Source organism: Candidatus Hydrogenedentota bacterium (assembly GCA_018005585.1).
GTDB lineage: Bacteria > Hydrogenedentota > Hydrogenedentia > Hydrogenedentales > JAGMZX01 > JAGMZX01.
In genome coordinates, this window is the sequence record JAGMZX010000002.1 from 1 (window position 1) to 47,977 (window position 47,977).

Annotated in this window: 33 protein-coding genes; 23 read left to right on the forward strand and 10 right to left on the reverse strand. The window is 64.2% G+C overall.

Annotated features, from left to right (window positions below):
- Positions 1 to 348 precede the first annotated feature (348 nt).
- Entirely contained in the window at positions 349 to 1,143 is a 795-nt protein-coding gene (truA, locus tag KA184_00380; GenBank protein MBP8128005.1) for a tRNA pseudouridine(38-40) synthase TruA, read from the reverse strand.
- Positions 1,144 to 1,346: 203 nt separating this feature from the next.
- Here truA and KA184_00385 point away from each other — a divergent pair, with 203 nt between their 5' ends.
- Positions 1,347 to 1,832 carry a hypothetical protein gene (locus tag KA184_00385; protein MBP8128006.1) on the forward strand — a complete coding sequence of 162 codons (486 nt, stop codon included), beginning with the start codon at positions 1,347 to 1,349 and terminating at the stop codon, positions 1,830 to 1,832.
- Between the two features lie 85 nt (positions 1,833 to 1,917).
- On the opposite strand, the gene trxA is transcribed toward KA184_00385, so the two are convergent.
- Positions 1,918 to 2,235 carry a thioredoxin gene (gene trxA / locus KA184_00390; protein MBP8128007.1) on the reverse strand — a complete coding sequence of 106 codons (318 nt, stop codon included), beginning with the start codon at positions 2,233 to 2,235 and terminating at the stop codon, positions 1,918 to 1,920.
- A 179-nt stretch (positions 2,236 to 2,414) separates the two neighbouring features.
- On the opposite strand from trxA, the gene KA184_00395 reads away from it, so the two are divergent.
- Both KA184_00395 and thiD read left to right on the forward strand, forming a co-directional pair.
- Entirely contained in the window at positions 2,415 to 3,593 is a 1,179-nt protein-coding gene (locus KA184_00395) for an acetyl-CoA C-acetyltransferase (protein ID MBP8128008.1), read from the forward strand.
- A 140-nt stretch (positions 3,594 to 3,733) separates the two neighbouring features.
- Positions 3,734 to 4,579 carry a bifunctional hydroxymethylpyrimidine kinase/phosphomethylpyrimidine kinase gene (thiD, locus tag KA184_00400; GenBank protein MBP8128009.1) on the forward strand — a complete coding sequence of 282 codons (846 nt, stop codon included), beginning with the start codon at positions 3,734 to 3,736 and terminating at the stop codon, positions 4,577 to 4,579.
- A 14-nt stretch (positions 4,580 to 4,593) separates the two neighbouring features.
- Here the strand turns inward: thiD and folD are convergent, their stop codons facing one another.
- Both folD and KA184_00410 read right to left on the reverse strand, forming a co-directional pair.
- Positions 4,594 to 5,469, reverse strand: a complete 876-nt coding sequence (gene folD, locus KA184_00405; GenBank protein ID MBP8128010.1) for a bifunctional methylenetetrahydrofolate dehydrogenase/methenyltetrahydrofolate cyclohydrolase FolD — start codon at positions 5,467 to 5,469, stop codon at positions 4,594 to 4,596.
- Positions 5,470 to 5,750: 281 nt separating this feature from the next.
- Entirely contained in the window at positions 5,751 to 7,712 is a 1,962-nt protein-coding gene (locus KA184_00410) for a cytochrome b/b6 domain-containing protein (protein ID MBP8128011.1), read from the reverse strand.
- A gap of 364 nt (positions 7,713 to 8,076) precedes the next feature.
- On the opposite strand from KA184_00410, the gene KA184_00415 reads away from it, so the two are divergent.
- The 5 genes from KA184_00415 to KA184_00435 all read left to right on the forward strand — a co-directional run bounded on the left by KA184_00415 (position 8,077) and on the right by KA184_00435 (position 14,214).
- The gene (locus tag KA184_00415) at positions 8,077 to 9,621 is read left to right on the forward strand and encodes a HAMP domain-containing protein (GenBank protein MBP8128012.1); all 1,545 of its coding nucleotides are present in this window, start codon (positions 8,077 to 8,079) and stop codon (positions 9,619 to 9,621) included.
- Positions 9,593 to 10,243, forward strand: coding sequence for a response regulator transcription factor (locus KA184_00420; protein ID MBP8128013.1), 651 nt, complete (start codon positions 9,593 to 9,595; stop codon positions 10,241 to 10,243). Before KA184_00415 ends, KA184_00420 begins: the two co-directional genes overlap by 29 nt.
- 170 nt (positions 10,244 to 10,413) lie before the next feature.
- Positions 10,414 to 11,046: a hypothetical protein gene (locus tag KA184_00425; GenBank protein MBP8128014.1), complete on the forward strand. Its 633-nt coding sequence runs from the start codon at positions 10,414 to 10,416 to the stop codon at positions 11,044 to 11,046.
- 340 nt (positions 11,047 to 11,386) lie between these two features.
- Positions 11,387 to 13,513, forward strand: coding sequence for an OmcA/MtrC family decaheme c-type cytochrome (locus KA184_00430; GenBank protein ID MBP8128015.1), 2,127 nt, complete (start codon positions 11,387 to 11,389; stop codon positions 13,511 to 13,513).
- A gap of 152 nt (positions 13,514 to 13,665) precedes the next feature.
- Positions 13,666 to 14,214 (forward strand): class IV adenylate cyclase, encoded by a 549-nt coding sequence (locus tag KA184_00435; protein MBP8128016.1) that lies wholly within the window; start codon positions 13,666 to 13,668, stop codon positions 14,212 to 14,214.
- Here the strand turns inward: KA184_00435 and KA184_00440 are convergent.
- Positions 14,167 to 14,757: an HD domain-containing protein gene (locus KA184_00440; protein MBP8128017.1), complete on the reverse strand. Its 591-nt coding sequence runs from the start codon at positions 14,755 to 14,757 to the stop codon at positions 14,167 to 14,169. The genes KA184_00435 and KA184_00440 overlap by 48 nt on opposite strands.
- Positions 14,758 to 14,761: 4 nt before the next feature.
- The gene (locus tag KA184_00445; GenBank protein MBP8128018.1) at positions 14,762 to 16,204 is read right to left on the reverse strand and encodes an AAA family ATPase; all 1,443 of its coding nucleotides are present in this window, start codon (positions 16,202 to 16,204) and stop codon (positions 14,762 to 14,764) included.
- 156 nt (positions 16,205 to 16,360) lie between these two features.
- Between KA184_00445 and KA184_00450 the strand changes: the two genes are divergently transcribed.
- From KA184_00450 to KA184_00470, 5 genes are all read left to right on the forward strand, one after another.
- Complete coding sequence (locus KA184_00450) at positions 16,361 to 16,984, forward strand: uracil-DNA glycosylase family protein (protein MBP8128019.1); 624 nt, start codon at positions 16,361 to 16,363, stop codon at positions 16,982 to 16,984.
- Between the two features lie 69 nt (positions 16,985 to 17,053).
- Entirely contained in the window at positions 17,054 to 17,638 is a 585-nt protein-coding gene (locus KA184_00455; protein ID MBP8128020.1) for an NAD(P)H-dependent oxidoreductase, read from the forward strand.
- 112 nt (positions 17,639 to 17,750) lie between these two features.
- Positions 17,751 to 18,989 carry an ATP-binding protein gene (locus tag KA184_00460; protein ID MBP8128021.1) on the forward strand — a complete coding sequence of 413 codons (1,239 nt, stop codon included), beginning with the start codon at positions 17,751 to 17,753 and terminating at the stop codon, positions 18,987 to 18,989.
- 131 nt (positions 18,990 to 19,120) lie between these two features.
- Positions 19,121 to 21,646 carry a leucine--tRNA ligase gene (locus KA184_00465; protein MBP8128022.1) on the forward strand — a complete coding sequence of 842 codons (2,526 nt, stop codon included), beginning with the start codon at positions 19,121 to 19,123 and terminating at the stop codon, positions 21,644 to 21,646.
- Positions 21,647 to 21,708: 62 nt separating this feature from the next.
- Positions 21,709 to 23,619, forward strand: a complete 1,911-nt coding sequence (locus tag KA184_00470; protein ID MBP8128023.1) for a hypothetical protein — start codon at positions 21,709 to 21,711, stop codon at positions 23,617 to 23,619.
- Between the two features lie 299 nt (positions 23,620 to 23,918).
- Here the strand turns inward: KA184_00470 and glpK are convergent, their stop codons facing one another.
- On the reverse strand, positions 23,919 to 25,391 hold the full coding sequence (gene glpK, locus KA184_00475) for a glycerol kinase GlpK (GenBank protein MBP8128024.1): 1,473 nt from the start codon (positions 25,389 to 25,391) through the stop codon (positions 23,919 to 23,921).
- Between the two features lie 219 nt (positions 25,392 to 25,610).
- On the opposite strand from glpK, the gene KA184_00480 reads away from it, so the two are divergent.
- The 5 genes from KA184_00480 to KA184_00500 all read left to right on the forward strand — a co-directional run bounded on the left by KA184_00480 (position 25,611) and on the right by KA184_00500 (position 29,044).
- A complete protein-coding gene (locus KA184_00480; GenBank protein ID MBP8128025.1) occupies positions 25,611 to 25,979 on the forward strand; it encodes a glycine zipper family protein in 369 nt (122 codons plus the stop codon).
- A 14-nt stretch (positions 25,980 to 25,993) separates the two neighbouring features.
- Positions 25,994 to 26,332: a hypothetical protein gene (locus KA184_00485; protein ID MBP8128026.1), complete on the forward strand. Its 339-nt coding sequence runs from the start codon at positions 25,994 to 25,996 to the stop codon at positions 26,330 to 26,332.
- Positions 26,333 to 26,886: 554 nt separating this feature from the next.
- Positions 26,887 to 27,534 carry a hypothetical protein gene (locus KA184_00490; protein MBP8128027.1) on the forward strand — a complete coding sequence of 216 codons (648 nt, stop codon included), beginning with the start codon at positions 26,887 to 26,889 and terminating at the stop codon, positions 27,532 to 27,534.
- Positions 27,531 to 28,343 (forward strand): PIG-L family deacetylase, encoded by an 813-nt coding sequence (locus KA184_00495; GenBank protein ID MBP8128028.1) that lies wholly within the window; start codon positions 27,531 to 27,533, stop codon positions 28,341 to 28,343. Before KA184_00490 ends, KA184_00495 begins: the two co-directional genes overlap by 4 nt.
- Before the next feature lie 23 nt (positions 28,344 to 28,366).
- Positions 28,367 to 29,044 carry an SIMPL domain-containing protein gene (locus KA184_00500; protein MBP8128029.1) on the forward strand — a complete coding sequence of 226 codons (678 nt, stop codon included), beginning with the start codon at positions 28,367 to 28,369 and terminating at the stop codon, positions 29,042 to 29,044.
- Between the two features lie 209 nt (positions 29,045 to 29,253).
- Here KA184_00500 and KA184_00505 read toward each other — a convergent pair whose 3' ends face one another.
- From KA184_00505 to KA184_00515, 3 genes are all read right to left on the reverse strand, one after another.
- Complete coding sequence (locus tag KA184_00505) at positions 29,254 to 30,012, reverse strand: HAMP domain-containing histidine kinase (GenBank protein MBP8128030.1); 759 nt, start codon at positions 30,010 to 30,012, stop codon at positions 29,254 to 29,256.
- A 64-nt stretch (positions 30,013 to 30,076) separates the two neighbouring features.
- A complete protein-coding gene (gene icd, locus KA184_00510) occupies positions 30,077 to 31,309 on the reverse strand; it encodes an NADP-dependent isocitrate dehydrogenase (GenBank protein ID MBP8128031.1) in 1,233 nt (410 codons plus the stop codon).
- A 45-nt stretch (positions 31,310 to 31,354) separates the two neighbouring features.
- Positions 31,355 to 32,944 (reverse strand): phosphoglycerate dehydrogenase, encoded by a 1,590-nt coding sequence (locus tag KA184_00515; protein ID MBP8128032.1) that lies wholly within the window; start codon positions 32,942 to 32,944, stop codon positions 31,355 to 31,357.
- Between the two features lie 476 nt (positions 32,945 to 33,420).
- Between KA184_00515 and KA184_00520 the strand changes: the two genes are divergently transcribed.
- From KA184_00520 to KA184_00540, 5 genes are all read left to right on the forward strand, one after another.
- Positions 33,421 to 34,947 (forward strand): PilT/PilU family type 4a pilus ATPase, encoded by a 1,527-nt coding sequence (locus KA184_00520; protein MBP8128033.1) that lies wholly within the window; start codon positions 33,421 to 33,423, stop codon positions 34,945 to 34,947.
- Between the two features lie 370 nt (positions 34,948 to 35,317).
- Complete coding sequence (locus KA184_00525; GenBank protein ID MBP8128034.1) at positions 35,318 to 37,912, forward strand: BACON domain-containing protein; 2,595 nt, start codon at positions 35,318 to 35,320, stop codon at positions 37,910 to 37,912.
- Between the two features lie 90 nt (positions 37,913 to 38,002).
- On the forward strand, positions 38,003 to 41,266 hold the full coding sequence (locus tag KA184_00530) for a hypothetical protein (GenBank protein MBP8128035.1): 3,264 nt from the start codon (positions 38,003 to 38,005) through the stop codon (positions 41,264 to 41,266).
- 142 nt (positions 41,267 to 41,408) lie between these two features.
- Positions 41,409 to 43,061, forward strand: coding sequence for an endo-1,4-beta-xylanase (locus KA184_00535; protein MBP8128036.1), 1,653 nt, complete (start codon positions 41,409 to 41,411; stop codon positions 43,059 to 43,061).
- Positions 43,062 to 43,218: 157 nt separating this feature from the next.
- On the forward strand, positions 43,219 to 47,977 hold a 4,759-nt coding region (locus KA184_00540), incomplete at its 3' end, for a right-handed parallel beta-helix repeat-containing protein (GenBank protein ID MBP8128037.1).

Genomic DNA, 47,977 nt, shown 5'->3' on the forward strand with positions numbered 1-47,977 from the left:
CCGAGACAAGGAGGTCGAGGCTCACAAGACACGGAGGTCGGCCAGGATGGGCGCGCCGCGGTGTCTTCCCAACACCACGCGACCGGCGTGAACATCTCCATTACCCTCTTTGAATGGCGCCATGACTTTGCGTTGTGGCGCTCATTCCCTTTTTCGGCGCTCATGACCCAACGCCGGCGCCGCGAGTCAAGTCTCCGGCGTATCTGCCGATAGAAGAACCGGCAGCCATGAGGTGGACGATATAGCCTCGCAAGAGGCGCCGCCGTGTGTCCCAGCACGAAAGGCCGGCAACTGGCCTCATGGGCTTGCCTCCTTGAATGCGTCATAGCCTCGGTTATGGCGCTTTTTTCACGCTTGCGCAGTCCTGCCCGATTCCTCGTATGCGACGCAGACCAGCGTCAGCCCGTGCGCGGGCGCGCAATACCCTTGGAACGGACCCCGCCCCTTCAGGCAAGCCTCGAAAAAAGCGGGGGGGAAGCGTCCCCGCGCGACCTCGATCAACGTGCCTGTGATATTGCGGACCATGTGGTAGAGGAACGCGTCTCCATAGAGTTCGATGCGCCAGAGAAATTCCGCGTCGCGCGCCTGGATGAGTCCGCCGGATTCGAGCCGTGCCGAGAATATGGTGCGCACCGTCGATTCCGCCGGGCTGCCCGCGCTTTGAAAGCCCGCGAAATCGTGCGCGCCCTCGACCAGCGGCAACAGCGCGCGCACGCGTTCGAGTTCGACGCGATAGGGCACGTGCCAAGCGTACCGCGCTGACAGCGGGTCGGCCTCCTTGCCCAGGTCCAGGGAATAGGCGTAGCGCTTGGCCCTTGCCGAGAAACGGGCATTGAAATCCGGGGTGGTCTCGGTCAGTTCCGCCACGCGTATTTCCGGCCCGAGCATGCGCGACAAGGCGCGCCGCAACCGCGCGGGAAAAGGGCCGGGCCACCGGCACGAGCAGACCTGCCCGAGCGCATGCACGCCCGCGTCGGTGCGGCTCGCGCCTTGCACGCGCACGGGCTGCCCCGCGATTCGGCTCATGGCGGATTCGAGCACGCCCTGCACCGTGCGTTTGCCGGGCTGTTTCTGCCACCCGGCGAAATGCGTGCCGTCGTAACGCACGACGGCTCTCAGCGCCGTTTCCATGGTCGTATTCACGCTTCTGCCGCGCCGTGTGGCGGCGTTTCGGATGGCTGGAGTATAGGCGAAGCCGGCCGGACAGGCCAAGAGTTCAGCCTGTGGCGCGCGATGGCGCGGCCGGCAGGGAATTGTGGTATCCTGCGTACACAGTCTGCCGCTGGTATTGGTTGTGTGAAGGCCCGGGCATGCCCGCGCGGGCATGCGAGGCGGGGGAGGTTGTCATGAGTGCAGGCCCGGATGCGCCGAAGGGGTTTGTCTGCCCCGTATGTGGCGCGCAATTGCAGATTCCGCCAGACCATCACGTCCAGGAGGTTCGCTGTAACACGTGCGGGACATTCGTCGCCTGCCCGGCCGCAGAGCCGCAGGCCGCCGCCGCACCTCTTGTCCGCCTGGCGAGCAATGCCGAGTCAGCCCGGCTGCGTTTGAAGTGGAGGATACTCATCGGGTTGCTCGTGCTGCCGCTGCTGGTGCTTGCCCCGTTTTCCCTCCGCGTTGGCGCCACGGGCAGCGCCCAAGCGCTGCGCCTGTGCACGATGAACCTGCTGCTGGCCGCCCTGTACGGCTACGGGCTTATGGCGGGCGGCTATGACCCGGTCGTGATCTCAAGAATTGTGCGGCTCGACTTGGACCGCCGTCAGATCGTGGCTTTGTTCCTGCCCGCCTTTATCATCGCGCTATTTCTTGGGTACTATACGTACAGCCCGTGACGCCACGAACCCTCAAGAACCTTCCGCGCCCCCCCGCGCGGCGAATGACGCCGCCCTGCCCGGATGCCTGCGGGAGAGGGAGTGGTCAGAGCGCCGCGTCAATGGCCTTGGACAACTGGTCCTTCGCCGTCACGCCGACGAAGCGTGTTGCTTCCTTGCCGTCCTTGAGGACGACCAGGGTCGGGATGCTGGACACGCCAAACTGCTCGGCAAGGGCCTGCTCGTGGTCCACGTTGACCTTGCCGATCTTGGCCTTGCCCTCGTATTGCCCCGCCAGTTCCTCGATGACCGGCGCGACCATGCGGCAGGGGCCGCACCATTCCGCCCAGAAATCGACAAGCGTCACGCCGCCGCTCACTGTCGCGGCGAAGTTGCTCTTGGTCAGTTCAACGGCTTTCCCCATGTGTATACTCCTTGTTCTCGTATGCGCCCATCGGCGCAGGGAATCGTAACATAGCCGCATGAAGTGTGCAATCGCGTTGCCGCCGCCGCGTTGCGGCCCGCGCTTTCCCCTGCTACGATATGGGTGTTGCATGCCAGATATGCTGGCCGGGGAACAACTCAGGGAAAGAGGAATACATCATGAACGAAGTAGTGGTCGTATCAGGCGTTCGCACCGCAATCGGCACTTTCGGCGGCACACTCAAGGACTATCCCGCTCCGGACCTGATGGCGCTCGTCATCAAGGAGGCGCTTCGCCGCGCCAACGCGGCGCCCGAGGAAGTGGGGGACGTCATCGTGGGCCAATGCATGCAGCGCACGGACGAAGCCACCACGGGCCGCGTCGCCGCGCTCAAGGCCGGCCTGCCCATCTCGGTGCCGGGCGTGACCATCCAGCGCAATTGCGCCTCGGGCATGCAGTGCGTCATCTATGGGGCGCAGCAAATCATGCTCGGCGACATGGACGTGGTCGTGGCGGGCGGCGTCGAGGTTATGAGCCGCGTCCCGTACATGTTGTACAGCGCGCGCTGGGGCGCGCGCCTGCAGCATGGCGTCATGGCTGACGGTGTCTGGGACGGTCTGACCGACCCTTGGTCGGGCCTGATCATGGGCCTTACCGCGGAGAATCTCGCCGCGAAATACGACATCAGCCGGGAAGAACAGGACGAAGTCGCGCTGCGCTCGCACAACAATGCGGAAGCGGCCACGAAAGAAGGGCGCTTCAAGGAAGAAATCCTGCCGGTGGAAATCCCGCAGAAAAAGGGCGCGCCCGTCGTCTTCGACAAGGACGAACATTTCCGGCCCGGCCTGACAAGGGACCAGCTGGCGCGGCTCAAGCCCACGTTCAAGAAAGACGGCACCGTTACGGCCGGCAACGCCTCGGGCATCAACGACGCGGCGGCGGCGCTCGTGCTGATGAGCGCGAAGAAGGCCGCCGCCTGCGGCGCGAAGCCGATTGCCAGGCTGGTCGGGCACGGCCTCGGCGGCGTCGAGCCCGAACTGATGGGCTATGGCCCCGTGCCCGCGACGAAGCAGGCGCTTGCGCGCACCGGTCTCAGCCTGGACCAGATGGAACTGATTGAACTGAACGAGGCCTTCGCCGCGCAATACATCTCCTGCGAAAAACTGCTTGGCCTGAACCGGGAAATCACGAACGTCAATGGGTCCGGCATTGGCCTCGGGCATCCGGTCGGCTGCACCGGCGTGCGGATCATCGTGAGCCTGCTTCACGAGATGCGCCGCCGCGGCAACAAGCTCGGCCTCGCCAGTCTCTGCGTCGGCGGCGGCATGGGCCAGACCACGATCTGGGAGATGGTCTAGCCGCTCCCGGTACTACCCGTGCCTGTATCCGTGCACGCGGCGCGCGAGGCCCGGCCTCGTGCGCGGAAAGCGCGCGCGGACTTGCGCGAGTGATGCGGGCTGTGTCTCGACGGCGCGCAAGAGGCAAAGGAACCGTCCCTATGAGCAACGCCGTATCGGAATCGCTGCCCCTGCCGCGCGTCATGACCATTGCCGGGAGCGACTCGGGCGGCGGCGCGGGCATCGAAGCCGATCTCAAGACCTTCACCGTCCTCGGCTGCTACGGCATGGCCGCCATCACGGCCATTACGTCGCAGAACACACAGGGCGTCTTCGGCATCCACGAAGTCCCCGCGGATGAAGTGGCCCGCCAGCTCCGCGTCGTGCTCGAAGACATCGGCGCCGACGCGATCAAGACGGGCATGCTCGCTTCCGCGCGGATTATCGAGGCCGTCGCCGCGGAATTACGGCGATTCAACCCGAAGAACCTTGTGGTGGACCCCGTCATGGTCGCCAAGAGCGGCGACGCCTTGCTCCAGGAAAGCGCCCGCGGCGCTCTGGTCCGGGAACTGCTGCCGCTGGCGCTGGCCGTTACCCCGAACGTGCCCGAGGCCGAGGCGCTCTCCGGCTTATCCATTTCCGGCGAAGCGGACCTGCGCGCCGCCGCCGAGCGCATCCATGCCCTCGGCCCGCGCTGGGTGCTCATGAAGGGCGGCCATCTCGAGGGTGCCGAAGCCGTGGACTACCTGTACGACGGGCGCGCGCTCGAACGGTTCGCCGGCCCGCGATTCGACACGCCGCACACCCACGGCACCGGCTGCACCTACGCTTCCGCCATGGCCGCATGGCTCGCGCGCGGCGAGAACGTGCCCGAGGCGGTCCGCCGCGCCAAAGAGTACGTTTCCGGCGCCATCCGCAACCATGTTCCCATAGGCCGCGGCCGCGGCCCGCTCAACCACCTGTGGATGACGCCGGCGGAACAGCCCTTCCGGAACCCCCGGCCCTGAACCCTGAACCTTGGTCAACCCAGCGCCTGCGCCGCCTGCACCGTATTCTTCATCAGCATCGTGACCGTCATCGGCCCGACGCCGCCGGGCACCGGCGTGATTGCCCCGGCCTTCGCGCTGACCCCCGCGAAATCCACGTCGCCCACGAGACGCGACCCGGACTTCTTCGTCGCATCGGGGACGCGGTTGACGCCCACGTCGATCACGACCGCGCCGTCCTTCACCATGTCCGCCTTGATGAACTCGGGCACGCCCATCGCCGCGACAAGGATATCCGCCTGACGTGTCAGGGACGCGATATCCGGCGTGCGCGAATGGCACACCGTCACCGTCGCGTTGCCGCCCGGCGCTTTCTGCATCAGCAGCGCCGCCAGCGGCTTGCCCACGATATTCGAGCGGCCCACGATGACCGCATGCTTGCCCGCCGGGTCGTAGCCGCTGCGCAGCAGCAATTGCTGGCAGCCCGCGGGCGTGCACGAAACGAAACCCGGCTCGCCGCTCAACAGCTTGCCCAGGCTTACCGGGTGAAACCCGTCCACGTCCTTGCGCGGGTCGATAGCCAGCAGCACCTTGCCCGAATCGATCTGTTTCGGCAGCGGCATCTGCACGAGAATCCCGTGCACGCGCCCGTCTTCGTTCAATTCCATGATGAGATCGAGCAACCGCCGCTCCGTGCAGTCCGCGGGCAGGTCGTAATCGAACGAATTGATGCCCAGTTCCGCGCACGTCTTGCGCTTGCCCCGCACGTAGACCTCGCTCGCCGGATCATTGCCCACCAGCACCACTGCGAGGCCCGGCACGACGCCGCGCCGCTGCAACACCGCGATTTCTCGCTTCAATTCCGCGCGGATCGTCTCCGCAACCTGCTTGCCGTCGATGATCTGGGCCATGAATGCACGTCGCTCCCTGCGCTGTTATCTATCCGGACGATACGCAGCCGGATTCTAACGCACGCCAAGACGCCTTGCCAACTGAGACAGGCGATAGCCTGCGCCGCGAACAGGGGAGATGTTAGAACGCGCGCCGCCGCGTGGCGGCTGTCTGCAAGGCAAGGGTGATTCTTGACAGTATTGCCCGTAAGCCTCTACCTGGCAGTTAGTTGTACACAAGACCATGCCGGCCGCGTGTGCCACACTTGCCGGGGCGGCAGGGCGCGCGCACGTGCTTGAACTTACTCGTCGGTTTTGTCTTCGGCGTTTTGCGGGGCCTGGGTTTCGCGTTCGCGCATGATGCGCTCGTATTCGAGGGGATGGCGCGCCTTAAAGTCTTCTTCGGTGATGTGGCCGGTGATCCAGGACCAGTTCATCGGGTAGGTGTGCGGGTCGAAGATCATGTAGTAGAGGTGCCAGATGATGATGGTGAGCACGGCGAGCCACGCCTCGTAGAAGTGAATCAGGGCGACGACGTCGAGGGCGAGTTTGGGCAGGAACTTGAGGAATGTGTTGGCGAACCACATGCAGAACCCGGTGACGATCATGAGCAGCGTGCCCCACCACATGCCCCAGTATTCGAATTTCTCGATGTAGCTGTAGCGGTCGAAGCGGGGCTCCTTCCTGGCGAGTCCGAAGGCGTAGCCCAGGTTCCAGAACACGTCCTTGAGGTCCTTGATCCGGAACCAGAGCGCGAGCAGTTCGCGGCGGCCGGACCTGGTGAACAGCAGGTAGCAGGCATTGCTCACGGCGATGCCCACGAGCACGACCGCGGCGATGCGGTGGACGACGCCGCGCGCGGCGAGGCCCGCTTCGCCCGGGAAGATGACCTTGGCCCACCAGGCCTCGGGGTAGCGCAGCGCAAAGCCGGATACCGAGAGGGCAATGAACGCGACGGTCAGCACCATGTGCCCGATGGTGAGGCCGGTGGGGAAGCGGCGGTGGGTACCCTCGCCGCCGAGTTCCTGCTTGAACTTGCGCAGCGCGTGCCGGCCCATCATGAGCGTGTTGTGGAAGACCATGCCGCCGACGACGGCGAAAATCAGGATGATGTAGGCGAGCCGCACGATACCGAGGGCCTTCTGGCCCGGGTCGGTGGGCATGATGTGGACGGCGCCCACGGCGAAGTTGGGGTTCGCGTTCGAGTGGCATTGCCCGCAGGTCTTGGGCAGGTTCGAGACGTGCGTCGACGACGCCGGGTCGAGATGGGGCAGGATCAGGTGGGTGCCGTGGCAGCTGGTGCAACTCGCCACGACTTGGGAGCCGGCCGCGCCGGCGAGCCCGTGGTAGCTGTCCATGTAGCTGGCTTGACGCATGGTCTCGATGCCGAACCGGGTCATGATGCGTTCGTCGTCGTGGCAGTTCGGGCAGGTGGACCGGGCCACTTGCTGCCGGTTCACCGTGGAAGTGCGCTCTTCGGGCGCTTCAATGCTGTGTTCGCCGTGGCAGTCCACGCACGTGGGCGCGAAACGCACGCCCGCGGCCAGCGCCTTGCCGTGAATGCTTTGCTCGAACTCGGCCAGCTCCCGCGCGTGGCACTCGCCGCAGGTCTTCGGAATGTTCGCGCGGTACACGCGGGAGTCCGGGTCTTGCGATGGCAGCAGGTCGTGCGTGCCGTGACAGCCCGTGCAACTGGCCGCGTCCAGATTCCCCTTCTCGAATATGGCCCGCCCGTGTACGCTCTTCATGTATTTCCCGGACGGGTTCGCGACGGCGATCAGGTGCGCCTTGACGAGCGCGGGGTCCGAGTGGCATTTGCCGCAGGTCGCGGGTTGATTGCGCGGGTGCGTGCCGGCGAGCGGGTCGCTGGCCGGGCGCATGTCGTGGGTCCCGTGACAACTGGCGCAGGAAGCGGCGCTATGATCGCCGTTCGCGAGGGCGCGCCCGTGCAGGCTTTCCCGGTATTGCCCGGTTTCCTCGTGGCAGTTGCCGCAGTCCACCGGCAGCAGCGGCGTGTCATGCGGCAGGTCGGGTATGTCCGCGTGACACTCGATGCATTGCATGCCGCCGTGCACGGATTCCTGGTAGACGGAATCGTCGACGTACAGGGACAACGTGGTTCCGTCGGGCCGCGTCATATGCAGATCGGGGTCTTCGTGGCAGAACAGGCAGTCTGCGTTTTCCTGCGCGCGGGCGGCGAGCGGGGCCGCGCACAGTAATGCGCAGCACAACACCGCCGCGCGTTTCCCCATGGTATTTCGCATCAGCGTTACAGCTCCCTTTTCGCGACAGCGGCCCCACGGTTTCGCGCTATTGCGCATGACGGGCCGCTTCCCGGCAGACACGACCAGCGCCGGGCCGACAAACAATACGAAAAACGGAGGGGCGATTGCATCCGTGAAAAATCGAAGCAGCCCGCGCCCGCTGGGGATTTTTCCCTGATGTCCGCATGGGGCGCCGCGGCCGCTTCCGCCGGTCCGGGGGTTCGCGCGGCGCCCCGGCCGTGTTTTTCGCAGTTTTGTTCTGATATCATGGGCTATTCGCAGTGTGCCCTGTTGCGTTGGGTCCGCACGATGCCAAGAAACTTCCGGATGCGCGCCGGGCACTTCACATAAGGAAACGGGAGCGGTGACGCTGAGAAACACCGGCCGCGGCGTTGCGTTTCGGTTGCTGTGGCGCGTGCTTTGCGTGCCGATCTTCGTCAAGATCATCGGCGTGGGGCTGGTCGTGACCGCGCTGTTCGGCAGTGTCGCCTTCTATGAAAGCCGCGCCGGCATCTACCGGACCCATTACCGCATCCACGGGCGCAAGGCGCTCTCGGTCGCCTCGGCTTTGTCGCGCAACATCGAAGCGCACATACGTTCGATGAACCTGCCCGCGGTGGATGCCGCCCTGGACCGTTCCATGTCGGTGGTCCCGGACGTGCGTTACGCAATCGTGCAGGACACCGGGGGCAACATCCTCTCCCATGGGTTCACGTTTCCCAGGGATGTCCCGCCGGACCTCGCCTCGCGCGGCGAAGAACTGTGTGCGTCGTGCCACCCCGCCACTGCGTCGACGGAGATTGCGTCCGAGCTGGTCGAGACGCCCTCAGACCTGGATTTTCCCGCGGGCGAGATGCGCGAATACCATAAGGCGGACCGCCTCATCGTCGAGGCGCGCGTGCCGATTGGGCCCGAACCGCTCGGCGTGGTGCGCCTCGGTGTCGGCGACACGCTCATCGCGGACGAGTTGACCGCCATCAGCCGGTCCATGATCATGGCGCTCGCGACCTGCGCGGCCCTGGGCATTCTGCTTGCTCTCGGGCTTGCCTATCTGATCGTGCGCCCGATCCACAACCTTGTTGAGGCGACAAACCAGATCCGCGAAGGCGATTTCAAGGCGCGCGCGCAGGTCTTTTCCGGTGACGAGATTGGGGAACTGAGCACGGCCTTGAATCAGATGGCGGAGGGCCTGGACAACTACAAGCAGGACGCCCTGGAGAAAGACAAGGCGCGCGTCTTGCTCATCGGCAAGATCGTGCAGGCGCAGGAGGAAGAGCGCAAGAATATTTCGCGCGAGTTGCACGACCATTTCGGGCAGAGCCTGTCGAACGTGCTGCTGAGCGTGGAGGCCCTGAGCAAAGACTCTCCGGACAGGCCGGACCGCCTGGCCGCGCTGCGCCGGTCCATTCGCGCGCTTATCGACGATGTGCGCCGCATGGCGTGGGACGCCCGCCCCTCCATCCTCGACGATTACGGCATCGACCACGCGCTGGCCCGCTACGTCGAGGAGATATCCAAGCGTGTGGCCTTCCCCATTGATTATCAGTGCGTGTTGCCGCCGGACGCCGAACGCTTGCCCTCGGAGATTGAAGTGACGCTGTATCGCATTGCGCAGGAGGCGGTCACGAACATTATCCGTCATGCGGGCGCGGGCCAGGCCAGTATCATTCTGCTGCGACATGACCACGAAGTGAGCCTGATTGTGGAGGATGACGGGCAGGGATTCGACCTGCACGCCGTGCAGCGGCCCGGCGATACCGCACTGGGGCTGATTGGCATGGAGGAACGCGCCGCGCTTGTCGGCGGCGATTTCGCGGTGGTGTCCCGGCCGGGCGCGGGCACAACGGTCCGGGTGCGGATACCCGTGCGTGAGGAAACTTATGCGGATACGGCTATTCATAGCGGATGACCACGCGGTTTTCCGCAGCGGCTTGCGCGCCTTGCTCGAACAGGAGGAGGAATTCCTTGTCGTAGGCGAAACGGGCTCGGGCGTGGATACGCTGAAGCTCCTCAACGAAAAAGACGTGGATGTCCTGCTCCTGGACATCAGCATGCCGGGTTTGCCGGGTCAGCGCGTCGCGCGCGAAGCCCTGCGAGCGCACCCCGGCCTGTCAATCGTGGTGCTCACGATGCATGAAGACGAATACTACCTCCAGGAGTTGCTGCGCGTCGGCGTCCGCGGTTACGTGCTGAAGAAATCGACCGGCTCGGAACTGGTCCAGGCGATCCGGGCGGTCCATCGCGGCAACGTCTATATCGACCCCACGCTCGCGGGCCTGGTGGTGTCTCCCTACGTGGGGCGGCCGGCGTCGCGCGCGCGCGACCCGGTCACGTTGCTCACGCCGCGCGAGAAGGAGGTGTGCACCCTGCTCGCATACGGCCACACCAATGCGGAGGTCGCGGAAAAACTGCGCATTTCCGACCGCACCGTTGAAACCCACCGCACCAACATCATGGCCAAGCTGGAACTCAAGAGCCGCGCCGACCTCGTGCGCTATGCCATCGACAACGGTCTGCTCAAGTTCGACTGAGCGCGGATTCGCCCGTTTTTCATGTGTTTCTTCGGGCATCCGCCGGGGCACAGCGTATGGTGGATTTATACGGATGTGCGGCGCGGCGTTCGCAGGTATCATTTCCGCGTGTCTTGCGTGAATAATTCGCGCGCAGCCGCCGTCAGGCATAGGAAACGCAAGGGCGGCGGATGCGCCCAGCAGAAGAAGAGGAGCACTGGACAACGATGAAGATGACGGTCTTTCTGGGACTGGTAATGACGGTAGTGATCTTGCTGCCCCTGGTGGAACTGACCAGCGTTACGGCTGAGGGACAGGCGACTTACGTTTCGGCCAGCAAGTGCAAGATGTGCCACAACAGCAAGGCGGAAGGCGAAGTATGGAACGCGTGGAAGGCCACTGCGCACGCTCGCGCCCTTGAAACGCTATCGGGCGAACAGTCCTTGGCCCTGGCGAAGGAAAAGGGCCTGACCACGCCGCCATCCGAAGCCCCGGAATGCCTCCGCTGCCATGTGACCGCCTTCGACCCCGCCACCGGCAAGCCCGCGCCCGGACTGGATGTGAAAGACGGCGTCCAGTGCGAAGCGTGCCATGGCCCGGCTTCCCTGCACATTGAAGACGGCAAGCGCAAGAAAAAAGGCGAAGAGGTGGATATGTCGAAGAACCAGACACACCCCGAAGTCAGTGATTGCGTCGTTTGCCACAACGATCAGAGCCCGACGTGGAACCCTGAGCGTTACACGCTCAAGGACGGCACGAAGTCCGGTTTCGATTTCGAGCAGGCGTGGGAGAAGATCAAGCACGGCCCGCCCGCCGCGAGTTGACCATCCCGGTTTTATAGAAAAGTAATGTCTATCTGGAAGCGCCCGGCCCGGCCGCCGGGCGCTTCCTGCGTTATGCGCCTGAAAGAGACCGCGTAGTTTTCCCGTAGGCCGCGCCGCGAATATCCATGCTTTCCCGGATGATTCGATGGCCGTGATGGCTTATGCTTAGCCACGTTCATGGTGGGTTTTCATAGATGGGTTCCGGCGTGTGGGAACAAGATCATCACGCGATTGCGCGATAGCCTGAATAGGGACCGCGGGCGGGTGAGAAGCCCGCGGTCCACGGAATCAAAACGGCTTGCCCAGCGGAGGCTGGGGGCCACAAGGAAGGGTCAAGTTCATGGGAAAGCGGTTTAGACAAAGCGTATGCGGCGGGATATCAGGAAACCTGCTTCTCGTCATGGTATGCGGCCTGAGCGTATGCCTGATGGCGGGCTGCCCCCTCTTGCAGGGCCCTGCAGGCCCGACCGGTCCTGAAGGCCCCGAAGGCCCCGAAGGCCCCGAAGGCCCCGAAGGCCCGACAGGCCCTCCAGGTCCGGGCTTTGCATGGGCGCCGGGGCTGAATATCACCATTCAGTCCGTGACGATTCCCGCCGACCTGCGGCCGGAAGTCCGGTTTACCGCCAAGGACAACAAGGGCAACAATGTCGTCAAGGCGGAATTCACGGATGTCCGGCTCATGCTGGACTACCTGGAAGGCAGCGGCGTTGACAAGAGCGCCGTCAGCGGGCGGTACGTAAGCTACACACTCGCCAGCAACGGTCAGGCGACCACCGACTCGGCTCGTCTCAACGGCGTGACGCAGAATACGGACGGTTCGTTCACGTACAAGTTCGCCGCGGCGATTCCGGCCGGATATGATCCCGCTGCGACGCACCAGGTAGGCGGCCAGATTGGCCGCATGTACGTTGTGAACGGGAAGACGTATTTCGCAAATCCTGTTTTCACGTTCCGGCCCGACGGCGCTGCCGTGACACAGACGCGCGAGATCGTGGACACGGAGACCTGTAACGCGTGCCACACCCGCCTCGCGTTCCACGGCGGTGGCCGCCGTGAAGTTCAGTACTGCATCCTCTGCCACAACGAACAGAGCATTGACCCCGAGACGGGAAACACCGTGGACATGCCGGTGCTTATCCACAAGATTCACCGCGGCGAAAGCCTGCCCAGCGTGGAAGAGGGCGTTCCCTATCAGATCATTGGCCACGGCGGCTCGGTGAATGATTACTCTACCGTCGTTTTCCCGCAGGACATCCGGAAGTGCGAGGTGTGCCACCAGAGCGCGCCGCAGGCCGACGCCTGGAAGACGACGCCGTCGCGCGCGGGCTGCGGTTCCTGCCACGATCGCACCTGGTTCGGCGACCCGGACGAAACCCCGGAAGGTTTTGAAAATCACCCGCTCGATTTCGAACAGGCGGATGACAGCCAATGCAAGACTTGCCACACGCCGGATGCCCCGGGAATCTCCCCGATCAGCCTGGCGCACCGCCGGCCCGTCGAGCAAGAGGAAGCTCCCGGTCTCGCGTTGGATATCGTGGGCGTGAGCACCAACCCCGCCGACGGGACGCTGCAGATCACCTTCACGGCGGCGAACGGCGACGGCACGCCCGTTACGGCCCTTTCCAGCCTGAGCTCCGTTTCCACGCTCGTGGCCTATCCCGCCACGGACTACGAAACCTTCGTGCGTGAAGCCATTCAGGGCAGCGGCGGCCCCAACGGCACGTTGGACACGAACGCCAGCCCGACCGGCACGTACGTGTACACGTATCGGGCCAAGCTGCCCGCCGGCACGGGCGCCACCTTCGCGGTCGCGATGGAAGGGCGGCGTACCTTCGAATCGGACGGCGCCAACGTCACGCAGGGCACTTCGTCCAATGGCCTCACGTACTTCACGTTGGATGGTGCCGAACCCGAGCCGCGCCGTGAAATTGTGGACCCGGAAAAGTGCAACGCCTGCCACGGCGAGATGCGCTTCCACGGTGAGCAGCGCTATGGCGTCGACCTTTGCGTCATGTGCCACAATCCGAACACGACCGATATCACGCGCCGGCCCGCCGAAGAGATTGCCGGCGCCACGACGATAAACTTCAAGGACATGATCCACGGCATCCACACGGGCGAGGAACTGGAAGGCCCGTTGACCATCTACGGATATGGCAACGTGCCGCACGACTTCACGGAAGTGCGTTTCCCCGGCGACCGCCGCGACTGCGAGATGTGCCACCTGCCCGGTACCTATGAGCTGCCGGTCCCCGAAGGCGCCCTCTCCACCGTTGTCGACAACACGGTTGCGGTCACGGAAAAGCTGCCCGAACGCGCGGCGTGCACCTCCTGCCACGACGGCGTTCTGGCCAACTTCCATGCCATGCTGAATACGGATGAAGGCGCTGGTGTCGAGACCTGCGCGGTCTGTCACGGCGCGGATGCGGACTTCGCCGTTGAATCCGTGCACGAAATCGAGCCTTGATGCGTCGCGTCGAGGCATGAAGAGACTCTGAACGGTTGTGCGGACGTGGCGCCGGTTCCGGGCGTCACGTCCGCATGCGTTATGTGGAACGCGGGTGACCACGTGGCGGGCGTGCATAACAGTGCGAAAGCCGCGTGGGACAAGGGACGCGCATGCGAAATATCGAACTGAAAGCCCGGCTCGACGATCCGAACGCCGCGGAACGTATCTGCCGGACCCTGGGCGCTACCCCGGAAGGAGTCGTAAAACAGCGCGATACGTATTTCAACGTTGCCCAAGGGCGTCTGAAGTTCCGGGAAACCAGCGCGGGCCGCACGGAACTTATCTTCTACCGCAGGCCCGATGAATCGGGCCCCAAGGCGTCGGATTACATCGTCGAGGCCGCGGAGCCCGCCATCAAACACGTGCTTGCCGAGGCCTTGGGCGTGAAAGCGGTGGTGGAAAAGGCTCGCACCTTGTACCTTTGGGAAAATGTCCGCATTCATCTGGACCACGTCAAGGGCCTGGGAGGCTTTATTGAGTTCGAAGCGGTGCTGACGCCGCCCTATGATGACGCCGACGGGCGCCGCAAGCTGGACCAGCTTATCGAGGCTTTTGGCCTGCGGCCGGGGCAGCAGCAGCGGCAGTCTTACCTGGAGCTTGTTCTCGCGCGCTCAGCGGGGGCGCCGACGGCCGGCGCGCGCGCAAATCGCGTCGAATAGCGCGCGGACGGGTTCAATCCCGTAGTCTTCGAAATTGCCCCGGGTTTCCCAGAATTCCTCCAGCCGGCCCCGTTGTTCCTGCTGGTAGCACCAGACCTTGAGCATCATTTGGGCCTTGTCCAGTGCGCGCACCAGCCGCGCCTCTTCCGTGCGCGCTTCGGCGAATTCCCGATGTGCCGCGGCCAGGCGTTCCGGGAAGCCGCGCAGCAAGTCGCTCACAATAGCCTGCTCCGCCGCGTCTTTTGCGGCCCGCAGGCCTTCTCCGGCCGCGGGCAGGGGAATATCCATGAGCCGCGCTTCCGCGAGGTCATGCACGAGCGCCATAGCCAGCACCCGCTCGCGGTCCCAGCGGCCGGGGTACTGCTCAACGAACAGAAGAGCCATCAGGCTGACGAAATGGCTGTGCGCCGCGACGGACTCCGGTTCTGTTACGCCGCGCAGCACATACCCCGCGCGCGCCACGCGGTCGAGCGGATGCAAATGCTCGAGGAGTTCGACGACGCGACCCGCGAAGGCAGACGGCACGGCCGATTGCATATCCATGATGTTATTCGCCGTTCGATGCGGAGGGGCCGCCGCCGCGCCGCGCCGCGCTTGCGCGCAAGGCCTCCATTTCCACGCTCTGGGCTGCGTTCGCGTGACGCAGTTCCTCCAACTCCGACTCCACGGCGCGCAGGCGCGCCTGCGCCGCGTCCAGCGTTACCTGCAACCTTCCCTGAGAGGCCCGCGCCTCTTCCAGCATCTCCGCGGCGAATGCCTCTTCCCCGGCTGATTCCAGGCAGGGGGCACCGCATTCGCCGTCCCCGTTCTGGGCAATGCGGTCGCGCATCGCGGCAAAGGAGGCCAGCCAGTCATTGCGCCGCGCAAGAAGATGTTCAAGCACCTCGCCCGCGCGCGTCTCGGCCTCGGCCAGCGCGGCCTGGATCGCGTCGCGCTCGGACCGGAGCGCCTGCGCATCCTCCGCGGCAAGTTTCAGCGCGCCCACCTGGCCCTGCAGCCGCGCCTGCTGGGCGAACGCGGCGGACGCGTCTTCTTGCGCTTCCGTCAAAAGCGCGCGGAGCCGGTCCGCCTGAGACGCCCGTTGCCACGCCTCGGTCAATTGCTTCTCGATAAGGTCTCGCTGTTCCACCGCCGCGTTCCGCTCGGCCTCGCAGGCGGCCAAGGCCAGCCGGTGCTGTTCGACGAGACTCGCCTCGCGCGCCGCGGCCGCCTCGCGCTCGTCCGACAACGCTTTTTCGAGCCGCGCCCGTTCCGCCTCCGCGGACTGCACCTTGGTCTGCATCTCGGCGGACTGCGAACGGACGGTGCCCAGTTCCCCCGCGAGCTTCGCTTTTCCGGCCAGCTTCTCCTCCAGAACGTTCCGTTCCTTGCGAAGCGCTTCCGCCTGGGCCCGCAGGTCAGCGGATTCGCGGCGGAGCCCCTCCAGTTCCTGCCGCAACTGCTCGTAATCCGCCGGCGCATGCTGCTCGGCAGCCGCCGCCGTGCTGGCGGGCGCGGCGGGGGCGCGCGCCGGCGCCTGGCGCGCGCCAATTTCGATGATACGTCCGGCGCGCAGCAGAGCCTTGAACTCGGGGCTCAGCGCCGGCAAGCGGTCGGGATGGACGCAGCTTGCGACCACCACTTGGTGACCATGCTCCAGAAACAGCCGCGTTACCGCCTCCAGTTCCGGCACATGCTCCCGGAATTGGTCTAGTTCGTCCACGAGGAATATCGCGGGTCTGCCCCGAATGGGCGTGGCGTCCTTGAGAAGGCCGCGCACCTTTTCGGGGAATTCGCGCGCCATGATGAGCGCGAGACTTGTCTTCACGGCGCTGGCGCGCACGCGCTTCACGATGGCCCAAAGGAGATGGGTTTTGCCGCACTGGTCCGGGCCGAGCAGCAGCACGGGGCGCGGCCCGGAATACCGGAGCGCGGCCACCTCACGACATACGTCGAATGCCGTCTGATTGGCCTCGGCCAGCTCGAATTGTTCAAAACCGAAGGTGTTCATGCGGCGCCTTCCGCGGTCCCGCATCCATCCCGCTTGCGGATTGTAATGGGGAGGTTACCGGCAGTCAACCGTGCCGTGTCTGGCGGGTTCGAGCGGTTTTGCCCATTTTGCCGACGCTGCGGCATACTGCGCGCCGGGAATGGAATGAAAATCAGCATGACGCACCCCAACAAATCAGAGCCACTGCCGGGTCCGGAAGACGCGTTGCAGCGGCTCCTCGAAGAAGCGCGCGCCTGCCGTGTTTGCGAAGCCAGTCTGCCGCTCGGGCCGCGGCCTGTCTTGCGCGCGAAGGCATCGGCGCGCATCTTGATTGCGGGCCAGGCCCCGGGCTTGCGCGTGCATCAGACCGGCGTGCCTTGGAATGACCCCAGCGGGGACCGGCTGCGCGCATGGATGGGTATCGGCCGCGAAGCGTTCTACGACGACTCGCGCATTGCCATCATCCCGTCCGGGTTCTGCTATCCCGGCCGTGACCCGCGCGGAGGAGATTTGCCGCCGCGTGCTGAATGTGCGGAAACATGGCTGGCGCCGCTGATGCGCCTGCTGCCGCATATCCAATTCGCGGTCCTGGCCGGCGCGTACGCCCAGCGGCTGCACCTGGGCGGCCGCATTCAATCCACCCTTACGGAAACGGTGCGCTCTTGGCGCGAATATGCGCCCCGTTATCTGCCGCTGCCGCATCCCAGTTTCCGCAACAACCAGTGGCTAAAGCGCAATCCGTGGTTTGAAACCGAGGTGTTGCCGTATCTTCGCAAGCGGGTGCGCCTGCTCTTGCGGTAATTGAATCCTCCGCGCTCGCACCCCTTTTCCGGTTTCTGGTAGTCTCTTCCTGTACCGTGAGACGAAAGCATGGGAAAGCGTATCGCGCTATTCTTGGGCCATCCCGACAGCGACAGTTTTTGCGGCAGCCTGGCGCGCATTTACGTGCGTGCGGCGGAGAAGAATGGCGCGGAGGTGCGGTATACCGAACTCGGCGCGCTGAAGTTCGACCCCGTGCTGCACCGGGGCTACAAGGTCGCCCAGGAATTGGAGCACGACCTGCAAGCCGCGCGGCGCGATATATTGTGGGCCGGCCACCTCGTGTTTGTGTATCCGTTGTGGTGGGGGGCGATGCCTGCGCTGCTCAAAGGTTTCGTGGACCGCGTGTTTACGCCCGGCTTCGGCTTCCAGTTTGAGAGCGAGCGGTCTTACATATGGCGCCGCCTCCTGCATGGCCGGTCCGCGCGCCTGATTGTCACCATGGACGGCCCCCCGCTTCTCATCCGTCTTCTCTACCAGAATCCGGGTATCCACATGATGAGAGATATGACCCTCGAATTCTGCGGCGTCAGCCCCGTTGGCGTAACGCTGCTGGGCTCGGTGAAGCGCGCGACGCGCGCCCGGCGCCTGCTCTGGAAGATGGACGTGGAAGATTTGGGCCGGGCGGGGCGCTAAGACGGGGGCCCAAGCAGATTGAGCCGCCTTTTCTTGAATGTTAGTATATCGGGCTCGCGGTGCTGAATGGACCGATTGGGCATCTTTCGTCTCTTGTGGACCGGAGAACACCATGACGAAGACCATTACTGTCGAAGTGCGCGACGATCACCTGGAAACGCTGGCGCGCACGAAGCCCATGAACGCCCTCGCGGAGCTGATCTGGAACGCGCTCGACGCGGAGGCTACGAACATCCGCGTTGAATTCGTCGAGAATGAAATGGGCGGCGTTGAAAGCGTCCGCATCGTGGATGATGGTTACGGCCTGCATTATGACGATGCGTTCATCGTTTTCCGGAACCTCGGCGGTTCGTGGAAGCGCGAAGGTCTGCGCACGCACCGGCGCAAGCGCATGCTGCACGGCAGATACGGACGCGGCCGGTTCCGTGCGTTTTCCCTGGGCAACCATGTTGAATGGCAGACCGTGTATGAAGAAGCGGGGACTCGTTACGGCTACGGCATTATCGGCAGGGCCGCGCGGCTGGGCGAATTCGAGATCAATGACGCGCGGGGTTGCCCCGGCAGGCCGACGGGGTTGTCGGTAAGTATTTCCGCGCTTTCGAGCGGTGTGGAACTGTTGCGCGGCGTGAAGGCGCTGGCAGAGGTGACGGACGTCTTCGCGCCCTATATGCGGCAGTATCCCGACGTGAAACTCACGTACGACAATGTGCCGCTCGACCCGGCGAATGCGGAAGAATGCTCGCGCGATTACCTGCTGCCGGAACTCGTGATGCAAAACGGCGAGCGCGTCCGCGCTGCGTTGACTGTCGTAGAGTGGAACACGCCGGGCAAGCGCGGCGTGTTCCTCTGCAATGAAGAGGGCTTCATGCTGCATCACGCGCTGCCGCGCCTCTACTTTCGCGGGTTCAGTTATTCGGCGTACCTGAAATCCGCTCATCTGGCCGCGCTGGACGAGCAGGGCCTCCTGCAGGTCGAGGAACTCTCGCCGGACCTGCGGCAATTGCTCGACGCGGCGCGCGCGAAATTGCGCGAACACTTCACCGTGCGCGAGGTCGAGCGGGCGCAGGACACGCTGGCCTACTGGCGTGACTTGGGCATCTATCCCTATGAGGGCGCACCGAAAAACGCCGTCGAAGAGAACGAGCGCCGCATCTTTGAGATCTATGCGACGCACCTCAACCAGATCTTCGCCGATTTCGCGGAATCCTCACCCCGCAACAAGCGCCTCACGCTTCGCCTGATTCAGGAACTGGTCCGCACCGAGCCCACGCGTATGGCGCGCATCCTCGACGAACTCCTCGAATTCCCGGAAGAAAAAGAGAACGAAATCCTCGAATTGGCCGGGGGATGACGCGAGCCCCGGTCTCGATGAAGGTCGTACCGAACGCAAATGGGAGTTTGCACTGCAAACGCGCGCCTGTGCTATAGTCGCGGACAATTCCCTGTCTTCCACGAGAGAGCCCTACGGGAGTATTTCATTTCATGTCGAACGGCAGTTACGACCATAAAGCCATTGAGAAAAAGTGGCAGGAATACTGGCTGAAGCATAAGACGTTCAAGGCGGAAATCGACCGCGGGAAGCCGAAGTATTACGTCTTGGACATGTTCCCCTACCCGAGCGGCGACGGCCTTCATGTCGGCCACCCGGAAGGGTACACCGCCACGGACATCATCGCGCGATACAAGCGGATGAAGGGGTTCAACGTGCTGCATCCGATGGGATGGGACGCCTTCGGCCTGCCCGCGGAACGCCACGCCATGCGCACCGGCGAACATCCGGCGGTGATCACGAACAGAAACTGCGGCGTGTTCCGGCGGCAGATCCAGGCGCTCGGCCTGTCCTATGATTGGGACCGCGAAATAGACACCACGGACCCCGCCTACTACAAGTGGACGCAGTGGATCTTTTCCGTGCTCTTTGAGCGCGGCCTCGCCTACGAGATCGAGGCGCCCGTCAACTGGTGCCCCGCGCTGAACACGGTGCTCGCGAATGAGGAGGTGAAGGACGGCAAGTACGTGGAAACGGGGGACCCGGTCGAAAAAAAGATGATGCGCCAGTGGATGCTCAAGATCACGGCGTACGCGGAAAAGCTTTTGCGGGACCTCGAGGAACTGGACTGGCCCGAAGGCATCAAGGCGATGCAACGCGAATGGATCGGCCGCAGCGAGGGCGCCGACGTGCTCTTCAAGGTCGCCGGGTCCGGCGAGGAATTCATGGTCTTTACGACGCGCCCGGACACGCTGTTCGGCGCGACGTATTGCGTGCTGGCCCCCGAACATCCGCTCGTATCGCGGATAACGACGGACGCGCAGCGGGCGGACGTGCAGGCGTACGTCGCCGCGGCGGAACGCAAGAGCGCGCAGGAGCGCATGGCCGACGAGCGCGACAAGACAGGCGTGTTCACGGGCGCGAATGCGGTCAACCCCGTAAACAATGCCGAGATCCCCATCTGGGTGGCGGACTATGTGCTCGCCGAGTACGGCTACGGCGCGATCATGGCGGTGCCCGCGCATGACACGCGCGACTACGCCTTCGCGAAAAAGTTCCGCCTGCCAATCATCGAGGTGGTCTCGGGCGGCGATATTTCGGCGGAGGCCTATACCGGCGACGGCGTCATGGTGAATTCGCGGATCATCGACGGGCTGCCCGTGCCGGAAGCGAAAAAGAAGATTACGAAATGGCTCGAAGAGCGCGGCCAAGGCAAGGCCACGGTGAATTACAAGCTGCGCGACTGGCTCTTCTCGCGGCAGCGCTACTGGGGCGAGCCTTTCCCGATCTTGCGGCTCGACGACGGCACGGTAAAGATGGTCCCGATGAAGGACCTGCCCGTCCTGCTGCCGGAACTCGATGAATACAAGCCGGCGCCCGACGGCCAGCCGCCGCTGGCGCGCGCGCACGCATGGGTGCGCACGGTCGACCCGGAAACGGGCCGGCCCGCGACGCGCGAAACGAACACGATGCCGCAATGGGCGGGCTCGTGCTGGTATTTCCTGCGCTTCGTGGACCCGCGGAACGACCGCGCGGCATGGTCGCCCGAGGCGGAACAATATTGGATGCCCGTGGACCTCTACGTAGGCGGCGCCGAGCATGCCGTGCTGCACCTGCTCTATTCGCGGTTCTGGCACAAGGTGCTCTACGACGCCGGATGCGTGTCCTGCAAGGAGCCGTTCCTCAAGCTCTTCAACCAGGGCATGATCCTCGCCTATTCGTACCGCGACACACAGGGCAAGTACTACTACCCGAAGCAGGTGGAGAAGCGCGGCGAACACTGGTTTGTCAAGGGCACGGATACCTGCGTCGGCACGCAGATCGAAAAGATGAGCAAATCGCGCTTCAACGTAGTGAACCCCGACGAAGTCATCGAGGAATACGGTGCGGACGCGATGCGCCTCTACGAGATGTTCATGGGGCCGCTCGACCGCGAAAAGCCGTGGACCGACGAAGGCATCCAGGGTGTTTTCCGTTTCATCCGGCGCGTATGGGCGCTGTTTATCGGCGATGACGGCGGCTTGCACCCGCGCATCGTGCCCGCGGGCGGCGACCCGGCGATGCTCAAGCTGCTGCACAAGACCGTCAAGGCCGTATCGCACGACATTGAGCACATGCTCTTCAACACGGCGATCGCGCGCATGATGGAGTTCCTCAATGCGGCCAACAAGGTCGAGGTCATCGACCAGCACGTGATGGAGCAGTTCGTCCTCGTGCTTTCGCCCTTTGCGCCGCATATGGCGGAGGAACTGTGGTCGCGTCTGGGCCATGGCGACACGCTCGCGTACGAGCCTTGGCCGCTGTTCGATGAGTCGCTTCTGAACGAGGACTGCATGGAAATCCCGGTGCAGGTGTCGGGCAAGGTCCGGGGCGTGGTCACCGTCGCGGCCGATGCCGGCAAGGACACGGTCATCGCGGCGGCGAAGGCCGACGCCAAAATCGCGAAGCATCTCGAGGGGAAGACGGTGGTGAAGGAAATCTACGTGCCGGGCAAGATGATGAACCTGATCGTGAAATAGGCGATGTCCCGGAACGAGCGGCGTGCCTGACGGCGCGGAATTCAGAGGATAGGGAGGACGCCATGACCGATGCCCATCCCCATGGCGGCAACGGGCGCCATCCGCGTGCGCTGATGTGCATGTCTTGCCTGTGTCTGGCTGCTGCGGGATGCGCCTCGCTGCCGCGGCAGGAAGCGCGGCCGCCGTGCGTGAATGTGCTCGATTTCGGCGCCATGCAGGATGGCGTCGCGGACGCTACCCCCGCCTTTCAACGCGCGCTCGACGCCGCGGCCGCTGCAGGCGGCGTGGTGTGCGTGCCGACGGGAAAATACCGGTTCGACGGTGTGCTCGATATTCCCGCCAACGTGTGCCTCGAAGGCGTGTGGCGCGCGCCCGTGCGCGGCGAACCGCCGGACCGCCACGGCAGCGTGTTGCTTGCCTGCGCGGGCAAGGGCGACGCCGATGGGACGCCGTTCCTCACCATGAATGAGAACAGCTTGCTCAAGGGTGTAACGATCTTCTACCCGGAGCAAGTCCGGGCCGATCCGCCGGTCCCGTACCCGTGGACGGTGCGCGGCAACGGCAAGGACAACATTGCCATACTCGATGTGACGATGGTCAATCCGTATCAGGCGGTTGACCTTGGCACGAAAGCTTGCGGCAGGCACCTCGTGCGCAACCTGCACGCTTACCCGCTGTTTCGCGGCCTCTATGTAAACCAATGTTACGATGTGGGACGGCTCGAAAACATCCATTTCTGGCCGTTCTGGGACATTGACCCGAACAGTCCGCTCTGGGAATTCACGAAGCAGCACGCGACCGCGTTCATCCTGGGCAAGACCGACGGCGAAATGGCTGTGGGCCTGTTCTGCATCTTCTATCACGTTGGGATGCACTTCATCGACGGGCCGGTCTATGACGCCGAAGGAAACCTGACGGGTTACGCCGGCGGCAGCGGCATGTATACGAATTGCTATCTCGACGTGTCGCCCTGCGCCGTCAAGGCCGACGCGGTCATGGACACGGCGGGCGTCTGTTTCGTGAACGGCAGCATCATGTCGCACGTAGCGGTGGGGCCGAAGAACCGCGGCCCGGTCAAGTTCGTCGGTTGCGGCTTTTGGGCGACACGCGACCTTGCTTCGCACGCGACACTCGCGGGGCGCGGCTCGGTCATCTTCGATGCCTGCCAGTTCAACGATTGGGACCGCGCGGAGCGCGGCGCGCCATGCATCGACGCGAACAACAGCCGGCTGATTGTGTCCGCCTGCGACTTTCCGGCAACGCGCGACGGCTGCCAGGTGCTGCGCCTGGGCCCGCGCGTGCGCAGCGCCGTGATTATGGGCAACACGATGCCCGGAGGCGTCAACATCGTCAATGACGCCCCGCCGCAAGCCGATATTCAGATGGGACTCAATGCCGCCGGGCCCAAGCCTAACTACATTGTGGAATGGCTGGCGCTCGGGCCTTTTCCAAACCCCGAGACGCCCGGAGCGGCGCCGCCGCGGCCTTGCCGTGCCGGTATTGACATCGATTATCTCGAAGCGCTGGGCGGCGAAAAGGGCGCCGTCCTGACGCCGGACGCGGGCGTCGCGTACACGGACGGGGACGGCGCCACGCGCAGGGCGACTGTCCGGGTTCTGCGCGCGGATGACCGGCACTGCCTGGATTTCCATGCCCTCTACGAAGAAGACCGGCGCGTGGCATATGCGTTCGCATATGTCTATTCAGACCGGACGCAAACGGCTGGTTTCGACGCGGGATTCAACGACGGCGGCAAGGTTTTCGTGAATGGGATGGAGGCGTATCGTCGATTCACGCCCCAAGGCGCGCAGTGCGTGCCCGGGCTCGACCTTTTCGAGGCGGAACTTGAACCGGGCTGGAACCGGGTGCTTGTGAAGGTCGAGGACGGCGGCGGGGCCCGGTGGGAATTCACATTCGAGGCCTACGGCGAGGACGGCGCGCCGCTCCGATCGGCGACGGAGCTCCCGGAATAGCGGTCTGGTGTCGTGGGCGCGCTGCTCCGCATGGCATCATTACCGGCGCCGCTTCCTGCGCGGCTGCACGAAGGGTCTGCAGAAGCGCGGGTCCAAGAACACCCATCGGTGAGCGACTCAGGGGTACTACAGGCGTAAACAGTTGGTAGACAATAAATTAAGAGACCTGATACGCGCTGCGCATCAGGCCTCCGCGGAAGGAGAAACGCCACATGTGGCGCTGACCGTTTCAATTCTACCACGCGACTGGCGGTCCGGCAAATCGCTTAAACTGCCCTAACTAATCGGGATGTGAAAAATCAGGATTTGGCGCGGCGTACGGCATCCGCCCAGCCGGCCAAGGCTGCCTTGCGCCGGGTCTCGTCCCAGCCCGGTTCAAAGGTGCGGTCCGGTTTCCAAATCGCGGCCAGTTCGTCCGGTCCGCTCCAGAACCCGACGGCCAATCCGGCCAGGAAGGCAGCGCCGAGGGCGGTGGTCTCGATGGTCTTGCCGCGCACGACGGGAATGCCGAGCAGGTCGGCCTGGAACTGCATGAGCAGATTGTTCGCGCATGCGCCGCCGTCGACCTTCAACCGGGGGATATACGCGCTGGTGTCTTTTTCCATGGTATGCACGAGGTCGGCGGACTGGTAGGCGATGGATTCGAGCGCGGCCCGGACGATATGGGCGCGGTTCGCGCCGCGGGTGAGGCCGGTGAGGACGCCGCGGGCGCGCATGTCCCAGTAGGGCGCGCCGAGACCGACGAAGGCAGGCACGAGGTAGACACCGTTCGCGTCGGGCGTCTGCCCGGCGATGGTTTCGCTTTCGGCGGCGCTGCCGATGAGCTTGAGTTCGTCGCGCAGCCACTGGACCACGGCGCCGGCCACGAATACGCTGCCTTCGAGCGCGTACGCGACTTCGCCGCCGATGCCCCAGCCGATGGTGGTGAGCAGGCCGTTGGTCGATGCGACGGCCTTCGAGCCGGTGTTCATCAGCAGAAAGCAGCCGGTGCCGTAAGTGTTCTTGCAGTCGTTCGCATGGAATCCCGCCTGGCCGAAGAGGGCGGATTGCTGGTCTCCCACGAGCGCGGCCACGGGGATTTCGCCGCCGAGGGCGCCGGTGGCGCCGAATATGCCGCTCGTGGGCCGCGCCTCGGGCAGCATCGCGGCGGGCACATCCAACTTTTCGAGCAGAAATGGGTCCCAGTCCCGGTCGTGGATATTGAAAAGCAGCGTGCGCGACGCGTTCGAGTAGTCCGTGGCGTGAGCGCCCGTCAGCTTGTAGAGCAGCCATGTGTCGACCGTGCCGAAGCACAATTCGCCGCGCCGGGCCCGTTCGCGCGCGCCCGGCACGTGGTCCAGTATCCATTTCACCTTTGTGCCGGAGAAATAGGCGTCGATGACGAGCCCCGTGCGGCCGCGGAATTCGGCTTCGAGGCCCGCCGCCTTGAGTTGCTCGCAGGTGTCCGTGGTGCGGCGGCATTGCCAGACAATGGCGTTGTGGACGGGTTGCCCGGTCGCGCGGTCCCAGACGAGTGTCGTCTCGCGCTGGTTCGTGATGCCGATGGCGGCGATATCGCCGGGCGCCGCGCCCGCGCGCTCGATCACGGTCTCCGCCGTGGCCAGTTGGGATTCCCAGATGGCGATGGGGTCGTGCTCGACCCAGCCCGGACGTGGGTAGATTTGGGGGAATTCCTGGCTGGCCACCGCCGCAATCGCTCCGTCCTGGGTGAAAAGGATGGACCGCGAACTGGTGGTGCCCTGGTCGAGCGCGAGGATATACTTTGCCGCCATCGGTTGCTCCTTCCGAAAGGTCCCCTGATTACGCGGGTTACGATAGCATGCGGCATACCGCGAGGCAAGAACCGCGGGCAAGCGCGCCTTGAATAGGCGCGGTGCGCCTGCGTCTGGTTAGGCAGAGGCTGAGGGATGATGTCCCCGGCAGTGGATGGTACAATGCGGTCGGCGCGGGTGCGGTTGGCCTCGCGGCCGCGCACGGTTGGAGAACGGACCATGAGAAGCATGTTGTTGCCCCTGATGGCGTTGGGAATGGCGATTGCCGTATCCGGGTGCGAGACTACTCCCGCCGAGGACGGCGCGGTGCTCGGCGCGGCGCTTGGCGCGGGCACGGGCGCGATTATCGGCAACCAGAGCGGCCACGCGGGCGAGGGCGCACTGATCGGCGCGGGCATTGGCGCGCTGACTGGCGCAATCATAGGCGACGCCGTGGGCGATTCGCGGCAGCCGCAATACGCGCAGCCGCGGCCCGCCGCTCCGTCGCCGGTTGCTGCGCCCGTAACCACGGGCCACTACGAGAACCGCCTGATAGTCACGCCCTCAGGCGAGATGTACGAACAGCGCGTCTGGGTGCCGCATTATTGACCGAAAGGCACGGCTTGACCCTCCAACGCAAATGGCGCTTGACGGGCGCGCTGGCCTTGGCGCTCAGCGCGCTCATGGCAGGGTATGGAGTAGCGTATCTCGGCTTTTCCGGGTCCGTGCTCGTGCTGCTCGTGTACTGGGGGATTTTTCTGCTCTGTCTAATCGTCGCGTTCCTCATGGCGCTGCTCGACATGCGGTACATCCGCGTGCAATATGCCCTCGAGCAACGGCGCATCTTCGTGGAGACGCTTGGCAGCAAAGCCTTCCGCGAATCGCTCCGCAAAGCGCATCAGGAACAACAAGCCTCTCAGGACAAACCAGTCGCTGACCGCAGCCGCATCCGCCCCGGGTGAGAGCGCGTCCTCGAGGGCTGCCGCCGCGTAGTCTGTGCGCCACTGGTCGAATGCGCCGTGCAGCCAGGCCGGTCCGCGGAAGTCGGTCAGCCCGTCATCCGTCACGGAAGACGCCTTTGCGCCCGTTGGGGGCGGTTCCGCGTAGGTAAGCGCCCGAAACCCGGCAAAACCCGCGCATAGACACGCTACACCCCCATACAGACGATAATGAACCGTCTGCCGCCGCGATTTGCGCGCGTTTCATTCCCGCCCATGGCGAGACCTCCGCAATCCGCCGCTTCCACCGCCGTCGCCGCCCGCTGCGACCCGCCGACAGCCCGGGGACGCGGCCGTAACGCCCACTCGGCGCGTCCGGGGTCGTTACGTATGGCAAATCATAACCCGCTCGGGTTGTCAAGCGCTTTCTTACTGTCATAGCATCACAGACGACACAAATATCCGCGCGAACGGCGCGAGAACATCGCGCGCGTGATGTGAGCCAAACCGCGGAGCATGATATGATTGCGTCTTATCTGAGAACATGCGGCGAAGGGATGCGTATTCGGGAGCGATTTATGGCGCGAACACATCTTGCGATGTTTGCTTTGGCGGTAGTCTGTGTTTTTCAGGCGTGCGGAAACAAGCCGGTGACGCCGCCGGCGCCCGCGCCGCCGATGAATGAGCCGGAGACGCCCCGCGAGTTGGACATCGGCGATGTCGAATCCGCGCTGGCGTTTGAGGGCAGAGTCGCCTCCGAGTCGCGGGGCGCGAATGTGTCGGTCAGTGACCTCGAAGGCCGGGACAAGACAATTGCGATGAGCACGGTGACGGTTCAGCCGCCGTATCCGGCGGAGTTGTGGGTCGAGTATACGCTGAGGTCCAGCATTGGGTTCCCGGCGCGGCCCGTTGCGGTGCGCGGCGCAATCTTGCGCAATGTGGGCGGGCAGGACACAGCCCTGGGCCGGTTCAGCGCCGTATTGGGTGCAGACGCGCACCTGCCGGGCGCACCCGTGCAAAAGTTCCGCGTGAATGCGCTGGAAGGGCTGGCGACGCCGCCCGAATCCATGCTCCTGCACGTTGCGGCGGAATTATTGCTGCTTCCGGCGGGTACCGGCCCCAACACAGTGGACCCGGAAACGGCCGCAACGCTGCCGGAAGATGCGAGCAGCGCGCTGTCATCGAATCCGGTGCGCATCGAATTCAAGGCGGAGTCCGGTTCATGAACGTTGTTATCATCGGGGCGCATCCGGACGACGCGGAATTCTTCGCGGGCGGCGTGAGCATCAAGTGGACGCGGCTCGGGCACCGGGTGTTGTTCGTGTCCGCGACCAACGGCGACGTGGGCCACCACGAGGTCTCGGGCGGCGCGCTTGCGCAACGGCGCGCGGCGGAGGCGCGGCGTTCCGCGCGCATCGCCGGAGCGAGCGAACGCGTGCTCGATTACCATGACGGCGAGTTCCTGCCGACCCTCGAGGCGCGCAAGCGCATCGTGCGGCTCATTCGCGAGTTTGAAGCGGACATTGTCATGACGCACCGGCCCTGGGACTATCACCCGGATCACCGGTACACCGCGATGGCGGTGCAGGATGCGGCGTTCATGGTGACGGTTCCGCTCTACTGCCCCGACGCGCCCGCGCTCCGGCGCAATCCGGTCTTCCTGTATCTCATGGATGGGTTTCAGCGCCCGTACCCGTTCCGGGCCGATATCGCGGTGGCGGTCGACGACGTGATGGACGAGAAATGGGCGATGCTCGACGCCATGGAATCGCAAGTGTACGAGTGGTTGCCTTGGCTTGAAGGGCGCGCGGGGGAGACGCCAACCGATAGCGGGGAACGCAAGGCGTTTCTTCGCGCCATGTGGGATCCGTTCTTTCTGGAACCGGCGCAACGGGGCCGCGACGCGCTCGCGGCATGGTACGGCCCCGAACGGGCCGCGGCGGTGCGCTATGCGGAGTTGTTCGAGATCTGCGAATATGGACGCCAGCCGGCCCGCGAGGAACTGCGGGAGTTTTTCCCGTTCTTCGATGCATGAGGCCGCCGGGAAGGAGGGGCGAGATGCGGCATTTGTTTCTGGTGCTCGGGGCGATTACGGCCGTCGTTTCGACCGCGACGGCGCAGGAGGGGCCCGCGACCGTCATCGAGACCGAAGGCCGCGCAACGGTTTTCGCCGCGCCGACGTTCGCTGATTTCTGGATTCACGCCGTCGCGGCGAAAGAGACGGTGATCGAGGGAATGAACGAGATGGTCGCGTTCGAGATGCGGCTGCGCGAGGCGCTCGCCGCGCGGGCACTTGCCCCAAACGACCTCGACGTGCGCGCGCCGGCCGTAGCCGACGTTAACGAGGCGCAGGTCGCCGTCTCGGCGCGATTGCGGTTCAACATGAGCAGTTTCACGAGTGTAGAGACAGGCCCGCAACAGTTTGCGGGGCTCTGCGACAAGCTGGCGGACCTCGCAAAGGGCCTGGGCATGGCCCTTGAGGGTCCCCAGTTCACGGTGAATCCGCAGGAGCCCATAGTGCGCTCCGCCGTGGCGAAGGCTACCGAGCAGGCGTATCCCGCGGCGGAAGCCATCGCGAAAGAACTCAAGACCAGCATCTATGCCGTTACCGCGGTGACCGTCATCGACCTCGTGTGGGACCAGGCTGAGGAAGTGCGCGGCATCCAACCCACGTTGCGGCAAGTATCCTGCACCGCGCGGGTTCGCGTCGTGTATGAGGTCGCCACGTTGCCGTAGAAACACCCGTGTCCCCGGTGTCCGCTTCCACCCGTTCGCCCGGCGGCCCGAGGCCCCGGCGACATCGTGCCGGCTGAATGGTCATGCGAAGGCGCGTCCTCATGACGCCGTTACCTTGCCGCAAGTCTGCTTCTTCATTCTTGCGGCTACAAGTGCCTTCACGCCCGGGGGTGTCTTCGCGGCGGGGACAAGACGCATCGCCGCGCCGTTCAGATAGGCGTGAGACCGTTTTCCAGCGGCAGGGTGATCACGAAGCCCTCTTCCGGCATGTAGGTGAGGGCGCCCGCGTGCTGCGCGATGATGGCGCGCGCGAGCGGCAGGCCCAGCCCGAAATGCACGCCTGCCTTGGTCGTGACGTAAGGCTCGAACATGCGTTCCCGCAACGCCTCCGGCACCGGAGGGCCGCTGTCCTGCACCCGAATTACGACTTCGCCTTCCGTGTGATGCAAGCGCAGGAAGATGTGCCGTTTTTCCTGTTCCTCGAGGGTTTCCATGGCATTGCGCACAAGATACGCGAGCGCCAGTTCCAGTTTGGGCGCGTTTCCGGGCAGGCTCGGAACGTCTTCCTGGATTTTCGTCTCTACGGCGATGTGCAGGGTCTTCATCTCGTACATGTGCAGGTTCAGAACGTGCTGGACCAGCAGCGACGGGTCCACCATGCCGACGCGAGCCGAGTCCTTGCGCGCAATGCGCACGATTTCGCTGACCAGCGTGCTCGCCTTGTGAACGGCCCCGAGGATTTCGCCCAGCATGCGGTGGGACTCGGCGGAAACGCCCTTGTCAAGGGATACCAGTTCGGCGTACGCCATGACCGCGCCCAGATAGTTGTTCAGGTCGTGCGCGACGCCGTTGACGCAGCGGCCCACTTGCGCGTGGCGGAAGAGACCGGCCGCGCGCGCGTCGAAATCCGGAGTCCCGAACGCCGGCGCTATCGCGCCGGAGGGGAGGTCATCAGGTTTCACGTGCATGCTCCCTGTTTCCTACAGGCATTCCCGCATGACCATGACGGCGCCTCGACGGTCCGGCCGCGCCTCAGAGGTTGTCGATCACGGCCTTGCCGAATTCGCTGCACTTCACTTTTGTGGCCCCTTCCATGAGCCGAGCAAAATCATAGGTTACTATCTTGGACATAAAAGTACTTTTCAGTGCGCTGGTGATGGCCTCGGCCACCTCGAGCCAGCCGAGGTACTCGAACATCATGACGCCGGACAGCAACAGGCTGCTCGGGTTGACCTTGTCCTTGTTTGCGTATTTCGGCGCCGTGCCGTGCGTGGCCTCGAAGATGGCGGCGCCGGTGTCGTAATTGATGTTGGCGCCCGGCGCAATGCCGATGCCGCCCACTTGCGCGGCCAAGGCGTCGCTGGCGTAATCGCCGTTCAGATTCATCGTCGCGACAACGTCGAACTCGAGCGGACGCGTCAGAATCTGTTGCAGGAAGATGTCCGCGATGACGTCCTTGACCAGGAGTTTCTCGCCGGGTTCGCCCTCGCAGTCGTCCCAGGAGACGGCGGTTTCGGCGAATTCCTGGCGCACGAGTTCATAGCCCCAGCGGCGGAAGGCGCCCTCGGTGTATTTCTGGATGTTGCCCTTGTGCACAAAGGTGACGGATTTGCGGCCGTGGCGCAGCGCATACCGGATCGCGGCGCGAATGAGCCGCTTGGAACCCGTTTCGCTGATGGGTTTCAGGCCCAGCCCCGCATCTGGCCTGATTTTCCAGCCGAACTCGCGTTCGCAGAATTCGCGCAGTTTCTGAGCTTCCGGCGTGCCGGCCTTGACTTCAAGGCCCGCGTACACGTCTTCCGTGTTCTCGCGAAAGATGACCATGTCGATCTTTTCGGGCGCGCACACGGGGCTTGGCACGCCGGGGAAATGCCGGACCGGCCGCACGCAGGCATACAGATCGAGGTGCTGGCGCAGCGCTACGTTGAGGCTGCGGAAACCGCCGCCGACGGGGGTCGTCAAGGGGCCCTTGATGGCCACGCCATACTCGCGGATGGCGTCCAGCGTTTCTTCGGGCAAATAGCTGCCGCAGACCGCGTTGGCCTTCTCGCCCGCGAAGACTTCCATCCATGCGATGCGGCGTTTGTCGCCGTAACAGTGCCTGACGGCCGCGTCGAATACCGGCTGTGAAGCGCGCCAGATGTCCGGCCCCGTGCCGTCGCCTTCGATAAACCCGATGACCGGGAAGTCGGGCGTGACAACCGCATGGTCTTGCAGGGTGATCTTTTCGCCGTCCGGTGCCTGGATGTGCGTATACGTTCCCATGATATCCCCGTTATTGGTTGTTTTGGCCGTGTACTATTGGGACTGTTATTCGGAATCCGGCAGCACCAGCAGCCGGGCCCGGAGCACGTGTGGCACCTCGCGAGCAGCCGCGAGCGCGTCTTCCGAAAGCGGCTGGTCCAGATTCAGCAAGGTGAGGGCGCGTCCGCCGCGCTTATCGCGGCCGAGCACCATGTTTGCGATATTGACGCCCGCGTTGCCGATGATGGTCGCCAGCCGCCCGACGACGAGCGGCTTGTCTTCGTTCTCGCACAACAGTATGCACCCTTCCGGCTTGGCGTCGACGCGCATGCCGTCAATGCTGCAGATGCGCGGATCCTTGTTTTGGAAGAGGGTGCCTTTAATGACATGTGTTTCCTGGTCGGTGACAATGGTGACCCCGATCTCGAACGCGTAATCGGAATCGTGGGCGCTCCGCTTCTCGATGCAATCGATACCTCGCGCCTCGAGTTGAGAAGGCGCGCTGACCATGTTCACCGATTCGACCGTCGGCGCCAGAAACCCGGTCAGTACGGACGTCGTGATGGGATAGGTGTCCGTGACACCCAAGTCGCCGCTGTAGGCGATCTCGATGGACGTGGGGGATCCCTCCGAATACAGCGCCTGAAAGGTCCCCAGGCGTTCCGCCAGATAAAGCAGGGGTTGCAGTGATTTCCTCGTTTCGCTGTCCAGACTGGGCACGTTCACGGCGTTGACAATAGCGCCTGTCTTCAGGTAATCCACGATCTGCCGCGCAACTTCGACGGCTACGCAGAGTTGCGCTTCATCTGTCGAGGCCGCCAGGTGCGGCGTCATTACGATATTGTCGAGCCCGACAAACGGGTTGTCCTCAAACGGCTCCGAAGTGAAGACGTCCAGAGCGGCGCCGGCAATGACCCCATGTTTCAGCGCTTCGGCCAGTTCTTGTTCGTTGACGATGCCGCCGCGCGCGCAATTAATGATGCGGCAATTCGGTTTCATGCGCCGGAAGTGCTCGCCGCGCAGCATATTCAAGGTCTTGTCGGTTTTCGGCGCGTGCACCGTAACGAAATCCGACCGTTCGATTACATCGTCCAGACTCACCAGTTCCACGCCGAGGCCCTCCGCTTTTAACGGCGTCAGCAATGGGTCGAAGGCCAGAACCTTCATCTCGAAGGCCAGCGCGCGCTTGGCCACTTCGCCGCCAATGCGGCCCACCCCTACGATGCCCAGCGTCTTGCCCCGTAATTCCGTGCCCATGAACTTCTTGCGGTCCCAGCGGCCGGCGTCCATCGATGCGTGGGCCTGCGGGATATTCCGGCACAGGGCGAGCAGCATCGCAAAGGTGTGCTCGCACGTCGAAATCGTGTTGCCGCCCGGCACGTTCATGACAACGATGCCTTTTTGCGTGGCGGCGTTCTTGTCTATATTGTCCGTGCCCACGCCGGCGCGGCCGACGACTTTCAGTCGCCCGGGATTGGACAGGGCCTCCGCGGTGACCTTCGTGGCACTGCGCACGACGAGCGCATCGTATTGGCCGGCGATTGCGGCCAGTTCCTCCGGTTTCTGGGGCGGCTTTATGTCCACCTCAAAACCGGCGGTCTTGAATACTTCGAGCCCTTCTTCGCTGAGACCGTCCAAGGCAAGGACTCTGAACATCATGCGCGCTCCTGGTCTGATGTTAATTCCGATTTATGCCCCGTGCCGCCGCGGCACCCCAAATGGCGGCCAAGGCCCACTGGGCCGAAGCGTCCTGAGCAACCGGCACACCGCCGCATGCCCAAGCGCCGCCGCGAACCGTCGCCCCAAACAGGGCGTCGGCACAAAAACCGTGCAGGGAAACAAAAACAAGAGGTAAGAAAGCCTAACAAAGGCTGGTTATTCTTGTCAAACAGCGTTTCAGATACGGGCCCGGAATGGTCAAAAAGTCCGGCCTTGAACGCGCGGAATGCGGGCCGGCCGGACAAAGGGCGAATACGCTGAATTCACAGAAGAATGAGGAACTCTCGCGCCGTTTTGACCTTGGCGCGGGCTCCGTGTATCATGGCCTGGAGGTTGTGAAGTATGCCGGAGAGGCGGTTGGGTTCGACTACGACCAGACTCGAATCAGTATTTTCACAAGAAGGGGGTTCTTGATGAATGAAGTTGTAGTAGGGACAGGCCATCAGCAGAGCCTGCGGGATGTGATTCGCATTGTCGAAAAACTCCTGCGTGCGACGGAAGGCATTCCGCGTGAGGTGACGACGCGCACGGAGCGGATGGAATTGCGAGCCAGCCGCCCGGAATTTGAAGGCGAATTCGAGGAGTACGTGCTGCGCCTGCGCGTCACGGAACAACGGAAACAGACCTTGCGCGAAGTGGTGGCGACGTTGGATGGCGCTTGCGCGCTGACGGAGCAGGAGGGGGAATTGATCCTGCGGTTCCCGCCCGAAGGCAAGATCCCGGACCAGAGCACGTATGAAGCCGTTGACGTGGTCTCGCGCAATCTGACGTTGCCGGAAGTCTGGCGCATCTGTGGCGATCACTATCGTATCGACCGGATCAGTATCGAACTCCTGTTTCAGGCGATGGTCAAGTACCGGGCCAGCGACGTGCATCTTTCGCCGGGCCATCCACCCATTTTTCGCGTCGACAACGACATGCACCATTCCGAGTTGCTCGGCTCGTTGTCCGCGCAGCAGATCCGGGCCCTGATAAAGGAAATCGCGCCTGCCGAGCACTGGGATGAGTTCGAAAGCCAGAAACAGACCAGCTTCAATTTTCACCAGGTGGGCCTGGGTTATTCCCGCGTATCGGCGTTTCTGAAGGCAGGCGCGCCCCACTGCACGTTCCGCTTTCTACCGGAGGTGATCCCCTCCTTTGAGGAACTGAACATTCCGCAGGAGTCCATGGTGCGCCTTGCGAGCCTTCAGCGCGGCCTCGTGCTGGTCACCGGCATGACCGGCAGCGGCAAGTCGACGACCGCCGCCGCGCTCATTGACTGGATCAATACCCACCGTTCCCTGCATATCCTGTCCATCGAAAACCCGGTCGAATACGTGCACGCGGACAAAAAGTCTATTGTCTCCCAGCGCAGCCTCGGAACGGACGTGGCCACGTTCTACGAGGCGGTTACCGGGGCTTTGCGGCACGACCCGGACGTCATCTTTATCGGGGAAATGCGCGACCCCGACACCATACGCGCGGCGATCAACGCGGCGGCCACCGGTCATCTGGTGGTTAGCACGCTGCACTCGAACACGGCCAGCGAGGTGGTCAACCGAATCATCAGCTTTTTCGACCCCATCGAGCGTGACTTGGTAAGACTGCAGCTGTACGATTCCATACAGTGTGTCATCTGTCAGCGGTTGATCGCCAAGATCGGCGGCGGCCGCATTCCGGTCATCGAACTCCTGTTCAAAGACATCAAACCGATCGCCGACGGCATCAAGTCGGGGAACACCGACCTCATCCGGATCGGCATGCAGCAGGCGGTGACGCATTCGTTCATGTTTGAAAAGTACGCCTACGCCCTGTACAAGCAAGGGAAGATAACGCTTGAAAACGCGCGCGAAGCCGTCACGGATGTCTCCGTATTCGATCAGCTCCACATGGGCACCTATTCCGTGCCGCGGCTGGATTCCATTAAGTACGGCGGCGTACACGAGACGTATAAGTCCTGAGTTTTCCCCAACAGGAAGGGCAAGAGCTGCCCGGGCGGGCGGCTACGGTCCGGCTGGGCAGGGGGGGGAATTGTCTCGCCACGCGGGCACCGGGGCCGGGACAGGGGTTTGGCAGGGGGGAAATCCTTGACAAATAAGCAGCGGCCGTCTAACATAAAAACCGCACTAACACCAGTACGCGACTCAGGTTGCGATTAGAGAGAGGGACCGTTACTCGCAGTTTGCTGCGAGCACAAAGGAGCCCAGTATGTGTCGTGTCATGCGGGAGCGGACAATTCGTCTTGAGCTGCTCGTTGCTTGCGTCCTGTCCGGCGTTTTGCTTGCCGGGGCCACTTCTCCGGCGTGGGCCGTTCGCGGAGCAGGACTGGGCGTGAGCGCGCCGCAGGTGCTTCTAGCCGCTCAAGCCGACCAGGACGAGCCTCCCTGCAAACCGGTTTTGTGCCTTACCCCCACCAAGTTTGACGTGGGTTGGCAGTCGGGTTCGGTGCGGTTTTTTGTGACGAACTGCGAATGTGAGACCATGGACTGGTCGGCGGTCTCGGCGTGCGGCTGGGCAACGGTCGAGCCGACGGGCGGCACGTTGGGGCCCCTCGAGACGGTCGCCGTTGTCGTCACCTACACCTACAATGACAGTTGCGACGGCAGGACATGTGATATCGCCGTGGCGGCGCCGGGGGCAATCGGCAGTCCGACAGCGGTGAAGCTCAATCAGGGTCAACGGACGACGCCGGACATGTGCGTGGCGCCGACGGTCCGCAACGTCTGGCAGAATTCGGGTGTTGTGGGCTTCGAAATATGGAATTGGAGCTGCGTGACCGTCAATTGGAGCGCCAATGCGGACTGCGAATGGGTGACATCCATCAATCCGCCAGGCGGGACGCTGCAGCGCGACGAGCGCGTGCTCGTGGAATGCAGCGTGCAGGCCAATCCGGATTGCGATATTCGCAGTTGCCGGGTGTATTTCACTTCGCCGGGACAGACGGACCCGAAGTATGGGCTGATCAATCAGGCCGGCAGTACGCGTTCGGCCATGGAAGTGGACCAGACGCGGATTGACGTGGGCGCGGCGTTCGGCCTCGCATCCTTCCAGATTTCGAATACGTCCTGTGGCGACATGGAGTGGGAAGCGGAAGCGTCTTGTTCCTGGGTGGCGGCGGTGAGTCCGGCCAGCGGTATCGTGGGACCGGGCGAAAGCCAGACGGTCAATCTGGTATACGAGGCCAACGAGAAATGCGCAGAGCGGCAATGCCTGGTAGAGGTGACTTCGAACGCCGTCCAGGGCACCCCCGCGGTAGTTACTCTGGTGCAAGAACCCGGCGGCCCGCCGCTGTTGTCCGTGAGCCCCACGAGTCTGAAAGTGGGCAATAGCAACGGCTGGACGGCCTTCACGGTGAAAAACAGCGGTTGTTCCAGCATGTCGTGGACCGCGACGCATGGTTGCGGTTGGCTGACCTCGGTGGCGCCGAACACGGGCGTGCTGAATGCGCAGGAAAGTATTACGGTCGCCGTGGTTTACGGCGCCAATACGTTGCCTGAAGAACGGAATTGTTCGATCACGGTGGACGCGCCCGGCGCGGGCGGCCCGAAGACGGTCGCCGTCACGCAGACGGGATTGGGCAGCCCGCAGTTGGTCGTGACGCCGCTCGCGCAGAGCGTCGGGGCCGGGGCGGGCACGTTCACGTTTGCGGTGGCGAACGCAGGCCAAGGCACGATGAGCTGGTCCGCGCAACAGGATTGCAGTTGGATAACGCGGCTGTCACCGCCGATGGGCACTCTCACGGCCGGTCAGAGCTCCGCCGTGACGGTGAATTACGGCACGAACCCGGCCGCGACGCCCCGCACCTGCAGTATTGCCGTCACCGCGCCGGGCACGGCCGGCAGTCCGCAGACGGTCGCGGTGCAGCAGGATGGTCTGACGGGAACGCCCGTGTTGAGCTTGGCGCCGGCGAGCCGCACGGTGCTGGACGAGGCCGGAACCACCACGTTCACGGTGAGTAATAGCGGTTCCGCGCCGCTGGATTGGACGACGGGCGTGAGTTGCGGCTGGGTGCAGGCAAGCCCATCCGGTGGCACACTGACGCCGGGGCAAGGCGCGGTGGTCAGCGTGAGTTATGAAGCGAATTCGGACCCCTCCACGCGGAGTTGCGCGGTGCTGGTCACGGCGCCGGGCGCGAGTGGGAGTCCAAAGACCTTTTCGCTGGGGCAGGCGGGCAACGATACACCGGTGCTGGAACTAAGCGGGGTTTCGCAGGCGCTGGGGTCGAAGGCCGGCATCGCGACATTCACGGTCAAGAACGCGGGCGGCGGCACGATGAACTGGTCGGCGGCGGCCGGCTGTTCCTGGGTCACGCGCCTCGCGCCGGCCAGCGGCTCGCTGGTATCGGGCCAGAGCATCAACGTCGTGGTCAGTTATGACGGCAATTCGGGCGGCGCGGCGCGTAATTGCGCGATTACCGTCCAAGCACCCGGCGCCGCGGGAAGCCCGCAAACGCTGACGCTCAATCAGGCAGGAGACGAGACGCCCGCGCTGTCTGTTTCGCCCACGACGATCGAGGCGGAAGCAACGGACGCGCTGGCTTCGTTCACCGTGACGAATACGGGTCAGGGCACATTGAACTGGTCGGCGGCCTGGGAATGCGACTGGGTCGCGGGTGTTGCGCCCGAGAACGGCGCGCTGGCCGCGGGCGCGAGCGAAACCGTCACCGCGAGTTTTAGCGAGAACGACGGGGCGGACGCGCGCACCTGTGAGGTCGCGGTGATTGCCGAAGGCGCCGCGGGCAGCCCGAAGACGGTGACGCTCGAGCAGGCGGGAACGGAAGAGCCGCCGCCGTGCTGCTGCGGCCCGGCGGGCAGCTTGCTGGACAAGGACTGGAAGTCGACGATTCAGCGGCAGCTGGGCGACTTGCTGCTGCTGGGCGCGAGCCTGGTCGTCATGCTCGCATTCGCGAGATTCCGCAAGGATTAGTCCTGCGATACGGGAACAAGCAACGGACTGGAGGGCCGTCCCATGACGGGGCGGCCCTTCTTTGGTGTGGTGGCGCGGGGACGGCCCGGGATGAATGATTCCAATCTATATTTCCGGCTCGTGGTTCTGGCCGTGCTTCTCTGCTGCGGCTACGGCCAGGCATTCGCGTTTGACGACCCTGTCGCGACGTGCGGCCCGCTCACGCTCCGAATCGAGGGCCCCGCGAACGTATCCGTACTCGAAACCCCGTATCCTGTCCGGGTTCTGTTGCGCAATGACGGGCCGGCGCCTCTTCGGGGAGAACTGCGCCTGGGCGTGATCGCACCTTGGCGCATCGATCCATCCGCTCCGGCGCCGTTTCAACTGGCGCCGGGCGAGGAGAAGCCGCACGGATTCAGCGTCAGCGTGGACGTGGGCGCCTGCAACGGTCACTATCCCATTCATGCCTGGGCGCGGTTCGAAGACGCCGGCGCCGCTCAGGAAGCGCACGCGGTATTGCTGGTGGAAACGGCGTTGGAGCATATGTCGGGACCGGCAAGCCAAATCCCATGGACGCCGCTTGCCCTGACCCCAAACGGGGCCATTCCCCTGTGGAGCGTGCCGGTGCGCCGCGGGCTGATACGGGTCTTTGCCGAACCGGAAACCACCGTGTTGCCGCCAGGCTGGGAAGGTATAGACGAACGCACGCGCGCCATGGTCATGATGAACCAGCAAACGGTTCGCGGCGACGCACGCGAGAGCGTCGGCATGCACCCGCCGTGGGCGGAGGGCAGAGCTGGAACCGTGGCCGCCGAATTCCCCGTTTCCTTGCCCGAGGGCACGTCCGTGCGCCTCCGTTTCGCCGTGGCCATTCGCGACCATGACGCCGCGCGAGGCGAACCGCCGAGCGACGGGGTCATGTTCCGCGTCCGCGCGCTCCCGTTCGATGCGCCGGACGGCGCATGGGGCGACGTCCTATGGGAACGCCACACGGACTCCAAGGCGTGGGAAGACGCGGAAATCGATCTGCGAGCGTTCGCAGGGAAGACATTACGCCTGCAACTGGAATGTCACCCCGGCCCGCGCAACGACACTACTTGCGACGCCGCTTATTGGGGCAGGCCTCTGCTCGTGACTCAGACGGACGCCCCCTCCGACGCGGCGCAGCCGCCGGCATATCCCGCCCGGACTCTTGCCGAAGTGCGCAATGGCGGCCTGACTTACCAGGTTGCCGTGCAGCCGGGCGTCCGCGGGTTGTTGGACGGCACGTTCTCTTTTGTCTCGCCGGAAAACGCGCTCTCGTTCACCGGGCTGCGTGTGCGTGTCCTCGGCGACGACCTGCATGCGCCCCATTGCTTCCACCAGCTGACCTACGCCGCGGAACAGGCCATGCCGGACGGGCGCGTGCGCTGGCTGCATCGCTTTGATGGTCCGCTGGGCCCGTTTGACCTCGTGGTGGACCTCTGGCTGGACGCGTGCTCGCTCCGCGCGCGCTGTTCCATCGAGAACGCGCCCGAACCGAAGCCGTGGCAGGCGGTCCACCTGGAAGGCGTCTCCGCTGGTCCGTGGACCGGCCGCGTAACGCGTGTTTATGCTGGCGCCGGGAACGTGCTGGATATGCCGGAGGCCTTTGAACTCGGCTTCGACGGACATCAGTTGGCCACGTCTTTCGTGGGATTTGAATTCGAGAATGACGCTGCGCTTGTGCAGGCCGTGGACACGCCGCCGCTGCGCCTGGAGGTCAGGCCCAGCGCCAGCATCGCCACGCTTCACGCCGGGCATGCCCCGACGCTGGCCTTCATCCCGGCGCCCGATGTCTGGACCGGCGTGCGCGCGTGGCGCGAGGTTAACGGACTGCGCGCCGCGGGCGGCGTCCCGCGCCTGGCGGGGCGGTTTGTGTTTGACCTGTGGGGCGGCCGCTACGGCGAGAGCGCGGATGCGCTCGACCAGGCTTTTCGCTACGGTCTCACCGGCGCGGCGGTCGTGTGGCACAACTGGCAGCGCTGGGGCTATGACTATCGCCTGCCGGACATCTTTCCGCCGAACCCCGCGCTGGGGACTCGGGAGGATTTTGCACGGCTGGTGCAAACATGCAAGGACCATGGCGTCCTCTTCGCGCCACACGACAATTACATCGATTTGTATCCTGACGCGGAGCAGTTTACCTACGATAACGTCGCGTTTACGCGGGATGGGCAGCCCGTGCGCGCGTGGCTGAATGCCGGGCGCGGCGCGCAATCCTACCGTTGGCGCACGGACCGTGTGCAGCCGTTTCTGGAACGGAACGTGCGGCGGCTCCGGGATGCCTATGCGCCCACGGCGTATTTCATCGACGTGTGGTCTTCTATCCGGCCCTACGACTACTGGACGAAGGACGGCCGGTACTTTGATTGTGTCTACACGCGGAATGCGTGGGGCGGGTTCTTCGCGTGGATTCGCGAATGCCTCGGCAATGACGCCCCGCAGATATCGGAAAGCGGCCACGACCAGCTCATTGGCTTTCTTGATGGGGCGCAGGCCAATCATCTCCGCGTCGAGGCGGAACCGCAGGGACAGGACGCGTGGTTTGTCTGGCGCGTGCGCTGTCGCGACGCCGAGCGCGTGCCGTGGTTCGACATGGCGCACCACGGTCGGTTTGTGCTGCATGGCGCCGGTTACGACCCGCGCTATCGCGCCGGGCTTGATCCGGCACTGCACGGCATCTACAGCGACGATTACGTTTCCACCGAGGTGCTCACGGGGCATCCCGGCATGGTCGCGGACCCTTTTGGCCGCGACGTGGTGCGCAAGTACTGGCTGCTGCACGGCCTGATGCGCGCACTCGCGCACAAGCGCATCGACAACGTTGCTTTCGTGGATGGCGATATTCACAGGCAATATGTCCGGTGGGAAGGCGGCGGCGAAGTGTGGGTGAACCGGTCGGACGCGGACTGGCCGCTGGAAGCGCGCGTGCTCCCGCCTTATGGCTTCCATGCGCGCATACCGCAGGGAGACGGCTATACGGAAGCCGCCATCGAGCGGCGCGGCGGCGCCATCGTCGACTGGTCTCGCGGGACGGACGGCTACTACGTGAATGCGCGGCCGGACTTGGAACAACGCGAGGTTGATTTTGGCGCCGTGCGGACCGGCGGCGCAGTGCGTGTACGACGTAACGGCAACACGCTTGAACTGACGGCCCTGCCTGAGAGCCAGCCGTTTACCGTTCGTGTCGTGTGGCAGGAATTGATGCCGGGAATGCCCTTGCCTGCTTCTGCGTCGGAGCTTGATGAACAGGGGAATGCGCGCGGAGAGATTCCGGTCGAGTTACAAAACGGGGTTGTATCCGTTGACTACCCCGCAAGCGCCTTGGACTGCGCGTGCTCCCTTGCGCTGTAGCCTCCGGGCGGCTTGCCGGCCGGCAGAAAAGGCGGGAGCGGGCTTTCGTGTTCCAGATATTGGCGTTGGCGAAAGCTTTGGGGTAATGTGGGGGACATGCGGCGCGGGGGCGGCGCAGCGCGCCGGAACTGGGAGAATGAGGATGATTCGCGCGCATCTTTGCATGGTGGGGATAGCGGTTCTTGCGGCGGCGGACTGTTCTGGGCTGGCCGTCACGCCTGCGGACGCGTCGGTCAAGCCGATGAACGGGGACGGTACGTTGAAAAACGGCGAACTGCTGGGCGAATTCCTGGCCGTAGGGTCGCCGGGCGGCTATCGGGTCACGGCGCGTGTTGCCGGAATCGGCGCGGGCTCCGGTAATCGTTACGTTGCGCTGAGCGTGGACCGCACGCCGTGGCGGATCGTAGCGGTGCAAAGCGATGTCGTCGCGGAATATGCCTTTGACTGTGCGCTGACGGGGCCATCGCACGTAGTCGGTGTGCAGGCGCTCGGCGATGGCAAAGAGGAGGGACCGTTGCTCCGCGTGGAATCGGTGACGGTTGCGCCTGCCGCAGAGGGGCCGGAACCGGGGAAAAGCTCCGTCACGGCGTGGAACGGAGACGCGGAGGCGCGCGAGGCGGCCGTGCTGGCGCAAAGCGCCGACGCGATTCGCGTGCTGCGGATGAGCCCGGCGGTCGTGACGGTGCTGGACCCGAAAGGCAAACCCGCGCAGGGCGCGAAGGTATGGATTGAGCAGACGAATCATGCCTTCCTTTTCGGCTGCAACATCTGCGGTTGGGAGCAGTTTGGAGACCGCCGGCTGGACGACGCATACAAGGAGCGTTTCGCGGAACTCTTCAACTACGCTACGCATCCCTTCTACTGGATGCTCTATGAACCAGAGCGGGGTAAGCCGAATTATGCGTATACGGATGCGGTGCTGTCGTGGTGCGCGGCGCGGGGAATACAGGCGAAGGGACATCCGCTGTTGTGGGCGAACAAAGCCGGCGTGCCCCCGTGGTCGGACGGTCAGCCGCCGCAAGGCGTGCAGCGGCGGCGCGTTGAAGACCTGATGCGCCGGTTCGCGGGCAGGGTCGGCTACTGGGAGGTTGTAAACGAGCCGGTGAATGCGCCGGGGCTCGACATTGCCGGGCCGCACGAGTGGGCGCGCGCGGCGGATCCCGCGGCAAAGCTGGTGATCAATGAATACGGCATATTCTACGAGGGGCACCCGGACTTCTATCGCTTCCTCGCGCATGCCGTGGAACAGGGGATCCCGTTCGACGTGGTCGGCATCCAAGCCCATGCGCCGCTGCACATGGCATTCCCGTTGGACCGGGTCCGGGCGCTGCTCGACCTGTACGGCGGCTTGGGCAAACAGATTCACATCACGGAGTTCACGCCGACGTCGAGCGGCCGCAAAGTCCTGGGAGCGCCTTGGCGCGACGCGTGGGATGAGGCGCAGCAGGCCGGCTACGCCGAGCAATTCTACCGGGTGTGTTTCGCCCATCCGGCGGTGACGGCGATCAGCTGGTGGGATTTCTGCGACGTGGGCGCATGGGCGCCGGGCGGCGGGCTGTTGCGGGAGGATTGCACGCCGAAACCAGCCTTCGAGCGGCTGCGCAAGCTGATTCGCGAAGAGTGGTGGACACGCATCGAGACGAACGCGGACGCAAAGGGCGAGGTGGCGTTCAACGGTTTCCAGGGCGCCTATAGGATACGGGCGCGCTACGCGGGCAACGTCGGCGAGGCGGAATTCCAGGTCGAGCGGCAAGGCGAGAACCGGTTCGTGCTGCACGTGACCGGCAACCCGTGACGGCGGTCTCATCCTCCATGCGCTTTGCGCGGAAAAACGGGCGAATAGGGTACAATGCAGGCAGAAGACGGGTATCAAGAAACGTTCACTCGCTTGTGGCCTTGACGTTGGCGCTTCCTGCTCGTGTCATAGGGTGAATCGAACGGACGGAGGCCGGGTGCGTCCTTCTATCTGCCAGTTGCTGCGCGTGCGGTTCCTGATGCGGCGAATTGCCGCGTTTGCCGCCGTGTTATGCCTGCTGGCGTTTCCCGCGAACGCTGCTACGAAGGTTTTCTACGTCGCGACGAATGGGAATGACGCATGGTCCGGCACGCTGCCCGCGCCGAACGGGCCGCAAACCGATGGCCCGCTTGCCACGCTGCCCGGCGCGCGCAACAAGGTGCGCGCGTGGAAAACCGGCAACGGCGGCACGCTGCCCGGCCCGGTGGAGGTGCAGTTCCGGGGCGGCGTATACCGCTTCGAACAGACCGTTTCCTTCGACTATGACGACGCAGGCGCGTTCGGCAAGACGGTCACGTACAAGGCGTATCCCGGCGAAACGCCCGTCTTCAGCGGCGGACGCCCGGTTACGGGCTGGACACAGGCGGGCGCGCTCTGGCGCGCGGCGTTGCCGCAGGTCGCCGCGGGCACGTGGTGGTTCGGCGTGCTCTACGTGGACGGCGAACTGCTTCCGCCCGCCCGGGATCCGAATTTCGAGGATGACCCGGGCGATGCGGACGGCGACAGGTTTTTCAATGCGCTGGGCGGCGTTGACGGCGCGGCGGAAAGCCTCTATTACGCCGCGGCTGACTTGCAGCCGTGCCAAAACCCGAACGATGTGCTCTACATGGTGCTCCACAAGTGGGACGTTTCCTTCCACCGGTTGCAGACCCTCGACGAGACGGACCGGATCATTACGTTCCAGGATATCGACAGCGGTACGACCGGGGCCGACCATGCGGCGTTCGTGGCGGCGTCTGAGCGGCAGCGGTACTGCGTGTATCATGCGTACGAAGCGCTCGACGCGCCCGGCGAGTGGTGGCTCGACCGCGCGACCGGTTATCTCTATTACTATCCGAAACCTGGCGAGAGCATGGCGGGTACCGAGGTGATCGCTCCGGTGGTCGAGCGTCTCGTCGAGTTCAAAAGCACGAAGACGTTTCCGTTGAGTTACGTGACGCTGCAGGGACTGTCTTTTCAGCACACGGACTACGCGTTTGGGCCGAACGCGCTGCGCCCCGCGTACTACGGGTTGAGCGAAGCGCTGGCGCTCACGAAACTGCCCGGTGCGCTCGAATGCACGAAGGTGAGCGACTGCGTCATCGAAGACTGCGAATTCGCGCATCTGGCGGCCCACGGCGTGCTCCTGCTCGGAGCGTGCACGAACAACACGATCCGGCGCAATCACCTCCATGATCTCGGGGCCGGCGCCATCGACGTGGGCCGCGACTACGTCATCGGCACGAGCGGCAACATCATCGACAATAACTGGGTCCACCACGGCAGCAAGACGTTCCTGGGCGCGGTGGGCATTCGTATTGGCGCTTCCTCCTATAACGAGGTGACGCACAACGACGTGTCCGATTACAACTACTCGGGTATCTCCGTCGGCTGGACGGTCGGGTACGGGACCAGTTCGGCCCACGACAACCTCATCGAGAAGAATCATGTCCATCACATCGGACAGCAGCGCATTTTGAGCGACATGGGGCTGATCTACCTGGTCGGGGAGGCGCCGGGCACGCTCGTGAACAACAACTACTGTCACGACGTGGCGGTGTACGACCGCGGCTACGGCGGCTGGGGCATTTACCTGGACGAGGGCAGTTCGAACGTCACTATCCGCAACAACATCGTTCACAGCACGAGCGACGGCGCGTTCCACCTGCACTATGGCCGTAATAACCTGATCGAGAACAACATTTTCGCCTGGTCGGAGGAAGCACAGGTATTTCGCACGCGCCTCGAGCCTGAGGCCTACCAGTCTTTTGATTTCCTGCGCAATATCATCTACTTCAACAATGATATCCTTATGACCGGCGGTTGGGAGGACCTGAAATACCTCTTTGACTACAACTGCTACTGGGACACGACCAGCGGCGAGTTTGTGTTTCCCGCGGGCACGTTCGCGCAGTGGCAGGCCGCGGGCCAGGACGTGCACAGCCGCATCGCGAATCCGCTCTTCAATGACGCCGAACATTACGACTTCACGCTGAATCCGGCGTCGCCCGCCGTCACCCAACTCGGGTTCGTGCCCATCAGCATCGGCGACGCGGGCCTGTACGGGACGGCCGAATGGATGGCCGGTCCCGGTACGATCGCGCACCCGCCGACGCCGTTGCCCACGGCGCCCGAAGGCTTCACGTACAGCTACGATTTCGAAGCGTGGGCGCCGGGCTCGCTGCCGGACGGATGGGAAGTCTACACCGACTTGGACCCGGACCCCACGCGGGTGGCCGTGACCGAAGACACCGCGGCGCGCGGCAGCCGGTCGCTCCGCATGCGCGACGCCACGGGCCTGCCCTATTTGTGGATGCCGGTTGCCTTTCTGCGGCCCAATTACCGCATGGGTCTTGGCGTATTCCGCACGTGGATACGCCTGAGCGAAGACGCGCTGTTCGTGCTCGAAGGCCGCGACGAGGAATCGCCGGGCGTCTATACCGTCGGCCCAAATCTCATCCTGGCCGACTGGGGACTCAGCATCTCGGGCGTTGTCCACGACCCCCCGCCCCGTAATACGTGGTTCTATCTGGAAATAACGGCGCCGCTCGGAGACGATGCCGATGGCGCCTTTGACCTGACCGTGTGGACGCCCGGAGACGGCTGGACCACCTACGCCGACCAGCCGTGCGAGGACCCGCTATTCCACCGGATGACCTGGATAGGCGCGGTGTCCTACACGGATACGGCGGACACCATCTGGGTGGATGACGTAGAGACCTTCACGGTCGGTCCCGGTGCGGACGCGGACAACGACGGCATCCTGGACTGGGCGGACGGCGCCGTCGATTTCGACAACGACGGCCTGCCGAACTACCAGGACAATGACAGCGACGGTGACGGCATATCCGATGCGGATGAGTACAGCGGCGTTCGGAGCAGTGATGACTTTGACGGCGACGGCCGCCTCAACTTCCTGGACACCGACAGCGATGGCGATTCGGTCGCGGATGTGACCGAAGGCGGCGGTGACCCCGACGGCGACGGGAAGCCAAGTTTCCTGGACAATGACAGCGATGGCAACGGCATCCTGGACAGCGCGGAGATTCCCGGCGACCTGGACGGCGACGGCAAGGCGAATGGCATCGACCTGGACGATGACGGCGATTTGATCAACGACACGACCGATGGGATGGGCGACCTGGACAGCGACGGCACGCCGAATTACCGCGATACGGACAGCGATGGCGACGGCGTAAACGACCGCACCGAAGGCGCTGGGGACGCGGACAGCGATGGCACGCCGAATTACCGCGACCTGGACAGCGACGGCAACGGCATATGGGACGTGGCCGAGGGCGGCGCGGACCACGACGCCGATGGCCTGCCGGATTGTATCGACCCGGATAACGACGACGACGGTATCCTCGACCAGGTGGAAGGCGCCGGCGATCCGGACAGCGACGGCATACCCAATTACAGTGACAGCGACGCGGACGGCGACGGCATCCCGGACCAGGTGGAAGGGGTGGCCGACGTTGACGGCGACGGCAAGCCCAATTTCCTCGACACGGATGCGGACGGCGACGGCGTGAATGATGCCGATGAAGCACCCGGCGACGCGGACGGCGACGGCTTGCCCAACTACCTCGACGACGACAGCGACAACAACGGTGTCAACGACCTCCAGGAAGGCACAGCGGACCGGGACGGCGACGACATCCCCGATTTCCTCGATACGGACAACGATGGCGACGGCATCCCGGATACGACGGAAGGCGCAGGCGACGCGGATAGCGACGGCACGTCCAATTACAACGACGCGGACTCCGATGGAGACGGCATCCCCGACCTGACGGAGGGCATCACCGACCCAGACGGCGACGGCAAAGCCAATTTCCTGGATACGGACGCGGACGACGATGGAATCGGCGATGCTGTCGAAACGGCGAACGATGCGGACGGGGACGGCACGGGCAACTACCTCGATCTGGACAGCGACGGCAACGGCCTCAATGACGCCTCCGAAGGCGTTGTGGACCGCGACTCCGACGGCAAACCGGACTTCCTTGACCTGGACAACGACGGCGACGACATCCTGGATGCGACCGAAGGTCTGGCGGACCGGGACGGAGACGGCACGGCGAACCTCAATGATACGGACGCGGACGGCGACGGGTTCGGCGACGCCGTAGAGGGGCTCGGCAATCCCGACGGCGACGGTTTCCCCAACTACCTGGACCTGGACAGCGACGGGAACGGCATCGGCGACGCCGTAGAGGGGAATGCCGACCTGGACGGGGACACGACGCCCAATTATCTCGACCTGGACAACGACGGCGACGGCATCAACGATATCGCGGAGGGCACGGGCGACACGGACGGCGATGGCACGCCGAACCACAACGACACGGACGCGGACGGCGACACCATCCCGGACCAGACCGAAGGGACCGTGGACGCCGACATCGATGGCAAGCCGAATTTCCTCGATACCGACGCGGACGGCGACGGCATCCCCGACCTGAGCGAGAAAACCGGCGACCCGGACGGCGATGGCATTCCGAACTACCTGGACCGGGACAGCGATGGCAACGGGATCGACGACAGTATCGAGGGCGTCGCGGACATTGACGGCGACGGCAAGCCAAACTACCGCGACCCGGACAACGACGGCGACGGCATCTCCGACCAGGCCGAGGGTCTGGGCGACCCGGACGGCGACACCGTCCCCAACTGTAACGACACGGACGCGGACGGCGACGGGATCAACGATG

Bases quoted from the DNA above. Each gene is read 5' to 3' on its own strand.
- KA184_00385 (MBP8128006.1), top strand. From the start codon at position 1,347: ATGAGTGCAGGCCCGGATGCGCCGAAGGGGTTTGTCTGCCCCGTATGT.
- KA184_00435 (MBP8128016.1), top strand. From the start codon at position 13,666: ATGCGAAATATCGAACTGAAAGCCCGGCTCGACGATCCGAACGCCGCG.
- KA184_00460 (MBP8128021.1), top strand. From the start codon at position 17,751: ATGACGAAGACCATTACTGTCGAAGTGCGCGACGATCACCTGGAAACG.
- thiD (MBP8128009.1), top strand. From the start codon at position 3,734: ATGAGCAACGCCGTATCGGAATCGCTGCCCCTGCCGCGCGTCATGACC.
- KA184_00445 (MBP8128018.1), bottom strand. From the start codon at position 16,204: ATGAACACCTTCGGTTTTGAACAATTCGAGCTGGCCGAGGCCAATCAG.
- KA184_00505 (MBP8128030.1), bottom strand. From the start codon at position 30,012: ATGCACGTGAAACCTGATGACCTCCCCTCCGGCGCGATAGCGCCGGCG.
- folD (MBP8128010.1), bottom strand. From the start codon at position 5,469: ATGGCCCAGATCATCGACGGCAAGCAGGTTGCGGAGACGATCCGCGCG.
- KA184_00495 (MBP8128028.1), top strand. From the start codon at position 27,531: ATGAACGTTGTTATCATCGGGGCGCATCCGGACGACGCGGAATTCTTC.
- KA184_00440 (MBP8128017.1), bottom strand. From the start codon at position 14,757: ATGGATATGCAATCGGCCGTGCCGTCTGCCTTCGCGGGTCGCGTCGTC.
- KA184_00535 (MBP8128036.1), top strand. From the start codon at position 41,409: ATGATTCGCGCGCATCTTTGCATGGTGGGGATAGCGGTTCTTGCGGCG.
- KA184_00520 (MBP8128033.1), top strand. From the start codon at position 33,421: ATGAATGAAGTTGTAGTAGGGACAGGCCATCAGCAGAGCCTGCGGGAT.
- trxA (MBP8128007.1), bottom strand. From the start codon at position 2,235: ATGGGGAAAGCCGTTGAACTGACCAAGAGCAACTTCGCCGCGACAGTG.
- KA184_00455 (MBP8128020.1), top strand. From the start codon at position 17,054: ATGGGAAAGCGTATCGCGCTATTCTTGGGCCATCCCGACAGCGACAGT.
- KA184_00530 (MBP8128035.1), top strand. From the start codon at position 38,003: ATGAATGATTCCAATCTATATTTCCGGCTCGTGGTTCTGGCCGTGCTT.
- KA184_00515 (MBP8128032.1), bottom strand. From the start codon at position 32,944: ATGTTCAGAGTCCTTGCCTTGGACGGTCTCAGCGAAGAAGGGCTCGAA.
- KA184_00470 (MBP8128023.1), top strand. From the start codon at position 21,709: ATGACCGATGCCCATCCCCATGGCGGCAACGGGCGCCATCCGCGTGCG.
- KA184_00395 (MBP8128008.1), top strand. From the start codon at position 2,415: ATGAACGAAGTAGTGGTCGTATCAGGCGTTCGCACCGCAATCGGCACT.
- KA184_00465 (MBP8128022.1), top strand. From the start codon at position 19,121: ATGTCGAACGGCAGTTACGACCATAAAGCCATTGAGAAAAAGTGGCAG.
- KA184_00410 (MBP8128011.1), bottom strand. From the start codon at position 7,712: ATGCGAAATACCATGGGGAAACGCGCGGCGGTGTTGTGCTGCGCATTA.
- KA184_00480 (MBP8128025.1), top strand. From the start codon at position 25,611: ATGAGAAGCATGTTGTTGCCCCTGATGGCGTTGGGAATGGCGATTGCC.
- glpK (MBP8128024.1), bottom strand. From the start codon at position 25,391: ATGGCGGCAAAGTATATCCTCGCGCTCGACCAGGGCACCACCAGTTCG.
- KA184_00450 (MBP8128019.1), top strand. From the start codon at position 16,361: ATGACGCACCCCAACAAATCAGAGCCACTGCCGGGTCCGGAAGACGCG.
- KA184_00500 (MBP8128029.1), top strand. From the start codon at position 28,367: ATGCGGCATTTGTTTCTGGTGCTCGGGGCGATTACGGCCGTCGTTTCG.
- KA184_00425 (MBP8128014.1), top strand. From the start codon at position 10,414: ATGCGCCCAGCAGAAGAAGAGGAGCACTGGACAACGATGAAGATGACG.
- icd (MBP8128031.1), bottom strand. From the start codon at position 31,309: ATGGGAACGTATACGCACATCCAGGCACCGGACGGCGAAAAGATCACC.
- KA184_00420 (MBP8128013.1), top strand. From the start codon at position 9,593: ATGCGGATACGGCTATTCATAGCGGATGACCACGCGGTTTTCCGCAGC.
- KA184_00490 (MBP8128027.1), top strand. From the start codon at position 26,887: ATGGCGCGAACACATCTTGCGATGTTTGCTTTGGCGGTAGTCTGTGTT.
- KA184_00430 (MBP8128015.1), top strand. From the start codon at position 11,387: ATGGGAAAGCGGTTTAGACAAAGCGTATGCGGCGGGATATCAGGAAAC.